Raw genomic sequence first — 57671 nt, forward strand, 5'->3', positions numbered from 1 at the left:
GCTTTATTTCCGTTTGGGTCAAAATAACCTATGGATGTGTTCTTAATCTTTCTTCTTTTGTAGCAGAATATCGGGAGCAATATCCCGAAATAACAGAGACACAATATGCAACAAACCTGGTTAAAAAGATTTATGCTTATCTGGAGTGGTCAGTTTATATCGCTGATCAGCAGTTCTGCCGTCAATTTTGCAATTATTATCTGGCTTAGTCTTGAAACCAGATCCGCAGAAATTCTGGCATATGCTGTAATTGCAGGAATGCTTCCGCAGGCCGTTTTGGGGCCAATTGCAGGTGTCTATGTAGACCGGTGGAACAAGAAACTAACCATGATGCTTGCAGACAGTTTTGTAGCGGTCTGTACACTTATTATGTCTGTATGCTTTTATCTGGGGTATGAAAGCCTTACTATGATTTTTATAGTGCTTTCGCTTCGTTCAATAGGTTCAGCATTTCATATGCCTGCAATGCAGGCTGCAATTCCTATGATTGCTCCAAAATCAGAATTATTACGGATTGCAGGCGTCAACCAGATTATCCAGTCTGTATCTGGTATTGCAGGACCTGCACTTGGAGCGCTTTCAATAAGTTTCTTTTCAATAGGGAAGGTGCTGTTATTTGATATTGTAGGAGCAGCAATTGCCGTAGTATCACTGGCTTTTATAAAAATTCCGGAAACAAATAACTATAAAAAAGCAAAAGCAGGCATAAGAAATGTTATACAGGATATGAAAACGGGATTTAATGCCATCCGAAGCAACAGAGGTTTGTTTATGCTATTTGGCGTTTCCGTAATGTCAGCATTATTTGTAATCCCAACCATTCCGTTGCTTCCGCTGATAACAATAAACCACTTTAATGGTGGTAAGTTCGAAATGGGATTGGTGGAAATTCTCTGGAGTATCGGTATGCTTATTGGCAGTGGTATTCTTAGCATATGGAAACCAACAGTTAATAAGATATTTATTATCAATATAATGAATATTATAACCGGGATATTATTGGCATGGTCCGGATTGCTTCCTTCAAATGCATTTCTCATTTTCATTTTTCTGATGGGAATCTGCGGGACTGCATACTCAGTGGAGAGTGCTACGTTTACAACAATTGTTCAGGAAAAGGTAAATCCGGAAGTTCTGGGGCGGGTATTCTCTATGTATTTCAGTCTAATTCTTTTGCCTTCCATGATCGGACTTTTTTCAACAGGTTTTCTTGTTGAAGCAATCGGAATCAATCAGGCATTTATCATATTAGGTGTTTTAACAACTGTTGTGGGAGGATTATCTTTTATGATTCCTGCATTAATGGCTCTGGACAAAAAAGATAATAAAATACTGGAAACAAACAATTTATAAGTATGAAACAACAAACCATCATCAATATATTTTTTCATAGTTTAGTTTAATTTGTTGTTAAAAGCTGTGAGACAGTTTTGAGCAGACAGGTTTTAGTGCACCTGTCTGTTTTTTTATTTATAAATACAGCTTTTATGCAACACTGATACTAAGTTTCTGCTCAAAATCTGAGTTTTATTTACAATCAAAAGAAGTAGGATAAAGGATATTATTTCATTTTAAAAAATACTATATTTAACATAATATTAATTATAGGTCAAAATAGTCCTCGCAGGCTCGGTTGCCCTATAATAATATTATGTAAAATATTGTAGTGTCTGCATCACAAGGAATTGTGTGTTTCAAAGTATTTTGACCTATAATTAGTCATTATGTTCAAGCCTCCGGAAATAGCCGCTCGGCCAACGCTCATGTTTGCAAAAAATTAAATGTGTCTGGAAAAAAATTTACACATTGAATTTTTGCTGCACAATTTCCCGACGCTCAGCCTGACGATTTAATTTTTTTTGCCAACGCTCGGAAAGCGAAATTTTATTTTCGTGGAGTTCGCTGGCATGCAAAAATTGCCAATGTGCCTGTCGGCTTTCTTTTGGCATTTTTCTATGCTGGCGCTCACGACGTTAATTATCTGTTCTTTTGCCTTGATGCAAAAGAACCAAAAAATCAAGGCTATGATGCCCTCGCTAAAAACCGACTGCGCTACGCTAAAATGTAAAAACTCGCTTCGCTCAAACAGTTTACATTTTTTAACGCTTCGCTACGTCCGTTTTTTTAACGCTCATTCATCAATGCCGAAGTGTGTACTTCAATCATGTTTCTATTTAACATAATGTAGAGAAATTCTGCTTCATATAATGTTTGTATTTTACAATAAATCAGTTATTTATAAAATATGTAACACTACTTCACTGCTCAATTAACGATTAATATTCGATGAGCTTTTCCTTATAAAATTCTTCTCTCGGCATTTCGATTTCTACGATGATTTTCTTTTCATAAACTTTTAGAGCCAGCTTATCGCCTGCCCTGAATCCGCTTTTCTTTAACCATTTGCCACATATCGTGATTATGGGATGGTAATTATAGGAGCTAAATACTTTACGGCAAACCGTAATTTTGCGTATTTCCAATAGCTTACCTTTGTTTCTGTCGGCGTTTTTCATATCATTGTGCTTTTATGCCGTGAAGTAAAACAAGCCCTCTTGGGTAATCAATTCCTAATCAGGATGTTTTATCTTTAAAAAAGCATAATTTAGAAACTTCATTTGCCAATAGTTGTTAATTATTTTAACTAAAAACAGTATATTTGAGATTTATGATACATACCGATATGCCAAACAAGAAAATACACCAAGGTCGAAACATAAAGCGTTTCCGTGAAATGCTGGGCATCAAGCAAGACGCCCTAGCCTACGAATTGGGCGATGACTGGAACCAAAAGAAAATCTCTCTCCTGGAACAAAAAGAATCCGTAGAAAAGGATATTTTAGAACAAGTGGCTAAAATCCTGAAAGTGCCTACCGAGGCTATTGAGAATTTTGATGAGGAACAGGCTATCTATAATATCTCTTGTAATTTTTCAGATAATGCTGTAAATAATAATGGCGTCAACATCCAAAATATTGATCCTGTTGACAAAATCATAAAGCTTCACGATGAAAAAATCGCCCTTTATGAGCGTATGCTAAAGGAAAAGGATGATATGATGGCGAGGTTGGAGAAGCTTATTGAGGGGAAATAAATGTTATAAGTATTTCTAGTACTCCCATTTATAACTAGTATAAATTCATCTTGATGGTATACTATCAAATAAGTAATTTTTCTTATTATTTTGTATATTTGACAGTACCTAACAAATCACACAAATACTAAAAAGCTATAGAAAAATCAAGTTGTATAGCAAATTCATAGAACCACATATAGAAAAACATCTATATAATATATAGTGTTAATAATTTAAAGTATGGAAACAAAGCCGATTACAAGACATATTGACAGATTAATTTTAGACCCAAATAATTATCGGTTTATAGATAGGCGTGATTATAAATTTGTTCCTGATGACCAAATTACAGATTCTCGCATTCAATTAAGGACTCTTAATTTTATTTGGGGTAAAAATCAGGATAATATAAAAGATCTTATAAGTAGTTTTAAGTCCAATGGATTTCTTGATATTGAACAAATTCAAGTAAAAGCTGTAGGTGATAAATATCTAATTTTAGAAGGTAATAGAAGAACTGCTACACTTAAATATTTATGGGAAGAATTTAAAGCGGGAAATGATGTAGGAAAATTAACAGAATCCGATTTCAAGAGTATCAAACTAGTTGAGATTATTGGAGAAGACCCTGTTAATCATTTAATAACAATGGGACTGCATCATATTAGTGGAAAAAAAAGGTGGAGTGCTGTAAATGAAGCAACATTGATTAATGATCTTATTGAAAAACATGGCAAAACCGAAAATGAAGTATGCGAATCATTAGGTATCTCAATATACAAATTAAGAAGAAGCCGTAGAACAATTTCTTTAATACAACAATATAAAGATAGTGATTATGCTGACCAATTTGAAACTAATAAATATACCATTTTTGAAACAGTAGTTGGTAGTACTATTATGAAAGATTGGCTTAGTTGGGATGATACTCAATATAAAGCTAATAATCATTCTAATCTTGAAAAATTTTTTGTGTGGATTTCTGAAACAGAAGAAACCGAAGAAGATGAAGATGGTATTGAAAGAATTATTAAAAGAGAACCGATAATTACTCAATATAGGCAAATAAAAGAAGTAGCAGAATTTATAAATGACCCTGCCGCCGTAAAGAAAATGGAAGAAAGCAGGAGTATTACTGAAGGGTATACTTATAGTGAAGCGATTGGAGAGAATCGTTTAAAAAATGCCTTGCAAAATATAAAAGGTGAAGTTCAGGTTGCTTTTAATTTCAGTGAATATCTAAATGAAAAGGATTACGAAGAAGTTGAAAATCTGAAAGCAAAATTAGAAAAATTACTGCCAATTAATCGTGCCGATGTTGCTATTGGTATTCAATCATCAAATACATACTTTCCAACAATAAAAAAACATTTTACGACTTCAAATATAAAGCAATATAGAAAATTAAACAACCTAAGTATTAAACATTTAACAAAAGTAAATATTTTCGTTGGTGATAATAATATGGGGAAGACTTCTATATTAGAATCATTTTATTTAGCAAGTCAATTAAATGATTTATATGCTTTTTTGGAATTAGAAAAGTTGAGAGGAAAATTTAATGCGAATATAAATCCTTTGTGGGTTGATAGAAATTTCAACGAAGATATTGAGATAGAAGCAGAATTCAATCTAAAGCCAAGCATGATTCATATTTCTTCTGAAGAAACAGATGACGATATAGATAAATCGGGCTACATAAAAACTATTTTAGCAGAGGCTACTGTTGAAAATAAACAATTCTCAAGTCAACTACATTTATTCAGCAATAAAGATTCGCAGTTCAAATTTTCAACCACATCTATTTTGTGTCCTGCTACTTTTACAAGCCCTTTTAGATATAATAGTGCATTGTTAAGAAAAGCACATGCCTTTGCTGTAGAAGAAAAATATTTCGATGAAATAATTGATTTTATTAAAAAGAATTTAGATTCTAGTATTGAAAAAATAGAATTGGTGAGTATAAGTAATGAAAGTCATTTCATGGTTACATCATCCTCTCTAAGTAATGCAATAGACATTACTAAATATGGTGAAGGTTTACAGCGTATTTTTGAAATCACCTTATTAATGGTCTATAGTCGTAATGGTATTATTTGTATTGATGAAATTGATAGTGCCATTCATAAGAACTTGCTTATTAAGTTTACAAGTTTTATACAAGAATTAGCAGACAAGTTTAATGTACAAGTTTTCTTGACAACTCATAGTAAAGAGTGTATTGATGCATTTGTTGAAAATGATTATCCTGATGATGAATTAACAGCATTTGCATTAGAAATGGGAGATAATGGAAAAATTGAATGTAATTTCTTAAGTGGTAATAAGCTAAAACAATTAGTAGAAACAATAAACATTGACATCAGATAATTATGAGTACACAAATCATTATTGCACTTTGTGAAGGACCTCATGATGTTGCGTTTTTGAATAAAATAATTAAAACTAAAGGTTTTACAAGTAATGACAAAAGCAAATTAGATGAATATCCAAAACCTCTAAATGGGATACTTATTAATGAAGCAAGCAAGACAGATGTTGAGGGTTTAAACATTCAAGAGGTTCGACAGAGTTTACTACCTGCCTATACTTTAATAAAAGAAAATGTTCATATTCTTCTCTATGTTATGGGGGGGTGATGGTAAAAAAGCAAAAAGAAAAGATTTTTTAGAAAAAATTAAGGCAACAATTGTATTACCTGGTGAAATTAAACAAGGGAGAGAAACTCATGATGTTACATTTGGAATAATATATTTTTTTGACGCTGATGATAATGGAGTAAATAATAGAATAAATGCAATTAAAGCTGAATTAAAACAAGTAGTTAATTCAATTCCTAATACAGATTTTTTGACAAATAGTAGCTTTGGTGAATACGAAGGTATGAAACTTGGTTGTTATATATTTTCTGGGCATGACAATAACACTGGAAAATTAGAAGATATTTTACTTCCTGTAATGACTGAAGATAATGCAGAAATATTTGAAAATGCAAATAAATTTCTCGATGACAACCATGATGAGAGCAGGCTATTTCCATTAAAATTAAGATCTGATGCTACAGGTGTGACCGAAACAAGAAGTAATAGAACAAAAGATAAATATGCCTATGACAGAACAAAATCTGTAATAGGCACTGTAGGACAATTACAACAATCTGGGGGAGCAAATACAGTTTGTATTGGATTTACTGACTATTTAACATTAGGCAAAATAGAAGGAAATCCAAAATGTCAAGAAATTTTAGATTTTCTTAATGATTTTATAAGTCATTAATGAGTAAAATACAATTAACAGCTTAGTCGTTAATATTGCTACTCACATCTATATACAGCCTCCTCCATTCGGTTATATTCCCCACTCTATTTTATGACTGGTTTGCGTGAGGGATAGCAGCGAAAAGCCCACAGCGAGGCACGAGCAAGGACTTGTAGCGGATAGCCCGACCCGTAGGGTCACGCCCAAAGGAAAATCTTTTTAAAAGTTGCAGTCTTTGTGGCTTGCGCCACTCATCGTGCTACTCACATCTATAGGCTTTCTCTACATTATTTTGTGAGGCACATTTTGTTTATTTATCACATTCGGGATTTCAGGCACATTGAGGATTGTTAGGGCGTGTCCCCTGCCCTTTTTTCGGTTGTTTATTGGTTGGTCAGGGGTCGGGCTATGCGCTTTATCTTTTGTTCGTAAACTCTCAAAAGGATGCCGCTGCTATCCCTCACGCGGAGTGGTGTTTAACGAGGAAGTGAGTCGGTTATATGGAGGTTTATTGGTTAAAGAGTGAAAATAAAATTCCCCTTTTCCCCTGCTCTAAAAAAATTAAATACCAAAGCTATTTAACATAATGCTCCGTACATTATAGGTCAAAATAGTCCTCGCAAGCTCGGTTGCCCTATAATGATATTATGTAAAATAGTTACGAGTCTGCATCACAAGATATTGTGTGCTTCAAAGCATTTAGACCTATAATTAGTCATTATGTTCGGAGCCTCCGGAAATAGCCGCTCGGCCAACGCTCATGTTTGCAAAAAATTAAATGTGTCTGGAAATAAATTTACACATTGAATTTTTGCTGCACAATTTCCCGACGCTCGTCCTGCCGATTTAATTTTTTTTGCCAACGCTCGGAAAGAGAAATCTTATTTTGATTCGGCGTTTATAATTTTTTCAGAGGTCCCATCGAACTTACGTTTCGTGGAGTTCGCTGGCATACAAAAAATGCCAATGTGCCTGTCGGCTTTTTTTAGGCATTTTTCTATGCTGGCGCTCACACGTTAATTATCTGTTCTTTTGCCTTGATGCAAAAGGACCAAAAAATCAAGGCTATGATGCATTACTCACGGTTTATTTACTTTTTATTTGGTGTTCGTGATTGCTCCGCAATTCGCTAAAAACCGACTACGCTACGCTAAAATGTAAAAACTCTGAGCTACGCTCGTAAACCTTTGGCTTATGCTCAAACAGTTTACATTTTTTAACGCTTCGCTACGTCCGTTTTATTCACGGTTTTTTATATGTTTTTAAAGGAGTTCATGAATGCTGTGCATTTGTTAACGCTCATTCATCAATGCCAGAGAGTGTGCTTCAACCATGTTTCTATTTAACATAATGTAGAGAAATTCTGCTTCATATAATGTTTGTATTTTGTATCATATCAGACGCTTACATATATTTAAGTATAATGTAATTTCGTTATTTTACCTTTATTTCTCCGTTTACAAACCGTAGTTGTTCGAATACTTCGGGATGTACCATTTCTTTGATTTTCTTGCGTAATAGTCGGGAGCTTTCGTTTTGGATTCGGGCTAAGAGCTTGGTGTCTATCGTGTTGGGATCTTCTTTTTCGACCACTATCCTACCCTTGTATATCCATACCGTGAGCTTGTCTTCGGCTTCAAATCCGCATTTGCGAACCCATTTGCCAAGAAGCATTATTCTGGATGCATAGTCGTTTTTGTGGTAACCTTCATTCATGTATACGGCTGATACCGTGAGACGGCGTACTTCCAAGAGTTCTTGTTTGTTCTCGCCCTTGCTTTCTAAAGTGTTTTTTGTGCTCATACATCGTGTTTTATGGGAGTTATTATAGTGTAGGGAAATTATTTAATCCATTTAATTTCTCCGTTTTTGAAGCTTAGTTGTTTGAATATGTGTGGACTTACCAATTGGCGGACTCGCTCCCGAACATATTTCTCATTGGCTTTCTGCTCACGTGCCAGTATTTTAGGGTTTATTGTATTGGGTTTTTGCTTTTCTATGACGAGCCTGTTGCGGTAGACACTTACTGTGAGTTTGTCGTTTGGTTTGAATCCGCATTTGTCAATCCATCTGCCCTGTAGCTGGACTTTGGAGCAGCATTCGTGCGGGTTGTAATGTCCTTTTATGGGGATGCGATTTACGGTGATGTAACGGGTGTCCAATACGATTTGGTTTTCTTCCTCTTCTGTTAAAAATCTTACGTTGCACATAATTTGGTGTGTTTTTATGGTGGATATTGAATAAATACGGTTTCCCGTAATTTGGCGTATTTGGATTGGTTTATATTTGTTTCCGTCAGTGTTTTTTATGTCATTGTGCAATGATGTTGTGAAGTAAGGGAAGGTTTGCGGGATAATCAATTCCGTTTCAGGATGTTTTATTCCGAAAAAAGCATAATTTAGAAACTTCATTTGCCAATAGTTGTTAATTATTTTAACTAAAAACAGTATATTTGAGATTTATGATACATACCGATATGCCAAACAAGAAAATACACCAAGGTCGAAACATAAAGCGTTTCCGTGAAATGCTCGGCATCAAGCAGGATGCCCTAGCCTACGAATTGGGTGAAGACTGGAACCAAAAGAAAATCTCTCTCCTGGAACAAAAAGAGTCCGTAGAAAAGGATATTTTAGAACAAGTGGCTAAAATCCTGAAAGTGCCTACCGAAGCTATTGAGAATTTTGACGAGGAACAGGCGGTAAATATTATCTCCAACACATTCAATGACCAGTCAAATGGTTATAACTATTACCCTACTTTCGCTTTCAATCCCGTTGATAAAATGGTTGAGCTTTACGAACGTATGCTTAAGCAACAGCAAGATATGATTGATAAGTTGGAGAGGTTGATTGAGGGGAAATAGACTTCTTATGATTTATGACACAATTAGTTAAAGAAAATTTTGTAATTTGGGTTAATACCCTGCATTAGTATCGTAAAATTTTACACTCTTCAAAATCGTGTAAATTTGCATGTTTTGAATAAAAAAATTACACACAATAAGTATAATAAGAATGTCAAAGAGTAAAGCAATTATAAACAATAAATTAAACCCTAAATTAAGACTAAATACGATTTGTCCTTATTTTACAATGTTTCCTTTGTCTTTTCCATATCGCGTTTTACAAAAGACAAAAAAAACAGATGTCGTTTATGATCCATTTTGTGGACGGGGAACTACAAATTTTGCTGCTCGATTATTGGGATTGAATTCTTATGGAATTGATAGTAACCCAATAGCCCATGCGGTTGCACAATCAAAATTACAGCATGTAGATCAAAATCAAATTTATTCAAGATGTGTTGATATTCTTGAAGAACACGACCCTATAGATATTCCACAGGGAGAATTTTGGGAGTTGGCCTATCACCCAAATACCCTTATTAATATATGTAAATTGAGAAATTACTTCATTAATGAAGAATTATTGGATGATATAGATATTTCGCTAAGAGCTTTAATTCTAGGTATTTTACATGGTCCGAAAATGAAAACCCAACCTTCATATTTATCTAATCAAATGCCGCGTACATTCTCTACCAAGCCAAATTATTCTATTCAGTATTGGAGAAAAAATATGCTCATGCCTTCGGAAGTTAATTTATTAGATCTTGTTGAAAGAAGATCCAAATATATATTTAATGAACATCAACTAAAGAAAGTTGATGGTGCTATTTTATTAGGAGATAGTAGATCACTAACAAATACATTTGAAAATAAAATAACCAGAGTAATTACTTCTCCACCCTACTATGGCATGTCAACCTATGAACAAGACCAATGGCTAAGAAATTGGTTCTTAGGGGGAAGTAGTCAAGTGGACTATACTAATCAGGCACAACTAAAACATGGTTCTGAATCAGTATTTGTGAATGATTTAGCTAAAGTTTGGGCTAATACAGCGCCTAAATGTATACCTGACGCTAAACTAATAATTCGTTTCGGAGCATTACCAAGTAAATCAAAAAAGACTCCACGCGAATTAATAAAAGAATCTTTAGAAATAGCTGATTGTGGCTGGAAAATTAGTTCTATACGTTCTGCAGGTGAACCAAAATCGGCTAATCGACAAGCAAATCAATTTAAAGGAACTACAGGCAATTATGTAGAAGAGATAGATGTATATGCTACTTTAAATATTTAAGAATGTTTGATCCTGAAGAAATACCGCAAATCAAAAGAGCCATCCAAGAATGTGCGATAGTCGATAAAAATTTATTGGAAGATCTCCGGGCTGAAGCAAATTTAATGAAACCAAATGTGCGTGTAATTAAATCACGTAATATAACCACATTTTCTTTAGTTGCAACTGATGGCACTAATAATAAATTAATTTACAATCCTTTTTATTTCCAAATAATCAGAGTTGTAGATTCATATGGGAATAACCTATGTTTAGATGTTGTTACGCCAACAACAGATACCGATATATTAAGTCAAAGACAATTCGATGATTTAGGGAACCCTCAAACCCTTTTAGGTATACTAATGAAAGATCTGGATTGTAAAACTTTAAATGAGTTGAGTCCTATGATTCCTACAGGAAAAAAAATGAGAGAAAATCCAACGGAAATTTCAAAATCATGGGTATTAACATATAGAGATTTATGTGAATGGGCTGTATTATATCATAAAATTTGCTACGAGGGTTTTGCAAGCAATACAGTAGTTGTAAAAGACGGGCTTTTAAGGAGCAAAATATTCAAATATGATGCAGCAAATAAAAGGCCTCTTTTTATAGAAATGATGAAAAAGATTAATGCCGCAATCGAAAATACGTATAAACAAAAAAGGATTAAAATTTTCTTTGTTGGTTTAGCAAAACATAGTCAGGTATTATCTAGATATTCATTGGCAATGCAAATAGAAAACATTTTTCCATCAGGAGAACCGAGATATGCTAAAGTTCCCGAAGAGATGGAAAAAAAATCCTATGTGTGGAAAGAATACATGAAACGAGTTGATGGAGAGGAAGAAGAAGTAGATCGAGAAGTAAATAAATACTCAATGGGAGAGCTATATTTAGTTCGCTTTGGTAAAAAAAATGGCGATCCGGTTTGGGCAATAGACCTTCTGAACTCTCAAACTTCTACTGATGCCGAAATATTTGGATATTTATATATGGATACATTAGACGGATTCCCAACACCTCATTATCCCTCATGCCTACAAAGAGCTTTAGAGTATGCACAGGTTATCGATTTTGATTTGGATATCCTTCAGGATGAAGTAGTGAAGGCAATTAAAAATCTTTTACCGGAAGAAAAAAAAGACATAATAGATTACCAAACTTTAGGTAACTCATCAATAACAAATAGACAATAATGACATTATTTCCAGAAGATAAAATAGTTGGAATCTTTAAAGGATTCAGTGATGGTGGGCTAGAGTTTCACGCTGACATTGTTCTAAAATATGATAACATATTCCAAAACATACCCATGCATGGGCAGTTTTTAATAGTAGCATTAGAAGGTGATAATGAAGCTGTTCTTGGTCGAATCACTTCTGTTTCAGCATTAGGTAAATTAGCAGGCACAGCGGGTGAAGATTATGCAATAAGAGCTATTTCTGAAGGAAGAGAAGTATCGGAAGATCTGAGAGAAGGCTATTTAAAGTATAAAGTTGATATTCGGGTCCTTGGAGTTATACGAGTCAATGGAAAAAATATAGATTTTGCCCCTTCTCATAGAAGATTACCACATGTAGGGAGTAAAGTAGCTTTCTTATCGGATGACATCCTACAAGAAGTGGCTGGACATAATATTGTTGGCGAAGGTGGTGAACCAGCACCAGCTTTTGGATACTTAGCTTATGGAGAATTTGTATATAATGGAAGTAAAAGAGATACACACGCTGTGTTAGAGTCATGGATGGTTCCAAAATCCCCGGAAGTAATAACTAAATTTAAGATCGAACAGTTAGTATCCAGAAGGTCATTTGTATTTGCAAGAGCAGGTTTTGGAAAATCCAATTTGGTAAAACTTCTCTTTAGCAATCTTTACGAAAAACCTCCATTCATCACAAAGAAACAAGGAAAACAATCCCCTGTTGGCACAATTATATTTGATCCTGATGGAGAATACTTTTGGCCTGATGATAGTGGTAGACCCGGATTATGCGATGTACCACATTTAGAAGACAAAGTAGTAGTATTTACAAACAGAGAATCTACTAGTCCATTTTATCAATCTTTTGTTGCTGGAACTATTCGTCTTGATATAAGAAGATTAAGACCTGCAGAAATAATATCAATAGCCCTTCCTCCTGAAAGGCAGAGTCAACAAAATGTTCAAAAACTAAAGGGACTCAATGCTGCTAATTGGAGAAAATTAATCGATCTAGTACATGTTCACGGAAATACTACTCCTATTGAAGATCTAAGAGAGATTATACTAGGAGATCGAACTAATGATAGACAAGATGCTGAGATATTTGCTATTCGGTCTAATATTACAACCATTATTAGGCTCATTCATGACCCTAGTAGCCAAATGTTAGATAAACTTTTTGACTCACTTCGCAATGGTAAACTATGTGTGGTAGATATATCGCAGATGCGTGGAGCCAATGGACTTATACTTTCAGGCATCATTCTCCAACAAATATTTGAACACAATCAGACAGAATTTACAAAGGCAGAACCAGATAGTATTCCCACAATAGCTGTCATAGAAGAAGCTCAATCTGTATTAGGAAATTCAGGTGGAGCAGATAGCCCCTATATTGCATGGGTAAAAGAAGGAAGAAAGTTTGGCTTGGGAACCGTTTTAATTACACAGCAACCAGGAAGTATATCAGATGAAATATTAAGTCAGGGAGATAATTGGTTTATCTTTCATTTACTTTCTGCTGTAGATTTAGGAGCACTGCGTAAGGCCAATGCCCATTTCAGTAATGACTTATTAAGCTCCTTATTAAATGAACCTATTCCCGGAAACGGAATATTCTGGAGTAGCTCCGGGGGCAAACCATACCCTATTTCTTTAAGAGTTTTAAGTTTTGAAAAATTATTTAAAGTAAAAGATATAAAATATAATAAGCCTGCTGGGAATACATTTAGCATTATTCTTCGAGAAAAATTTGATAAAAAACTTGAAGAAGTTAGAAATGAAGTGGGAACAGTAGAGATTAAAATAGACGATGAAAAAGGTTATAATCCGGATGAATCACAAGAAGATACTATAGAAATGTTTATTATTAGTGCCTTTAAAAAGATTAATGCAGATAATGATTTTTTAAAAAAATTGAAAAATAATGATGTTCATTGGATGTGGTTAAAATCAAAAATACTTGAAGGACTTCCGAATAACATAGTAGACAGAGACGATTTGGCCCAGCAATGTGTTAGTCGCTTTCTGAATGAAAATATAGGAACCAATAAGTGGGGTACGGAGAGAAGACCTAGTAAAAGTGAAGCAAACAAATTAGTATCATATATAATAATGAAATAAATTAATCTGCTATGCTAAACGTAAATACAGTACAGAACGAAGTATATAATTTGCTCATTAAGCATTGGCAAAAAGATCCTTCTTTTCGATTCACTTTTCGCAAAAGTAATAGAGGAAGTAGTTTAGATAAAGGTTATTGGTTTTATGGTAATGAACTGTATTTAGCAGTTTCATTTTGGACAGGAATGGATTGGAAAAACAAAACGCCTAATATCATTTTTATAATTAATCTAGAGTCAGGAAATTCTTCTCTTGAAATTAATACTTCCGATTCTGATGAAAAAAGACGATTTATAACTCAATATTTTGTAAATAAATTAGGACTTCGGTCAAGTGGAATAAGATATCAAAAAAACTATCAAGGAAATTATCTTGATAGTTTAGAAAATTTCATAAAGACAGATAAAGTTATAATTGACAATATAGTAACAGAAAATGCAAAGTCTTTCTTCCCTATAATTAAGAATGGTATATTTTTTATAGAAGCTGCAGACTTTGAAGGGCAAAAAGAAAAAATTGATAGATATAGAGAGGATATCCTTATAGAAAATTCAATTGAAACTCAAAAACCTATAAAAATAAGTGAGATAGAAATTGTTAATTATGGCCCCATTAAGAATCTTCAAATAAATGAAATCCCTTTTTCATCTCAATGGATATTTTTCACAGGAGAAAATGGTACTGGTAAAACATCTATCCTTAGGGCTATCGCTACCGCAATCTGTAATCAAAAAATACAAGTAAGTGGATTTGAAGATGAAAATGCTGAAATTAGCCTAAAATTATTCTTGTCCTCATCTGATACAATTACTTACTTATATCCATATAACCAAACCTTAGAAAACGATACTTTTCCATTAACTAATGGTTTTGCAGCCTATGGACAATCCAGACTCAAGACCACTCATGGATTAGACTCAAAAAACTTAGAATTTATTTCCACAGAATTAACATCATCACTATTTAATGATGAAACACATCTGATTGATTTACAATATCAGTTTGATATTTGGCGCAGTCAGCAACGCATTCGATTTGACAAACGGGAAAATTATATAACTGAGATTCTTACCGACATATTACCAAATCTATATGATATTAAATTCGATGATCAAATCGACGGTGTCTCAGTAACTACATATATTGAAAAAGACCATGAAAATGCAGAATTTGCGAAAGTAACCTTCAATAAATTAGCATCAGGACTAAAAAGTATGATTGCTATGATAGGTGATATCTTAATCAGATTATATAATCAACAACCAGATGTCAATGATCCGTCTGAGTTTACAGGAATTGTTTTAATTGATGAAATCGACATACATCTACACCCAAAATTACAGAAGCAAATCGTCCAGCAACTCAGTAAGACATTTCCAAAAGTTCAATTTATTGCGTCTACACATAGTCCAATTTCTTTCTTAGGAGCACCTAAAAATAGTCAAATATTTAGAGTAGAAAGAAACTCTGCTGAAGGAGTCAAAATAAGAAGATTAGATGAATTATTAGAGTTAGGAGATCTTTTACCAAATACAATACTAACGTCACCAATTTTTGGGTTAGACGATATTATACCAGAAAGTCATGATCAAAAGAAATTAGTAAGAACTGAGACAAATTATTCAGAAATAGAATTTAATGATATTGTTCAAAAGCGAATATCCTCTTTTCTTACTGATGAAAAAGAGCAGCAATTGATTGATTTATTTAAATCCAGAAGACAATGAGATTTGTAATAAAAAGAGAAGAAGATAAAACTGCTCGATTAGCATCAGACGAAACATACCAAGCTTTGCTAAAAATAACAAACACTCGTAATAAAGATTTAATTACGGATACTATTTATAGAGAAGCATACGATCACCCTGATGGAAAGAGATCAAGAGTTGAAGATCATCTCTCAATAGCATACCATAATAAATGTGCTTATTGTGAAAGAATCTGCAAGGCAGATATTGAACATTATAGACCAAAAAAAGGTGTAAATGAAGACGGTTTGCATCCTGGATATTATTGGCTTTGCTACGAATGGACAAATCTTATACCTTCTTGCATAACGTGTAACAGAGAGGGTGCAAAACACAACAAATTTCCAGTGATTGGTCCTAGAGTACTAGCTCCAGTGTTATTGGCTGATGGAAATATAAATCTTGCTTTGTCTAAAGCCGGAGTTGACCCGTTACTTAATGAAAGACCTTACTTGTTACATCCAGAAGTAGATCATCCGGAGGATTATTTTGAATTTGAAATAGATCCAGATGGTGAAGGAATTAGAATTAATGGTATTGATGATGAAGGTAGAGGAAATGCTACTATCCGAATTTGTTTGCTGAATCGTCTTGAGATAAAATTGGATCGTGTAGAACGAGTTATTAATTATTTTAAAGATGCTATAAGTGGGCTTTTTGTTAAGCTAGAAAATGGAGACATTAATGATAATCAATTAGCAGATCGTATTAATGAACACATAGATTTATTATACCAATTTAGCCAACAGGAAAATAGAAGTCATACCTATCTTTGTAAATATATTGTTGCATCAGATCAAAATTTTGAAAAAATAGTGCTTCCATTTTTACCAGATAGAACCAGAGCTATCGTATTAGCTGCTTTTAGAGCATATATTTCTTAATTTATTATAAACTAAAACAATATATTTATTTGTTCCCTACTCTATTTTATGACGGGTTTGCGTGAGGGATAGCAGCGAAAGCCCACAGTGAGGTACGAGCGAGGACTTGTAGTGGATAGCCCGACCCGTAGGGTCACGCCCAAAGGAAAATCTTTTTAAAAAGTCGACATTTTCTGTAAAAGGATGCTGCTGTTATCCTTTGTACATAAAGAAGGGTTTATACATGGTTTAGGCGAATCGGCCAGCGTTTTATATTTTGCTTTTTTAAGGTTTTCTTAAATATATCGGCGGTGCTTATTATTTGTTGATTTTTAGTGCTGTTCTGGCGGTTTTATGTCTATAAATCAGTGGTTTTTATTATTTCGTCGCTTCAGTATTTTAATACGTTTATATTTAGTTGAATAAATATTATAATGGTTGATGTAAACAGTATTAACAATAATATAAACATATTATTGATTTAAATGTATCTTAGTACACTGAAATTAGTTACTAAGGATTGTATGACTCGACCAATTGTATTTGGAGAAATAGAAGGGATTGAAGAAGGCCATATTTTTAATGATAGAAAAGAAATGATGCCTTCGAGTTTTCATAGAAACTGGGCAAAAGGTATTGACGGCAATGCTAAAGATGGTGTTGCTGCTATTGTGATTTCTGGCGGATATGAGGATGATTTGGATTCTGGAGATGAGATTATATATACGGGAGCTGGTGGCAATGATGGGAAGGGAAAACAAATTGAGGATCAGAGTTGGGATAAGAGTGATAATAAGGGTTTGCTTATCAGTATGGATCGGGGTTTGCCTGTTAGGGTGATTCGGGGTTATAAGCATCGATCTGAATTTTCGCCGAAAACGGGTTATACTTATGCTGGTTTATATAGTGTGGTAGATGCCTGGGAGGAAACAGGAAAGAGTGGTTTTATAATTTGTAGGGTTCGGCTGGAATATAGTGGGCAAAATCCTGAGAGAAATACTCCGGAAAGGATTGAATTAAAGTATTCTAATAAACCTACGGAACGAAAGGAAAGTACGGTTTTACGAATTGTGAGGGATACCAGGATTGCTCATGATGTGAAGAAGTTGTATAATTATGAATGTCAGGTATGTGGAGAGACTATCCCTACGAAATCGGGTGGCTATGCAGAGGGTGCACATATAAAGCCTTTGGGCAGGCCTCATGATGGGGATGATAGCAGCGATAATTTGATTTGCCTGTGTCCGAATCATCATGTGATGTTTGACAAAGGGACGTTTTCTATTACGGATGATTTGAAATTGGTTGGTGCTGCAAGGGGTGAGTTAATAGTACACGAAACGCATATTCTGAATAAATTAAACTTGCAATATCACAGGAAAAGTCATGGGTACGATTAGGGTTGTTTGCGGTGTTATATTCAACGAAGGACGAATTTTGCTTTGTAGGCGTAAGCCTGAAAAATCATTGGGTGGTTATTGGGAGTTTCCAGGTGGAAAAATTGAAGTTGGTGAAACGGAAGAGGAATCTTTATATCGGGAGTTGCAAGAGGAACTCGGAATAAGGGTTGAAATAGAAAGGTATTTCAAGTCCGTTGTCCACGATTATGATGCATTTACGATTGAACTTATTGCTTATATATGTAGGTCGGAACAGTGGGTTTGTGTACTCACCGATCATGACGAGTATGAATGGGTTGATAAATCTGAACTCCTTAATTGGAAATTGGCTCCGGCTGATATTCCTATTGCTGATGTTTTGTGTTCTATGGATGTGTAAGAAATACTAATCTTTATTCGGTTATATTTTTTCCTCTACTCTGCCCCTTTTTTCGGTTGAATAAAGAGCGAAAATAAAATTCCCCTTTTCCCCTGCTCTAAAAAATTAAATACCAAACCTATTTAACATAATGCTCCGTAGAATTAAAGGTTAGAATAATTGCATGTCTTCATCAATAGAATTATTAACTTTATATCATGAAAAAAATAATTTTAGTAATATCTTTTATATCAGGAACATTATATACGCAGGCACAGGAAGTTATCCAATTAACAAATAATAATACTAAAGAAATTGTAAACTTTCGTCAAATAGATAAATGGGCTGATGGTTCTGTAATGAATGATTCCAAGGTTGATGGCATTTATTACAGGAAAAAATCAGGGATTTATTATGTGGATACTAATTTTATAAAAGAAAAAAACGCATATATAAATGATTATTCTTTATTACTTGGAAAGGATAATTTTGTGAAAATAAGTCAAGCTTTCCCAACTGTCACTCTTAATGAAGTAAAAAAATATAATGCAAATGCCACTTTGAATAATTCCGCCGAATGGTATATAGTGTCAAAATTATTAGATGTACTACCCACAGGCAGTACAATTGTATTTAACGGTAAGTATAATTTTGATTTGCCTATCGTTATAAAACGTTCACGTATTACTTTAAGAGGTGTTGATAATAGTGCCGAGGCAAGAAGCTGGCTAAGCCGGTCGACGTTAAAATCTATAAATTCAAATGATTTGATTCAGTTTGTTGATGGCGATGGAAAGACTAATACAACAAAAGGAAATGTTGAATTGGTAAATCTAGATAATCTTACTTTACTAGGTTCAGGAGATCTGAAAAATTATTCAAGGTATGGTATTAATTTTAACTTTTCTTCTGCCGGAACTTTGATTGGATCTACTTTTACAAATATTTATATGGGTAATTTCATGACAGGAGTAAAACACACTTCCGGACATATTAATTCTTTAAAATTCCAGGAAGTTTCCAGTAATGCTAATATAGATAAAGGTTTTGATTTTATAGGTGATCAAAATAATCAAGTAAATGCTGTTATATTTGAACGTGGCGGAGCTTCTTCTAATGGTTATAAAATTGAGAAAGGAAATTTAGTAGCTATAACTAAAGCCGATGATTATTCAGGCAAAGGTGGCTTTTTTATTAAAGGTGGAACAGCTTTAAATTTTATAGGAATGGATTTTACTACCAACAATGGTTATGGTATGAACTTTGGCAATAGTCATGCATATGGATGTTCGTTTAAATTCTATTCAGAAGGTAATTTCGTAGACTTTAGATATCAGATAACGCTAAAATGGACTAAAAGTCTTGATCTATCTTTTTATTCCAAAAATAATACTGTTGTGTTTGATGATCCGGCAGTAAAAGCTAAATACTATAAAGAATAGCTTATTATCCGATTTCCAAAGCAAGTAAATTCAGAAGCTAAATGAAATAGAATCAGACGGGAACAGACTGGTTAATTTTAATTGTGAAATATATGATGAGAACTGGGACAATGTAAGCAATCTTCTTAGTGAAGAGGAATAATTGATTAAAAATGTAAACATAAAAAAGACCGGAATTTCTTCCGGTCTTTTTACTTTATTCTAAATGCTTAATTAAGCATCGATTTTAGCATAAACAGCATTCTTCTCGATAAAATCTCTACGTGGCGGAACCTCGTCACCCATTAACATGGAGAATACATTATCAGCCTCTACAGCATTATCAATAGTAACCTGCTTTAGTGTACGGTGTTCAGGATTCAGAGTTGTCTCCCAAAGCTGTTCAGGGTTCATTTCCCCAAGACCTTTGTAACGCTGGATCTCTACTCCTTTACCATCTTTGGATAATTCCTGAGTAAGCTCTTCACGCTCTTTCTCGTTCCATGCATATACTTTCTTGTTACCTTTCTTCACCAAATATAATGGCGGAGAAGCGATGTATACATAACCATTTTCAATAAGCTCCTTCATATATCTGAAGAAGAATGTAAGAATCAATGTGGAAATGTGAGAACCATCCACATCGGCATCGGTCATAATAACGATTTTATGATATCTAAGTTTTGTAAGGTTTAGTGCCTTGCTGTCTTCTTCAGTACCAACACTTACTCCTAAAGCTGTATAGATATTCTTAATCTCATCATTATCATATACCTTGTGCAACATAGATTTCTCTACGTTCAGGATCTTACCTCTTAATGGTAAAATAGCCTGGAACAAACGATCTCTACCTTGTTTTGCAGTACCACCAGCGGAGTCTCCCTCCACAAGGAATAGTTCGGATTCTGCAGGATCTTTGGAAGAACAGTCAGATAGTTTTCCTGGTAGTCCTGAACCTCCCATTGGAGATTTACGCTGAACCATTTCACGAGCCTTCTTAGCTGCCTGTCTAGCTTTTGCCGCTAAAACAACCTTCTGTACGATAGTTTTCGCTTCATTTGGGTTCTCTTCCAGGAAGTTAGTAAGCATCTCCCCTACAATCTTGTCTACAGCACCAGAAACTTCGGAGTTACCTAATTTCGTTTTGGTCTGTCCTTCAAATTGAGGTTCCATAACTTTTACAGAGATTACAGCTGTAAGTCCTTCACGGAAGTCATCACCTGTAATTTCTACTTTCTCTTTTGCAGGCAATCCAAGATCATCTGCATATTTCTTCAAAGTTCTGGTCAACGCTCTACGGAAACCTGCTAAATGCGTACCTCCTTCGTGCGTATTAATATTGTTTACATAAGAATGAAGATTCTCGTTAAATGATGTGTTATATCGCATTGCTACTTCTACCGGAATATCATCACGCTCCCCTTCCATGAAGATTACGTGTTCCATAATAGATTCACGGTTTCCGTCGATAAACTCAACAAACTCCTTAAGACCACCTTCCGAATGGAAAGTTTCTACTTTAAAGTTTCCATTTTCATCCTTTACACGTTCATCTGTTAAAGTAATAGTAATACCTCTGTTAAGATATGCTAATTCGCGAAGACGGGTAGCTAAAGTATCATAGTTATAAACAAGCTCTGTAAAGATAGTATCATCCGGTTGGAAAAACTGCATAGTACCTTTTCTGTCGCTGTCTCCTATTTTTTCAACATCAGCTACAGCACGTCCTTTTTGATATTTTTGCTGATAAACATGCCCGTCTCTGAAAACAGTCGTAATCATATCTGTAGAAAGTGCGTTCACACACGACACCCCTACACCGTGTAAACCTCCAGATACCTTATAAGAATCCTTGTCGAATTTACCTCCGGCACCAATCTTGGTCATTACCACTTCAAGAGCTGATTTTTGCTCTTTTTCGTGAAAATCTACAGGAATACCTCTACCGTTATCACTAACTTCAATAGCATTTCCTTCTTTTATGGTTACAGTAATTGTATCGCAGTAACCTGCCAAAGCCTCGTCAATAGAGTTGTCTACAACTTCATATACCAAATGGTGCAAACCTCTTGATCCGACATCACCGATGTACATGGAAGGACGAAGACGTACGTGCTCAATCCCCTCTAACGACTGAATACTACTAGCTGTATATTGTTTATTACTCATTCAAAATTACATTTTTCAATAACTACAAATATACGAAATTTTAGGCACATATATGCTATAACCAACACATAAAAATACACCTTATCAGCATAGCCTGTATGGAATTTATCAGTGTTTAAAATCATGTTAAAGTATATACTTTTAGAAGAAATAATACTTAATTTTAATTCGTCAAAATCAATATTATGGACGATTTTATAGCAGCCCGATCGCAAATGGCCATGTCACTGGGCTTTCATATTATCTTTTCTTGTATCGGAATGGTAATGCCCTTTTTAATGGCCTATGCACATTGGAAATACCTAAAAACAGGAAATGAGATTTATAAAGGACTCACTAAAGCCTGGAGCAAAGGTGTTGCTATATTATTCGCAACCGGAGCAGTATCCGGTACAATGCTGTCTTTTGAATTAGGACTTTTGTGGCCTAAGTTTATGGAACATGCGGGTCCTATTTTCGGAATGCCATTCTCATTGGAAGGAACGGCATTTTTTATAGAGGCTATTGCCTTGGGATTCTTTCTTTATGGCTGGGACAAATTCAATAAATGGTTCCATTGGTTTTGCGGTTTCTTAGTTGGAGTAAGCGGATTAGCTTCCGGTATTCTGGTGGTTGCAGCTAATGCATGGATGAACAGCCCTGCCGGTTTCGATTATGTAAACGGACAATATATAAATATAGATCCTATTGCCGCAATGTTTAACGATGCATGGTTTCCACAAGCATTTCATATGACTGTTGCTGCCTTTTGCGCTACCGGCTTTGCTGTTGCGGGTGTTCACGCTTATCTTATTACGAAAAAGAAAAATGTCATCTTTCATACCAAAGCTTTCAGAATTGCTGTTGGGTTTGCCCTTATCGGTGCTTTTGGCGCACCGTTTAGCGGTGATATTGCGGCTAAATCCGTTACAGAGAGACAACCTATAAAACTGGCAGCTATGGAAGCTCATTTCGAAACCGAAAAAGGTGCTTCTTTTGTTTTAGGAGGAATTCCGGATGTAAAAAACAGAACGGTAAAATATGCGGTGAAAGTACCCAAAGTGCTTAGCTTTCTGGCAAAAGGAGATTTTAATGCAGAAGTAAAGGGTCTGGAAGCTTTTCCTGAGGACGAATGGCCTCCTATAGCTGTGACTCATTTCGCCTTTCAGATTATGATCTTTTTCGGTGTTATAATGATGTTTATTGGTGCTGTATACCTCTATTCTTTCTTCTTTAAAAAAGAATGGCTGAGTAAAAACTGGCTATTGAAAACTTTCTTTATTGCCACTCCGTTTGGATATATTGCTTTGGAAGCCGGATGGACAGTAACCGAAGTTGGGCGGCAACCATGGATAATCTATGGTGTGATGAAAACAATAGACGCTGTTACCCCAATGCCGGGCATACAGTATTCATTCTATTTCTTCACTTTTGTATTTATATCCTTATCGGTTGTCCTGATGTTCCTTATCGGAAGGCAGATTAAGATGGTACCCAAATTATACGACCCTACAGATGCATTGTTCAACGATAAAAAACAGAAAAAATGATTTACATTGTAATAGGCTTTTTATGGCTGTCCATCTGTCTGTATATTATCTTAGGCGGAGCCGATTTCGGAGCCGGAATTGTAGAATTATTTACCAATAAGAAAGCCCGGCATAAAACCGGAAAAATCATGTATGAATCTATTGCTCCGGTATGGGAGGCGAATCATATGTGGCTTATTATTGCTATTGTAGTTCTATTTGTAGGCTTTCCGAAAATATATGCTTTGATGTCTACTTACCTGCATATCCCTTTAATATTAATGCTCGTGGGAATCATTGCACGTGGTACGGCTTTTACTTTCAGACACTATGATGCTGTGGAAGATAAATGGCAGATTTTGTACACTCAAATCTTTTACTACGCCAGCCTGCTCACTCCTTTCTTTCTGGGGCTTATAGCAGCCGCTACAGTATCCTCCTCTATTAATCCGGATGCGACAGGCTTCCTGAATCTTTATATCTTTAGCTGGCTCAATTGGTTTGGCGTTTCTGTTGGTCTTTTTACTATAGCCTTATGTGCTTATCTGGCTTCAGTATTCTCTTTAAGAGAAACCAGAGATAAAGCAGAATTGCAACTGATGATCCGGAAGACTAAGCAAATGATGCTTTTTGTAGTTATTACAGGTGCATTGGTATTTCTTACCGCTTATATTTCGGGTATACCTTTAATGATGTGGGTATTTTCTAAGCCATTAGGTATTGTTGCCATTACACTGGCTACAATTGCATTGGGATTGATATTCTATTGTATACGGCAGAAGAAGCTGATACCGGTAAGGGTTTTGGCTGGATTCCAAATCATTATGATATTGGTAGCGGCAACTTACCAGCACAATCCTAATATTATATTATTAGGCAACGGAAATCATATCTCATTACTGGAATATGCTGCACCCCAAAAAACACTTGAAGCACTAGGCTGGGCACTGATGCTGGGCTGCGTATTTATTCTACCCTTTTTGTTTTACTTAATGTATTCTTTCAGCAAAATGAAAAAATAAAAGATAAATCTCTGAACAATAAAGAACCCTCAATTGCCTTAACTTCTTATGGTCTTTGAGGGTTTAACTTTATTTAAACACAAAGACACAAATTATTCTATCAATAAACCTTGTTTTTTTAAGACACAAGAAAATCAAAGATTTTCAATCCAGAAATTGTAAAATATTGCGTAGCAATTTGTGCCTTAAAAAGATTAGAAATATTAAATATGATTACTGCCCTAATGCTTAAATATAAAACCTTTACATGTAGAAATTTTATATCGAATGAGGTCTATTAATAGCTTTTATCTATATTTGTAAAAACCTGATACATGATTAAGAGAACATTCGCCTTTCTGGCAGGCATAAGTTTCGGATTAGTGGCAGCACAAAAATCGGACGTAGGCAACTGGCTGATGCTTTTTGGTAATGAAAAGATAAATCCAAAATTCAATATCCATTACGAAGTCCAGTACCGGAATTATGACTTTATAGGCGACCTTAATCAGCTTTTATTACGTACAGGTATTGGCTATAACCTTTCTGAGAACAATAACAATGTTTTATTGGGTTACGCCTATGTGCATTCTCATAATTACGATGCAAACCAAAACATTACTCAGCTGGATGAGCACAGATTATTCCAGCAGTTTATTACTAAGCAGAAATTTGGCAGAGTTCAACTTAATCACCGTTACAGAATTGAAGAGAGATTCCTCCAGCCAAAAACTGAGGTCAGGTTCCGTTATCAGCTTGGGGTGATAGTTCCATTTAATAATACTTCGCTTGTTAAAAATACATGGTATGCCAGTGTATACGATGAAATCTTCATCAATGCCAAAAAGGAAGCTTTCGACAGAAACAGATTGTACGCAGCTGTAGGCTATGTCATCAATGATAAAATGCGTGTTGAAGGCGGACTGATGAATCAGATGCTTTCCAATACCGACCGATATCAGTTTCAGATAGGCTTTTACCTGAACGATGTCTTTGGCTTAATGCGCTAATCCTATAACCTAATTACGTATATTCTTAATCACAAATTCCATTTGTGGTCAGGCTCTTTATGCTATTATTCAAGAAATCATTTTCTTTTACATTTCTTGATTTTCTATTTACCATTTATCATTAAAATGACAGATTCCTGTCATTTCCTTGCGCCCGTGTATTCTCTAATTTTGTTTTCAAAGTACAGAACCACATTCTATTATACACAAAATTACTCCACATATTTTATAGACTTTAATAAATTCTGGTGCAGGGCGCACTCAGAATCATATATATGTTTAACCTGAAAAATTAAAATTAATGATGGAAGAAAAAGTGGAAAAAGAAGTTCTGAAAAAAGAATATGTTCCTCCTGTAATAGAAATAATATACATGCAGATGGAAGAAGGAATCGCTACAGGTTCTACAGTTCAGATAGGTGGCGGTGGACAGGGTATAAAAGCAGATCCCTGGGAAGATGGCGGAAATGCCGGAACCGGAGAACCAGAAGGCGAATGGTGGAATTAAAAACAAATAACAAAGTAATCAGGGTAATGAAAAAAATTAAAATATTACTATTATGCGGGAGCATATTCTTTGCAAATGCCTGCCGAAGTGATCAACAAAATACATTAAACGAAAATATAAAAGGTGTAAATTTTAATATAAATATCGATAGTTTTGTGACAACAGACACCAACAAACAGGCGAATACAAAAGCAGATATTAGCACAAACCTTATCAACAAACAAGAGCTTATTTCAGGCCCTTTCAGTATTGTATCGGAATTAGCTCCGGAAATATCCGGAATTAATAAAAATACCTCTGTAACCCCTAGATCTATTTCCGGATCAAATGTTAAATTTCGTATAGTAGCCTATGATAGTCAGACAGGTGATTATGCAGCTCAAGATACTGGCACCCCTGCTTCTGTGGCTGCTGGCCAAAAACTTTTCGCTAATATAAATCTGGTAGGTAATAAGAAATATACTTTTGTCACCTACAGTTTTAATAGCACTGTAGAGCCTCCTCAAGCACCTACAACCAATCTGAATCAGGCTAAACTACATATCACAGATTTAAATGGAAAAGAAGCCGGTACCGACCTTCTATATGCAATCAATAAAGATGTACTGATCTCCGGAGGAAATACTATAATTAATATAGTATTAAAACACAAATTCAGCAGGATCAATATTAGTATAGATGCAAATGATGCTACAGGTTCCTTCGGACAACCTGATTACGTTAAAGGAGGCTATGCTTTGGATAACAATACCACAGGTTTTACAGGGACTATTCTGGACTGTCATACGTCCTGCAATCTGAATCTGAAAGATGCAAGAATTAGCGAAGGTGACAATCAGGTATTTTCTGTTTCCAATGTTAACACTACATCACAAGCTGTCATTGTAAACACAGGCGGAGAAGATGCTTATAAAAGTCAGTTTATAATTCCTCCTGGGGCCATTGTCATTGGTAAGGATATAAATACAGCTCCTGTATCAATACCCATTACAGGACCTGGCGGTATTGGTTTACAGCCTGGTAAATCCTATACTTTAAAATTGAAATTCAACAGCGACCGTTATACAGATATGAATGGTATAACTGCTACTAAAGCTACGGGAGGCTATGCTGTACTTGGTGGCTATCGTTGGGCTCGTTTTAATGTGGGGGCTACAAGTAATAACCCGGCTGTCTATGATCCCGATGTTCCCAGAGCAGAAATTCACGGGGCAAAATACCAACCAGGAGCGTACACCGATGAAACTGAACATTATGTATCACAAAGTTTTGATCAGGCTAATAGTGGTCGAATCCCATGGAAGTTCCCTATTTTCAGGAAATGGAATATAGGAACAGAAGAAAATCCTATAAAAAATCCTATCAATGATCCTTGTGATTCAGGATATCGCGTAGCTACCCAAACAGAATACAATAAACTAATTCTTGCAACTAAAAGAGCTACAATAGGAACTCTTCAAAGTAATAATAACAATTATACTTCCGGAATGCGGCTTTACAGCAAAAAAAGTACTGATGTACAACTTGTTTTCCCAGCTGCCGGCTATCGAGCAATGTCATCTATTTACAGTGGCGAGCTTTCCGATCGCGGACGTTTAATCTATTACTGGACAAGTTCCAGTGCAAGATTCAACGGATCAGGAACCAATGGTGGTAATGAGGGGTCACTTGGCTATCCTATCCGATGCATTCAGGAATAGCATACAACAAATCTAAAGGTTATAACTTCATACAATAAACTTCTTATAAGTTTTCGGAATCTGTTATCTGAAAACCCTATAGGATTTTAAATCCTATAGGGTTTTTATTTTTTAAAGCATAAAATATATAAGCCTACACAATTCAAATATCTTTTATTTTAAAAATTTCTGTGCTTGTTTCCTTTATAATCTACTTATATTCTAAACCATTAAGAAATTTAGTTTATAACAGTGATTTTCATTTTATAATTCTAATTTTCTACCTAATTCTATGGTATAAAGTAAGCTTTAGGAAACCACTGAAAATTATTCTGTGATTCCTTAGTAAACCCCGTTCCCGGCCATGTAAGATGATAACCTAATCCCTGCAGCCTGTTATCCGCTAAATAGCTGAGTATCTTTTTTCTGGACTCAACTGCCAGATCCAAATCTGTATCTCCGGAGAAACCCCATTCAGGGTGAGGAAACAATAATACATCCGAATGAATTAAATCGGCCATATAGAGCATTTTCTCATTTTGTAATTTTATCAGACAAAGCGTTAATCCTGGTGTATGACCCGGCGCCTGTATAAAACTGAAATACTGATAAAGCGGCATGTTAAAATCGTAGTATTTGATCTTAGGCTTTATAGCTGTCAGAATTTTTCTGATCCCCCCAATAACCTGCAGCAGAAAATCGGGTTTATTTTTCAAGGCACTATTTACAAAGTCTTTCATTGTAGCCTGCATCCAGAAGTCATATTCTGTTTTACTAATGAAATAACCGGCATTTGGAAAAACCAGTTTTCCGGCTTTATCTATAAGACCGCCAATATGATCGGGATGTGCATGAGAAATAAATACATCGGTAATATCTTCAGGTTTAAATCCTGCTTTGGAAAGACTCTCCAACAAAAATCCTGTATTTTCATCCGCAAATATCCCCATTCCGGCATCCATTAGAATTAACCTGTCTTCTGTTTTTATCAACGGAACATTCATAGCCATATCAATATATTCATCCGACCGAAAGTTATCCTGCAATAGCTTCTTTAGTTCTTTTATATCAGCTCTTGGTGCAAAACCGTCTACCCCGTCACGGATAAAACCATCGGAGAGAATATACAAATCCAGTGTACCTAATTGTATTTTCTTATAACCTGCCAATGATTTCCGGGTTTTCTGCCCTACAGGCTTAGTCACTTCAGCTAATAAACTTGCTGCAGGCAATAAACTGAAAAGTCCTGCAATACTTCCTTTTTTTAATAGTTCGCGTCTGTTCATCAGATATGTGCTTTTTTACGTTTAATAAAAGTCAGAATAATAAAACCTAAAACACCAATAGCAAAATAGCCTTCAGCAATACCGGTCTGCTGTACCGGCTTTATTACAGCAGCTATACCATAACTAACTACAGAAGTTATGATATACACTACTCCACCTGTAATCCCACCAGAAATCCCTGCTGATTTTGGAAAACGACCCAAACAGTAGGCAAAGTAATTATTGAACATAAATCCTGCGGTAACATGTATCACAAATGCAAAGAGCACCAGTGTAAAGAGATTCTCTACATAGAATGAACTTGCAAACATTAGTATTATAAAGAGCAATTGTAAAAAGTTGGAATATCTAAGTTTTGGCAGAAAAGGTCTGGAGATTAGCGCTTTCCCAAGGAAGCCTCCACTCATCCAAGCAAGTCCCATCAGAAGCGAAAGATAACCTGTAGTTACAGAAGAATAGCCTAACTTATGCTCTATAATAAAAGGTCCGCATAAATTGTAGAACATAATCAGTGCATAGCTTACTCCACACATTAACATCCCAAAGAAAAAATCTAGTGTTCCCAGCATAGTTTTAAACTCATTCCACAAAAAGCCAATATGAAAAGGATTTTTATTTTTAATGGTCTCTCCCGAAAATACAAGTTCCAGAATCAGAATTATTAATGAATATCCTGCTAATACAGTAAAGTTGGACTGCCATCCAAAACTCTTTTGCAAATAGCCACCAATAAATGGAGCTATAATAGGCCCTAATGACCATACTATAGTCATAATACTAAGGTAATGTTTCCTTTCCTCTCCATCGTAGACATCCACAAAAAATGCACGTTTAGAGACTACGACTAATCCGGACAGTATTCCCTGTACAATCCGCATCAGATAGATAACATAAATATTCTGAGTGTGCCCGGTAATCCAGAAAGACACTACGAAAAGTACCAATGCCATAATACTGATCTTGTAACGCCCGAAAGCGTCTACAAGAGCTCCTGAAAAGAATTGAGAAATCCCGTAACTGATGAGATAAAAAGTTAAAGTAAGCTGTATTCTGGCTTCCGGCAGATGGAGATCCTCTGCCATACTTGGCATTGAAGGCAGATAAATGTCCGTCGCCAATCCCGACATTGGGATAACTGCAAAAGCAAGAATAGTAGCAATGAATTGGTGTTTTGTTGCCAACTGCTTATTAAGCATAAAGTATTATTTATTTTTTGTTTACGATTTATTTTTACAAACCTTTATAGGTTTAATATTCTGAAGATTTAACTTCAACCTATAGAAACTAGGGTTATTAAGATATTTTTTCCCTAACTCAACTCGACAATATTAAATACTGGTAAAATTATTTTCAAACCTCATAGGTTTTAGAAACCTATGAGGTTTAATAAAGCTTTCTTTACCTATTTACCCGACGGCTGTCACTCTGAGCAAAGAGATAGTTTACAAAGCGTCCAGCACTGCTTTAAGATCTGCATTAAACTTTGTAGGCAGAAATTCTGTTATTTCATATTCGGCTACCTGATGCTGATAAAAGGGATCTTCTTTTATTATTTCCCTTATCTCCTCTATTGTTACATTTTGTGCTATAATAACTCCTCCGGTTCTCGGATGCTTTCTTCCTGACATCAGGAACTTCTTATCAGTATAATACTTATTCAGAAAATCATTATGCGCTTCAATGAGTGTTTCTATTTCGCTGATGGCTTTAATATAGTTTAATGATATAATAAACATGGTCATTTGTTGTTTAAACAATGCAAAGGTCGTTAACCGAAAGGATTTTTCTACATTAAATAATGATAAAGTATAAATTAAACCTCATAGGTTTTTAAAACCTGTGAGGTTTAATAAAGAGTATTTTACTTTTAGTTATTTACAAGTTTCATAGAACCTTCAGAATATCGTGGTCCGGTATTCGGATATTTTTCAATAATTTCTTCTATCTGACCCTTTTCTGCTTCTGTAAAAGTAACCGCAGCAGCTTCAATATTCTGTTCCAGATATTTCACACGCTTGGTTCCCGGAATCGGAATGATATCGTCTCCCTGAGCCAACACCCACGCTAATGCTAACTGACTGCCAGTAATGCCTTTGGATGCTGCCAGTTCATTCAGTTCTTTAGCCAGGTTTTTGTTATTCTCAAGATAAGCTTCCTGATAACGAGGCAGACTTTTTCTGAAATCACTATCTTCCAATTGCTGAACTTCATTGATATTATTGAACAATCCTCTTGCTAAAGGCGAATATGGAACGAGACTAATTCCTAATTCTCTTACCACCGGAAGTATGCTTTCTTCTACATCTCTTGTCAGAAGTGAGTATTCGGATTGTAAAGCAGCAATCGGATGTATAGCATTGGCTTTCCTGATAGATTCAACAGAAGCTTCAGATAAACCTAAGTAACGTACCTTACCTGCTTTTACCAATTCCGCCATAGCGCCTACCGTTTCTTCTACTGGTACATTAGGATCTATACGGTGTGCATAGTATAAATCTATTGTATCAATTTTTAGTCTTCTAAGGCTATTATCTACCGCCTGTTTAATCCATTCCGGCGATCCGTCAAAATAGGTATTAGCACTATTGCTCGGCCCGGCTTCATCATTCTTAAAACGGAACCCGAATTTGGTTGCTATAAAAATTTTATCTCTGTTGGGTACCAAAACCTTTGAAATAAGCTCTTCATTTTTTCCGTTAGCATACATGTCCGCAGTATCCCAGAAATTAATACCAGAGTCCAATGCTTTATGCAGTGTTCTGATACTCTCCTGTTCATCTGCCTGCCCATAAGCAAAGCTCATTCCCATACAACCTAATCCTATAGCGGATAATTGTTCTCCTGTTTTCCCTAAAGTTTTGTAATTCATAACCTGATGCTTTTAATAATTTAATGTTGAAACACTAAGGCAAAACTAAAATATCGCCTGTGTGTTATATTTTAATAAAGTAATTTAACAGGACAAAGTTAAGTCGCGATTACAGGGAAGTGTATAAATTATTCAAACTAAAAATTGTAAAATTCAAACAACTTTACTTCTATAGGCTACAGGCGATAATCGGGTTTGTTTCCTGAAGAAATTGGTAAAATAAGCAGAGTCATCAAAGCCCAGGCAAAATGCAATTTCATTGATGTTCCAGTCTGTATGATTCAATAAAGCCTTAGCCTCCTGAACGATTCTGTTGGCTATCAGTTCGGAGGTAGTCTTTCCTGTAACTGTCTTTAGTGCCCTGTTGAGAGAATTAACATGAATATTAAGATTCTGAGCATAATCTACCGCAGATTTTAATCTCAGCGGATTGGCAGTTCCATCAATAGGATATTGTCTTTCCATCAGATCCATAAATAGCGAAGCTACTCTCTGTGAAGCATTATTATATCGTTCATAAGACTGTGCCGGGCTCATTTTCATGGCTTCATGCATCAGAAGCTGCAAATAGTTACGAATAACATCATATTTGTGGACATAATCGGCATCTATTTCTTCTTTTATTCTGGAAAAAAGAAGCTCTACAGATTTTACCTGATCGTCATTCAAAAAGAATACAGGTTCACCTCCTATTTTATAAAAGTTGGAATCCTGAATATTTCCCATATTACCATTTTTTAGAAAATGTTCAGTAAAAAGACAGAACCATCCGCTCTGATCTTCGGAGGTTGCTTCCCATGAATAGGGAATCAATGGGCTCGAGAAAAGCAATGCAGGACGATCTATACAAATCCATCTGTCGGCATAGTGCAATTTTCCCTCACCTATAATTAAAGAGATTTTATAGTAATCTCTGCGACTGTATGGTGTAACCCTGGCACAACTTTCTCTGGAGAAAATATTGACATGCCCCACCCCCGGACAACACAAGAGTTTGGAAACATCTTTTCCGGGTAATGTTCTGGTATAAAATTCCTGTAAAGTTTCGGAGGTTTTCATAGTTCAAAGATATAAAAATCAATCATTACTTGATATATGAAATTTATTGAGAAGTTTTCTAATTATACTTCTATCAAGACTCTGGTATACTCAAAGTGCATTTAAAATATACCGCCGTTATTATATCATTTACTAAATTTCAATACTATATCAATACCTTAATAAACTTAATTCCCAAATGATGAAATAAGCTATTAAGAAGTTTAGATAGTTTAGGCTCTCAAATAATCCTTGCCAAGGTTTTGAACCTAGACAAGAGAAATAAAAAAGCCGGAAGAATATCTTCCGGCTTGTAATTGTATTGTTATAGTATTAAACCATTTTAATCAATAGAACATCATCTACTTTCTCAACTTTCACTAAGTTGTTTTTTGTAAGGTTCTTGATAGCTTTATCCCATTTCTTACCGGATAGCTGGCTTTTATCTTTAACTTCAGCTAAAGCAGTTGCTTCTTCATTTGCGCTTACGATTTCGATAATTGCTTTTTCATCTTCGTTTAGCTCCAATTTAGGTTCTGTTTTCTCCGGACGCATTTGCGGGAAGAATAATACCTCCTGAATAGACGGGTTATTAGTAAGGAACATAATTAATCTATCCATACCAATTCCTAAACCTGAAGTTGGTGGCATACCATATTCTAAAGCTCTAAGGAAGTCTTCGTCGATAAACTGACCTGCTTCATCATCACCTTTCTCAGAAAGTCTAAGTTGATCTTCAAAACGCTCTCTCTGATCGATTGGATCATTAAGCTCTGAATAAGCATTAGCAATCTCCTTACCGCAAACCATAAGTTCAAAACGCTCGGTTAAGCCTTCCTGACTTCTGTGTTTTTTAGTCAGCGGAGACATCTCTATAGGATAGTCTGTAATGAATGTTGGCTGAATAAAGTTACCTTCACATTTCTCACCGAAAATTTCATCGATAAGTTTTCCTTTCCCCATTGTTTCATCAACTTCTAAACCGATAGACTTAGCAAAAGCACGAAGCTCTTCTTCAGTTTTTCCGGTAATATCATATCCTGTATATTTCTGAATAGCTTCAGTCATAGATACTCTTGGATATGGTGCTTTGAAGTCAATTTCATGTTCACCAAAAGTTGCTTTAGAAGTTCCGTTCACTGCAATAGCACAATGCTCTAATAACTTCTCTGTGAAATCCATCATCCAGTTGTAGTCTTTATAAGCTACATAAATTTCCATTGCGGTAAATTCCGGATTGTGAGTTCTGTCCATTCCTTCATTACGGAAGTTTTTAGAAAACTCGTAAACACCATCAAAACCTCCAACAATCAGTCTCTTCAGGTATAATTCGTTTGCAATACGAAGGTATAAAGGAATATCCAATGCATTGTGATGCGTAATAAATGGTCTTGCAGCCGCTCCACCAGGAATAGACTGTAATACCGGAGTTTCAACCTCAAAGTATCCTTTGTCATTGAAGAAACCACGCATAGCGTTGAATAATTTAGTTCTCTTGATGAAAATATCTTTAACATGCGGATTCACAGCTAAATCTACATAACGCATACGGTAACGTAATTCCGGATCTACGAATGCATCGTGAATTTTTCCATCTTCATCAGTTTTTACAACTGGAAGCGGACGTAATGTTTTTGATAAAAGGGTAAATTTGGTTACATGTACGGAGATTTCGCCTACCTGTGTTTTGAACAGATAACCTTCAATTCCGATAAAATCACCAATATCTAAAAGTTTTTTGAAAACGGTATTGTACTCCACTGCTTCTTCTGTACTGGAAACATCGTCACGTGATACATAGATTTGTACACGTCCTTCACTGTCCTGAAGCTCTGCAAATGAAGCTTTCCCCATAATACGAACACTCATCAAGCGTCCTGCCAACTTCACCTTCTTACCATCCTCGTACTTGTCCTTTATCTCCTGCGTATTTGTATTTACTTCAAATTCCGCTGCCGGATAAGGCTCGATCCCCATCTGTCTCAGCTGTTGCAGTTTTTCTCTGCGGATGATTTCTTGCTCTGTAAGTTGTTGCATAATAGGTTATATTTAACAGTCTGCAAAATTAAGGATTATTTAAAAAATATAACAGTGTTTCATCAGATAATATGATAATAAAGCTGTTTTGCTTTTTGTTATCCTGATCTTTAGTTTATTAAGAGCAGAATAATCTACAGATAGCTTCCCTTCAGAGCTTCTATAATGATATTATGATCCTCTTCATCATGAAGCCCCGATACTGTTATAACAGCTATCATTCCTCCATTCTTTACAAAAATTGGTATTGCTCCTCCTTTAGCCAGAAAATCTCTTTCATCCAGCCCAAAAGTTTTTTCTAAACTCATATTACCTTCCTTCAGATCATTTTTTACACTAAGTGAACTTTCTTCAAATTGCCTGGTGATATTTGCTTTTCTTCTTAACCAGTTATGCTTGTCCACCGGAAGTGTATCATCTACATACAGAAATACAGTTTGGTTTAGCCTGCAAACTTCTACAGCTATATGTTGATTGCGGCTTTTAGCCAAATCAATAATTTTCACACCCATATCAAAAGCCATACGGTTGGAAAAGCGGTCGAGCTCTATTTTTCTTAGCGGCTCGTTATTGTTGTTATGATCTGTCATTATTAGTTTATTAATTTTGATTTTGAATTTAATTCAATAAAAAACCGGAAGACTAGCTTCCGGCACAATAATATATGGATTAGAATGTTTACTTCTTAAGACTAAGAACATACATAGCCATAGCTTCTGCCTGAGCCTGCGTAAGATCTGCGTGTGGTGCCATCGGAATTTCTCCCCAAACACCTTGTCCTCCTTTTATTATTTTTTCTGCAAGCATCTTTCTGTTTTGTTCTGTATTTTCATACTTCGCTGCAACATCTTTATAAGCCGGACCTATAAGTTTAGTATCATCAGCATGGCAGGTACGACAGTCGGAAGCATTAATAAATTCTAGCCCACTTTCAGGTGTCGGAACTTTAACTTCTGCGTTCTGTTGTTCTACAGTTACTTTAGGTTCTTCCAACATGGTATTGCTTTCCTTTTCTACAGGAGTTTCTTTTTTCGAACATGAAAAAGCTGCAAAAGCTAATAATGCAATAAGAAAGACTTGTTTTTTCATACTTTACTTTTATTTAGGTAAACAAATTTAACCATTAAATCCCTTGGATTCTTTCTAAATGACATCTATCAAGTGAAAATGCAATGTATGAATGGAAAATATTCCACTTATGATCTTTAACTCCTATATCATCATGTTACACCGCTAGCGCGAGTGCCACACTCGTGGCCTTTAATTCCATATTCTAACGTTATAAGCACTGTATCAATAATATTGTCTGCACGAGCCAGAGCCTCGCGCCAGCAATTAACTGTCTTAATTATAAAATATGCTTAGAATAATTCTTAAACATAGCGCTGGCGCGAGTGTCTCACTCGTGCTAATAACTTTCAGAATTATAGACACAAATAAAATTCTAAATTAATCTTTCTGCACCACTACTATAGTTTTCTTTTATTACATTTATAAGTATGAGTAGAAAATACAAATTCCATGAAAAAGACGGAGCTTATTTTATAAGCTTTGCAACTGTATTCTGGATTGATGTTTTTACCAGAATAGAGTATTTTAATATCATTATTGAATCATTAAATTACTGTAGAAAAAATAAAGGAATGTCAATTTTTGGATATTGTATAATGCCCAGCCATATACATTTAATATTCCGTTCAGAAGAAGGTAAACCTTCTGAATTAATAAGGGACTTTAAAGGTTACACAGCCAGAAGCTTATTACAAACAATTAGTGAAAACCCTCAAGAAAGCAGAAAAGACTGGTTACTTTGGATGTTTAAAAAGGCTGGGCAGCGAAACTCAAATGTAAAAAAATATCAGTTTTGGCAACAGAATAATCATCCTATTGAGATATGGTCATTGAAAGTATTCGAACAAAAACTTAATTATATCCATCAAAACCCTGTAGAATGTGGCTTTGTAGTTGAGTCTTGGGAATGGAAATATAGTAGTGCAAGGAATTATTGCGACGATTTGGACCAAATATTAGAAATTGATATAAACACTTAAATTCATCAGCACGAGCCAAAGGCTCGCACTAGCAAAAAAGCCTTAAATATAACGCTGGCGCGAGTGTCACACTCGTGCATATTAATTCCAAAAGTATTTCACAAAAAACAGCCCGAAGAAATTCTTCGGGCTGATTTATTTTATACAAAAGCTTATTTCAGTTTTTTAAGATCTACTATTCCAAAATGCAGCCATATTCCAAAAATTCCGGTTCTGGTATAAAATTCTTCTTTACCATTAAACCTAACTTTTGTTTTAGGTTCTGTCTGACAAATAAAAAAATGATTGCCATCTATACAGTTCATTTTTCCGCTTCGGTGTAATTCTGTCCAGCCAAATTCTTTATACTGATCTTCCTTATCTTCCGGGACGAACAAAAATCGTCTTATTACAGCCTGCCCCTTTTTACCTTCTTTTGTTGATGTAACTGCCCAACGTGCCAAATCAGATTGGTATCTTGCTGCAACCTCATCAGCTTTTGCATCTGCTACACGCTCAATGATCAAAGTATCCGAAGCGTTCATCAAGCTGTCTTTTATTGCATATATACCATAAGAGCCAGACCATATATCGGTTTTTGTATTCTTCTGTGCATATAGACAGCTAAATAATCCGGTTATAATAAAAGCGAAAAAAAGCTTCTTCATATTTTATATACTATTTAAAATACTTTCAGGTTATCCTGTGGTGTATAATCCATAAAGATGCCACCATCCAGATTCACAGATTTTACCTGCTTTTTTATCGGAAGTTCTAAAGTAGTTTTCTTTTGATCTTTCTCCCATACAGCAGGTGTGAAACGCTTATTTTCTTTGGTTCCGTCTGTATAAGTTACTACAGCATCGAACGGCACTGCAAAACCACCTACATTGTCAACCTTAATATTCAGCTTGTTGTTTTGTTGTGCAGCATCCGATATCTTCAAATCTATGTAATTATTACTATAGAACCAGTTGTTCCAGAACCAGGTAAGATCTTTGCCGGAACCTGTATTCATAGAATAAAAATAATCCCAAGGAATAGGATGCTTACCATTCCAGTTATCCATATAGTGATGCAGTGCTTTTTTGAATAAAGCATCACCAAGATATTCTTTCAGTGCCAGATAAGATAAAGAGGATTTCACATAAGAATTGTTACCATATCCTGCTCCCGACACCTGAGTAGTCATAGTGATTAATGGCTGATCCTGTTCTGTCGCAGGGCTGGTGATCCATTTCTTTGTTCTGAAATTTTTATAGAAGGTATCTGCCGCTTCTTTTCCGTTTTCATCAATTCCGATCAGATATTCCAGTGTTGTCGCCCAACCTTCATCCATATAAGCATAGCGGGTTTCATTAATCCCCATATAGAAAGGGAAATAGGTATGTGCAATTTCATGATCAGCTGTCAGGCGGGCATCCTGAAAATTATCCGGAACTGTACTGTCATTAATCATCATAGGATATTCCATATCTGCATATCCCTGAATAGCCGTCATTACCGGATAAGGGTATTCTACACCCGGCCAGTTTTTGGAAAACCAGTCGATATTATAACGCATCCAGCCTGTATATTGTTCGAAATCTTTCGCTCCGGCTTTGTAGCCAGCCTGTACACTTACTCTTTTTGTTTTCAGCTGCACACTGGAAGCATCCCATACATAATGGTTACTCAGTGCAAAACAGAAATCAGAGATATGGTTTGCTTTAAACTTCCATACATTCCAATCATTCTGCTTCGTAACCTTACCAGACTTCATCTCAGCTTCGTTGGCAACATGTATTATTTTATCGCTCTTCAGAGATTCTTTAAAGCGCTTCAAATATTCCGGCTGCAATACCTCTTCCGGATTCAGGAAATCTCCTGTAGACCATACAACATAGTTTTTCGGAGCAGAAATGGCAAAACTATAGTCATTGAAATCATTATAAAACTCTTGTCTGTCCGAATGCTGAATAAAGTCCCAACCGTTGTAATCATCATATACAGATACTCTTGGGTAAGAATAAGCTACATAAAACGTATTTGGGTCTATTTGGCCTTCTCTGCCACTTTGTACCGAAAGCGGATACTCCCACTCTATTTTTATTTCAGCTTTGGCTTTAGACGCTAATGGTTTATTCAGCTCTACAGCTTCTACTGTACTCCAGTCATCACTGTCAATGTTATAACTTTCACCGTTTACACTGAATGATTTTATTTTCAGTCCCGAACTTAGGAAATCTTTCGATACAAATCCTGAGCGTGGCGATTGTGGCTTGTGCATATTATTCACAAAGCGAATTGCTAATATATCAAACTGATCCGGGCTATTATTGTCATACAAAATAGTTTCGCTGCCGGAAACAATTTTGGTATCTGCATTTACTTTTATCTGAATATCATAAATTCCTTTATTCTGCCAGTAATTTTTACCAGGTGCTCCCGACAAATCACGGGTACCGTTGGCATAAGCTTTCTTAATGTTTCTTGGCATATATAACTCCTGAGCTGTAGCCTGTCCTAACATTCCCAGTAAAGCTATGCTGAAAAATATTTTTCTCATTTTTAAAATTTACGGATAAGTATCAAAATTAGGGAAAATACCGCTATAAAAGGGCTTTATGCGCAAAAGAAATCAGAAAACGCTATATTTATTATCCGGATACTATTAAGAGCCTGTTTAAATTTTATAGTTAATACTCTTCGATAGTTCGTCAAGCTCACTATAGACTTAGGTCAGAGTGACATTGTTCATCCAAAATATCTTTCTTTAGAATTGTCAGACTGAGCCTGTCGAAGTCTAGATTATTTTTAATTAAAATCTAAACAGGTTCTTAACCTGATATACTCTTTCGGAAATGGCCGGGTGTTTGTCCTGTCCATTTTTTGAAGAACTTGGAAAAATTGGAAGGATCATATGTAAGCTGTACTGCAACCTGAGCGACAGGAGCTTTTGTTTCTTTTAAAAGCTTCTTTGCCTGGTCTATAATTTTCTCGTCATAAAAATGACATGGATGATGTCCGGTCTCCTGCTGAATAGTATCCGACAGATGCTGATGCGAAACAGCCAATTCGCGGGCAATCTGATTAAGTTCCATAAATTCAGATACTCTCCCCTGAACAACATCGTCTATATGTTGATCCAGAAATGCAAAATAACTGGTAAGAATCTCTTTACTTCTTGTTATGCTTTTATCCTGATCGGGCATCAATGTGTTTCGTTTATAATTTCTCTAAAATACAAAAAAACACAGTAAACGATATGGTGAACTTTTCAGATTATATTATTGGCTTATGACCGGCTTATTTTTACGCTCCAGTTCAAAGATTAGATTAGATTTAATCTCTGTAAAAATATAATCGCGCGCTTCAGCGAAGGAAATTCCGTATCGTCTGGATACAACCTGTAATTCTTCGGGGAATTTAGACAACAGAAAATCGTAATACTTGTCCAATTCTTCTTCGGAAGGCATCGCAAAACTTATTCTAAGCTGGAAACGTCTGATGAGTGCAACATCCAGAATATCGATATGATTGGTTGCCGCAATTAAGAGTGCTTTCTCGGAAAAGTTATCTACCATTTGGATAATACTGTTTACCAAACGGCGCATTTCGCCAACATCTTTATCGTCATTACCCCGCATCTTTCCGATGTGATCGAATTCATCCAGAAACAACACTGCATTTTCCCTATTTACTTTATCAAAAATCAGTCTTATATTTTTAGCAGTATCTCCTATTCTGGATGAAATAAAATTACTGAGATCCAGTATATACAAAGGCTTCTTCAGTGATGTGGCAATAGCTTTTGCAGTAGTAGTCTTACCACACCCTGAATATCCGTGTAAAAGAACTTTATTATTTACAGGAAGATTGTATTTTTTCAGTTCGTCGATATAGGTAAACTCTTTCATCAGCTGATTAAGCTCTCTCCTGTTTTCTTCATCCAGAAAAACATCATCCCAATTAACCTTTTCTTTTTCATCGATCAGAATCCCCGTGGTACTCATAATATACTGCAATTTATTTGATGTGTTAAATTTACGGAATATCTGAGTATTGGTAAACCTGATTTTTATCTCTCTTTCAATCTGTTACATTCTGTTCTGTTCATCAGTTTTCTTTATTGTTTTGGTTCCTTTTACTTTTTGGTTTCCAAAATTATATTTTAACTGAAGAACAAACTGCTGTGTATCCTGATAATCAATAAAATAATTATCCTGATTAGCATATCTGGTGGCTACTTTTTGCTTTGAGGTTTTGAAGATATCGAGGAAGAATAAACTCGCTTCAAGCTTTTTATCAAAGAATTTCCGATTGGTTACCAGATAAGCTTCCCAGGCACCTGAAATCCTGAACGTCCCCTGAATGGATGGTGAATAATACTGATGCCCAATTTCCAATGTCCAATCCGAAGCTTTTTGCAATGTAAAGCTTGTCGATATGGTAGAATTCAGATTGTAAATTTTATTTTCATATAATTGCTGATCTTGTCCAAAAAAGTAGTTTTCATTATAGCTGAAGTCTTCCGACACACTAAGTGTCCACCAAGGTTTCAATTGAAAGTTTTTGTACAAACTGGCTCCAAAAGCATTTGCTTTCTGAATATTGGTATAATGGAATACCAACGTATTGGTTTGTGGTACCTGATAGGATATCTCCATAGACGGATCAATATCTTTCCGGTAATAAACTTCAAAATTCCAGTCCTTAACATTATAAGTAAAGCTAAGGTTATGTGAAATGGTCGCCTTAAGCTTAGGGTCTCCTTGAAAATAAGAAAACAGATTGTAGTATGATTTAGCAGGATTCAGCCAGGAATAAGAAGGTCTGCTGATTCTTTTGCCATAGGAAAGTCCAAACTGCTGCTTACTGTCAGTTGTATATTGTACATAAGCCGTAGGAAAAAGCTTCCAGTAATCATTGGTATTCTTTTCATAAGGTGTAGAAACAACGCCGTTCAGGTTTGTATTCTCAGTTCTCAAACCGGCTTTAAATGCCCATTTTTTTAAATTTAAGGAAGCCGATGCATAGGCTGCAATATAGCCTTCTGTATAATTGAAGATGTTGCTTTTATCCGGACGGTAAACTAACTTTCCGTTTTCATCGTCAGAAAAATCCAATGTACTGGTGGTTTTAACCAGACTGTACTTACCTCCTGCTTCCAATTCCCATTTGTCTTTTTTCCAGCCATAATCTACCTGCTGAGAGAAAAGCTTTACGTCCTGCCAGTTATTACTGATAAAATTTTGTGTAGATGGAGGCTGATTGGCAAAGTTGAGATCTGTAAGAACATTCTCATACTTTTTATAATTACTGGTGATGTAGTATGTCGTTAACGACAGTGTACTGTTATCAAATTTTCTTTCTACCTGAAGACTTATATTATTATTTATATTCCTTTTATTATGATCATTAATCGTACTGTAATAAGATTCGGGAACATTTTGTGCATTGTATATGGTATTGGGAACAAAATAAAGCCCTGCAGATCTGGGAGCGAAAGATCCCCGATAGCTTAAAGTAAATGTAGTCTTATCATCTGGTGTATATTCTAAACTGGAGTTTACCGTATTCTGGCTGTTATTAATATCCTTCCGGTTCATAATACCACGCCATGTTGTCTGATTTTCGGGATAGTAAATATAATTGGACTCCTCCCGATAATAAGCTCCGGCTCCACGGGAATAACTGGCCATAGCTGAAATCTTACCTTTTTTATAATATTGTCCAATCGATCCGACTCCTTTTGGATAAATAGACTGTACATATTTACCAGTTATATACCCACGGTAGCCTTCCAGTTTATTTTGTTTCAGAACAATATTCAGAACAGCACTTCCGGAAGCTTCATATTTAGCCGGTGGATTGGTAATAACTTCCACAGATTTCACATCGCTGCCCTGAGTGTTTTCTAACAGGTTTTTTAGTTCTTCACTAGAAAGTGATACTTTTTTATCATTGATGGTAACCAGAATGGTGGAACTTCCTTTAATTTTAAAAGCATCATTGGAAAATACAACTCCTGGTGTTTTCTTCAGAATCTCCCAGCCATTAAGACTGGAAATATTACTATTTTCAACATTAAATTCCAGCCTGTCAATCTTTCTTTTCACCACTGGCTTTTGTTTGGTCATAGACACTTCCTGAATTTCGGTTGCAGATTTCTTCAGAACAAAACTCGGATTAGCACCTAAGTCACTAAGTTTTATAAGCTTCTCAAGTTTATCATACTCCAGATCGTCTACTACTATTTTTACTTCTTCTGAATCTATGCCTTCTATAAGAAAACTGCCTTTTTCATCAGTTGTCAAAGATTTTAGTAAAGTATTGTTCTTGTCGTAAATATAGACTTTAGCCTGTGGTATTCTTTCTTTTTTATCATTTGTAACGATGCCTTCTGTTTTTTGTTGCTGTGCCCATAACATTGCAGGCAGCAGACAAATTGCTAATATTATTTTTTTCATGATCTTAGGTACCCAGATCTGGTCTGAACTACATGGCAAAAATGAGATTAAAACTACTGAAACTGGGTTAATGAAAGGTTAATGGCAGGTTAATACCGAATTGCTTTATCCAGTTCTATAGGGTTAGAATAATTGTCCCTAATCGACTTTTGCATGCTCGTATTAAGCTCTGAAAATTCTTCTTTACTTTTAATTTTCCGGCCGTTAACATTAACATTCCAGTCAGGTTGGAACTCCGCTCTCATCCGCGCATATGGATCATTATAAAAATCTTTTTTTAGCTTCACCCACGCTGGAAAAGTCACAAGCACGGGCTTCATATCATAATGATTCTCTACAAAACTTTTAGTATCAAAGGTTTTGGGAAGATTTTTATTTCGTGAGAAAGTATAAATGAAGTTATGTTTGTCATCTTCAATCTTAAGAATGAGCCCGGGTAGCCCTCTAAATTTGTAAGGACCTTCGGAAATAGGTATATCCTGAGTGAACCATGCAATCCATTTTCTCCCGCCAAAATTAGTTGTTGCCTTCTGCATATTAAAGCCGCTTTCTACTTTAGTATCACTGCAGATATTCCATTTCATTTCATCCTTGGTCTGCATAAGATAATAATAAGGCATCATCCAGATTTGTAAATAATTGTTATTCTGAAAAGAATTTTTTTTACGTACCAGTACCTGTTCTGTCATACTGGTATAGCCCTCATTATAATTCCCATGAAGAATATTCAGAGAGTCAACTGCTAAAAAATTATAATCATAAAACTTTACGTTATCCGGATTAATATCCAGTACAACTTCTTCTCGTTGATATTCTTCATTTGTTGAATCTAGTTTATACCTGTATTCATAAATAAAACGTTTGGTTTGGGCATACGAGATGACAGTAATAATCATCATAAAAAAGAATAATAATCGCTTCATAAAGTTTTTTGCAACAAATATGTCACACAATAAGGAATAATCAGGTTAATGAAAGGTTAATGATGAGTTAACGTACCTTTAGCATCCACTAAAATTTTATCTTTGTTTCATGCTAAAAAACTATAAGTGGCTTGTATCTGCGTTTGCTCTCTTATTCCTGCTTCTGGTAGGGATACAGATATACTTTCTTTATAAAACATATCAGATAAAAGAGAATAACATCTATGATAAATTAGATAAAGATCTTGGACAATACCAACCTATTCTACGGAAAAAATTAGAGGTTAGCGAGGATACTGTCCAGAAAATGCTTATTCGTTTTAATAAAGGTGAGATCACAAAAAAACAGCTCCTGGATTTTTTTACAAAAAATAAAGAAACCATTAAACCTTATTTTTCCCATTATGTAGACAGTGTAGCCTCCCGAAGTAATCTGCAAGTGGCCATATCCCATCAGTTCAGAAATGTATTAAGTACAACTGACAACAGATATATTTTAGACTCAACAGTCACTATTTATGAAACCAAAAGACCAATTACAAAAGTTGGAAGAAGATACGGCGGTGAATGGGAAACATCAAATGAAAACAGGGATGACAAAACCAACAAACTGAATAACTTCTATTCGTTCAAAGTAAAAACCTACTACAATATTCAGATACTTAATATCAAATCCATTGTATTCAGAGATCTTACTATTCTTATTATTTCTTGTATACTTATACTTGCGGCTGTTCTATGGCTATTTACACGGACTATTAAGAACTTAATTTCACAACAAAAGCAAGTTGAAATTCTGCACACTGTAGTAGATAATATCGCTCATGAATTTAAAACCCCAATTGCTACTTTAAAAATTGCTGTAAAATCTCTGAGAAAAAATTGGAACCCAGAGAATCTTCCATTGATAGAAAGACAAATTAACAGGCTGGAAAGTCTGATGCTTCAGTTACAGGATAATGATGATAGTGAAAATACAGAAACATCATATGATGACTGGAATAATTATATTGAAGATCTGCAATTTGCTAATCCAAAAGTTGAATTTGTATTGCATAATACAACACCTAATACGCTTCCGTTTAATAGAACGGCCATGGAAACACTTATAAAAAATCTCTGTGAAAACAGCGCTAAATATGGAGCAACAAGAGTCGAAATTAATCTAAGAGCTATACAAAATACACTCAATATAAAGATAATGGATAATGGTAATGGTATATCTAAAAAGGAACAGCAGCGGATATTTGAAAAATTTTACAGAATACAGTCCGACAATATCCATAATACAAAAGGTTTGGGATTGGGTCTTTTTCTTGTAAAAAGTATTGTTGACAAATATAAAGGAAGTATTGAGCTAATCAGTGAACCTAATAAAGGTGCAGCATTTAAAATCTTATTGCCTTATGAAAACTAAGATACTTTTAGCTGAAGATGATTTCGATTTTGGACTGATTTTGAAGCAATACCTGGAACTGAGCGATTTTGAAGTATTCTGGTATCAGAACCCGGAGGACATAATGGAACTTCTGAAAAGTGAATTTCCTTTTCATATTGGCATCTTAGACATTATGATGCCCAATATTGACGGGTTCTCTCTTGCAAAAGCTATTATAAAGGAAAAATCTGATTTTCCACTGCTATTTCTAACCGCTAAAAACCAGAAAATAGACCGGATTACAGGTTTAAAACTGGGAGCAGATGATTACCTGGCCAAACCTTGTGATCCCGAAGAACTAATACTGAGAATACAGAATATTCTGAAGAGAACACAGCCTGCTACTCCTCTATCTGTAATCAGTATAGGTGATTATACCTTACATTCAGATAAATTATTGCTTAGCCACCCTAAAGAAGAGATTCGCCTTACCCAACGGGAACTGGATTTACTCTTGTTTCTACTGCAGCACAATAATCAGACTATTAAACGGGAAATTATTCTGGACAAATTATGGGAAACCAATGACTACTTTACGGGAAGAAGCCTGGATGTATTTATCAGCAGGCTACGTAAATATTTTCAGTTCGACGAAGGTATTAAGATTCAGTCACTTCGCGGAATAGGATTTCAGGTAGACTTTCCTTAAAAGCATTTGTTATAATTTATACAACAACTACAAGCATATATACAATAACTTCTGCCCCATTATAAAATATTTTTGCTGCAATTAATATTTTGATAATGAAAAACAGAAAATTACTATCAGCATTGGCTTTATTACTATTAGCCATATTCTCTATCTCTTGTTCCAGCGACAATAATGACAGAGAGCCAGATCTTACACCAAGTCAGACACTGGCTTCAACTCCATGGTTAACCACAAATTCTAAAAATGCTGCCGGTGCCAATGTAGACCTTAAAGATCCAAATGTAGTAAATTTTGTAGGTTATGCTTACTTCAAAGCAGATGGTACATTTACGATGTATAATCTGGACGATTCTCCTAAAATGCACGGAGATTGGTCTGTTACTGCTGACGGGAAAACCAGAACAATTGTAGCTAAAAACGATAAAGGTGAAACTCTGTTCACCCGTGTTGTAGATATTACTGTTTTAACGAGAGCAGAATTTACTTACAGAGTATACCCAAATGCTAATGACAAGTCTGTATATTACGACATTATCCATACTCCTACAACTCATAAGGAACCAGGAAAGTAGTATTTAATTTTAGAATATAATCTGTAAGGCTGCTCTTGTTGAGCAGTCTTTTTTATGCTCTAAAAATGTTTATCTTTACCCTATTATGAAGCGTTTTATCAATATTATTCTTATCATTTTTGTTCTCGGTATCATTTTCGTTCCGGGAGTAAAAGTCTTTGTGCAGAGTACACTTATGAAAATTGGTCTTTTTAGCCCTAAATTCAATAACGAACCTAAAGAAGCCTCTACAGCAGCTTATACAATGCAGCTAAAAGATGAAAAAGGAGCAAGTATTAGTCTCGAAGATTTAAAAGGTAAAGTGGTTTTTATAAACTTTTGGGCAACGTGGTGCTCTCCATGTATTGCTGAAATGCCTACAATACAAAGTCTTTATGAGAATTTCAAAAATGACGATGAGGTTAAGTTTGTTATTCTGGAAGTAGATGGCAATCAGGAAAAAGCTAAAAAACTATTTAATGACAAAAGACTTACTCTTCCTGTATCATTCCCCAATGGAGCTATACCTCAGGAGTTTTACAAAGGAACTTTACCTACTACAGTGATTTTAGATAAAAATGGTGCTATTGCATTCCAATCAGAAGGCATTACCAACTATGCAGACCAGAAAATGGTTGATTTTATCAAGCAGCAAAAGCAAAAATAACAGTTAGCTAATATCGGTATAAACAAAGGCACAATAATTTACATTGTGCCTTTGTGTTAGTATTATGATATGGATTAATGTGCTGCTTTAACCTTACCCGGAAGGAGCCAATCTACCACAAAGTACATCGCAATACCAGCGAATGCTAAAACAACTCCGGATCCTATCCATAGTGTATTAAATCCTAAATCACTTGCTACACTGGTTCCCAGCAATGGTGTTATAATAAATGAAATAGAGAACGTCATACCATTAAGGCCCATATAGGCCCCCTGATTGGTTTTCCCGGATCGTAATGCCGTAATGGTAGACATAAATGGAAGCACTAATATTTCACCCACACTCAGTACAGATATGGACAACATTATCAATGATATATGATAGTTTATCGCAAGCATTGCATAAGCTGCAGCACACATCAAAATTCCATAGAGAAGAGTTTTGGCTATCGTAAGATATTTATCTGCAAAATTTACAACCAGCATTTCCAGTACAACAATAATAAATCCACTGTATCCCAGGATGTAACCTATACTTTTCTGATCCAGATGTGCTACTTCTTTGTAGAAAATAGGAATCGTATTGAAGAACTGAAAGAAGCAGACAGAGAATATCGCGCATAGCAGACAGTATACCAAAAACGGGGAATCTCTATATGGAGAACGCTCTTTTTCTGTAGTCTCTTTAACGATAGGTTTCTCTTTCATTTTCTTCTGATAAATCTTATGTCTTTTTCTAAAAAATCTTACATAGAATATCCCGGCAAGGACCGCTCCTACTGCATTAGTAATAAAAAGTAATTCGTATGACACTGAAGACAAAATACCACCTAAAGCCGGTCCTATAGAGAAACCGAGATTAATGGCCATTCTGTTAAGAGAGAAAGCCCTTGTCAAATTTTCAGGCCTTGCATATTTGGTAATCGCTACAGAGTTGGCCGGACGGAAGGTCTCACTTATAATACTTTGCAGCAGAATAATGAGAGCCATCCCTTCTACCGAAGTAAAGATTGGTATTAGTAAAAAAAGTGGTGCACTGAGAAATAAACTGGTAGATTGTACCCGATATTCACCAAATTTATCAGTAAAATAACCTCCCAGCCAGGAACCTATTACTGATCCGACACCATAAAAACTGAGTACAAGTCCTGATTCTTTAATGCTGAATTCTAACTGATCCGTCATGTACACACCTAAGAAAGGCAGCACCATTGATCCGGACCTGTTAATAAGCATTACGATAGAAAGCATCCAGGCTTCCTTTGACAATCCCTTGAAAGAATCGGCATAAATACGGAGTAAACCCACAGTAGTATGATTTTAGTGTTATCGGAAAAATTTAGGAATACTCAAATGTACGAATTAAAGGGCATTTACAGAGAATGTTAATCATTAATAATATCAATTAGCCAATCGACAGTATCTTCTGATTTTTACCATTAAGTTCAAACTCTTCTCCTGTTTTTTTCTTTAGCATGGACTGTACCAGCGGAGCATTTGCAGAAACAGTGATAACAGCTTTTCCGTTAACATTCAGTTTACCGAAGCTTTCTGAAATATAAAAATTCCCCATAGAAGTCTCAACATAAGCTCCCAAGCCTACAACAGCAGAAGGTTTCGTATTGATATTCTGCAGAACATCCAGCTGGTTATTTACTTCCGACTGTTGGGACAACAGTCTGTTGATTTCCTGCTGCAACATTTCGCGGGAAGTTTCGTATTTATCTCCCATACTACTTTTTGTATCGTTATTGGATGCTCTTGTAGATACAATCATTTCCTCAAGATTCTTTACTTTTTCCTGCGCAAGTGTTTTCACTTGTTCCAATAAATATTCCTTATCCATATTACTATAACTCCGTTATTTATACCCGAAACAATTAAATCATTCCGGAATTTCTTATTTTTCTTCTATTATTTCAGCAAAAATATAATCAAAATGTGATTTAATATAATTAAAATGCTATTTTTAAGCCTGAAAAATAATAATAAACTTGTAAAAAATTAAACGTTGGAGAATTCAGACAAGAAAGAATTAAAACGCGGTTTACAAAATCGTCACATTCAGCTTATTGCTTTAGGCGGAGCAATTGGCACCGGGCTATTCCTGGGTATAGGTCCTGCAGCAGTATTGGCAGGTCCTTCTGTAATTTTAGGTTATGCAATGGCTGGTTTCATTGCTTTTTTTATAATGCGCCAATTGGGTGAGATGGTCGTTCAGGAACCTGTTTCAGGTAGCTTTAGCCATTTTGCATACAAATATTGGGGCCCTTTTGCCGGATTTGCTTCCGGTTGGAATTACTGGATGTTGTATATTTTGGTAAGTATGTCTGAGCTTACCGCAATAGGAGTTTATGTACAGTTCTGGTGGCCTGAAATTCCGTTGTGGGTATCCAGTTTATTTTTCTTCTTTGTAATTAATGCTCTGAATCTGGCCTCTGTAAAAGTATATGGAGAAGCTGAATTCTGGTTTTCTATTATAAAAGTTGTAGCTATTATTGCTATGATTCTATTTGGTAGCTACCTGCTTATTAGTGGTACCGGCGGAGAAAATGCCAGCGTAAGCAACTTGTGGAATAACGGAGGCTTTTTTCCTAAAGGCTGGATCAGTACTTCTTCAAGTGGAGGTTTCCAGGGATTATTAGCTGCCATGGCGCTTATTATGTTCTCTTTTGGCGGGTTAGAGCTTGTTGGAATAACGGCTGCTGAAGCTGAAAATCCAGAAAAAAATATCCCAAAAGCTACCAATCAGGTAATCTACAGAATTCTTATTTTCTATGTAGGTGCATTGATTATCCTATTCTCATTATCTCCATGGGCCAATATTACAGAAGGAAGCAGCCCTTTTGTAATGGTTTTCGAGAGATTAAAAGGCTTCCAGTTTAACCTATTCGGGCATACTGTGTATTTCACAAGCCTTATTGCAAATGTTCTGAATATTATTGTTCTAACGGCTGCATTGTCTGTATACAACAGCAGTGTATACAGTAATAGCCGAATGCTGTTCGGGCTTGCAGAACAGGGAAACGCTCCTAAATTCTTATCAAAACTGAATAAAAACCATGTTCCGGTAATGGCAATATTAGTTTCTGCAGTATTTGCTGCAATCTGTATTGTTATTAACAAGATTATTCCGGAAAAGGCTCTTAGTATACTGATGTCTCTTGTAGTATCATCGTTGGTTATTAACTGGATTATGATAAGCTTTACACATTTTAAATTCAAGCAGGCTCATAAAGGTGAAAAGACTAAGTTCCCTTCGTTCCTATATCCAATAACCAATTATATATGCTTATTATTCCTTTTTGGAATTTTAATCATCATGTGGTTTACAGGGTTAAAAATTTCTGTGGAGCTAATTCCGATATGGGTAGCATTCCTGTATATTTGCTATCTTCTGGTAAAGCAAAGTAAAAAGTAAAATATATCTGTAAGATCTATTAAAATCCGGAAGCATTTCTTTCGGATTTTTTATGCCATAAATCTCATATACATATACTAATTAACTATATTAGATAAAAAAACTATAACTATAAAATGAAGAAATTTCTAACGTTTATTTTCATTATTCTTATCATTCTGCCATTACTATTTTACTTAAATCCATTTGCCAGAATACGCAAACAAACTCAATATGATCCTTCCCCAGAAACAACAGAGCTTCTCCGAAAATTAGATAAAAAATATAATCTGAAAATGTCCATTGGGGATGTTATCGGAAATATATGGTATTACAGAGATATCGACAACAGGAAAAAGGTAAAATCAGAGCATTTTGAACTTTTTTTGAATATTAAAGATGACAAAGTTGATGATATAAAAAAGGTATATCAATATGTAGATGATTTCAGGACTGAATTTAATCAAAAGAAATATTTTGATTCCATTACAGTAAAACTGGTTAATGATTCTATTCCTTATAAGCCCGGTCCGGTAATCTATAAATCAAAAATGTAAGCAATGACAATTATAAAGATTCATAAAATCCAGATATTCCTCTATCTTTTTATTATAGCTTTCGGAATCCAACATCTTATTTTCTGGAAATATAATTTCAAATGGATTTTCTACGAGTATATTATTTTAAGTGTATTTATACTCTCTGCTCTCGCTGTACTTATTTCTCCTGCTGTACTTATTTATGAAAGCGTAAAAAGTATTAACCGCAAATCAGTCATTGTTGATGAAATAATGTTTTTAGTTGTAAATCTTATCTTGTACTATATAATAGTTGCAATGAGCCTATATCTGTCATCACAAATACGCATATAATTTCTTTGATACTTTTAATTGTTTTTTAAACATGGCATATTTTTTGAAAACTAGCGATACATTGAAAATTAAAACAATATATGCTTGAAATTATTTATTAATTTATTATACAGCATTGTTTAATTAAAATATTTTACAAAACAATAAATCGAATATAATTATATACAAGTATCATTTTACTAAACATATACGATAAAAACAATTAAAAACACATTATGAAAAAACAATTTGCCTTAATCGCAGCAGGAATTTTACTGGTAGCTAATTCTTGTACTACTGTTACAAAGACTGATAGTTCTTCTGCACAAACGACTACTGAAAATACCATTATTGGTAAAAAATGGAAACTGGTAGAACTATTTGGAAAACCTGTAGCAGACCAAATAAATGGTAATGAAGCTTTTCTGAAACTATTGCAACAGGATAAAGCTTATTTATATCAAGCTTCCGGCGGGTGCAACGGAATCAGAGGTACTTTTACAACAAACACAACAACTTCTGTAATTCATTTCTCTCCCGGAGCATCAACAAGAATGGCATGTCCGGATATGAGTGTTGAAGCAGGAATAAATAAAGTATTAGAAACCGTTGACAATTACTCTCTCAATAAAGAAGGAAATATCCTTTCACTTAATAAAGCACGTATGGCTCCATTAGCAAAATTCCAGGCTGTAACAGAATAAGCGTTTTATAAAAATCTTTAATAAGTTATCCTTGTCAGAGTCAAAACCCTGACAAGGATTTTTCTTTTATAATACAATTCTGGTCTCAATATTTATCTCTTCAGAAAAGACATCATCATGTGAAATTACCAATAGCGTTCCTTTGTAATCTCTAATAGCATTGGTAAGAATCTCGATATTCTGAATGTCAAGATTATTGGTAGGCTCATCCAGAATAATAATATCCGGAGCTTTTCCTGCAATTGACAAACATGCAAGCAATAGCCTCATCCTTTCACCGCCACTCAGTACACTACAGGATTTATCCCATGTTTCTTTCCCAAACAAAAAGCGATTGAGTATTGTTTTTACTTCGTGTTCGGGTAAAGGAGGCAGGTTAAATAATTCTGCCTGTTGAATTACATTCAATGAATGATCAATCATAGAATAATCCTGATCGATATATACAGAATAAAAATCTGCCCTTTCTATAATACCTTCAGAAGATTTCAGCTGCCCTAAAAGAAGTTTAATCAATGTTGTTTTTCCCGATCCGTTTTCTCCACTTATCAGAATCCTTTCTCCACTGGTAACAACAATATCCAAAGGTTTTTTCCAAATATTCCTATCCTGGTAGGCAAAGTTTATATGCTCTCCTTTTACCAGTATTTTACCACGGTGAAGGTTAGTCTGATCAAATCCTAATTTCATTTGATCTGTAAGTGGAGCTTCTCTTCTTAGCTGCTGAAGCTCCTGACTAAGACCGTCTATTTTATCAGAATGGGTATCTCTTATTTTAGCTGTACTGTTTTCAGCATTGTTCCGCAGAGTATTCATCATGATTTTAGCTACACCAGCTTTTTCCTGCTTTTTTTTTCCCTTTGCATCGAGTTTTTGCTGACGCTCCAGAGTTTCCCGTTCAGTAGCTTTGGCTTTTTTCAGTGCGTTTTCAGTATTCTTAATGCTATTCTGTAATGCATTTTGCTGTATCTGTTTTTGCTCTTTATAAAAATCATAGTTACCACCATAAAGCACGATTTCTTTACGGTTTAGTTCTGCTGTTTTGGGCAATAAGTTTAATAAGGTTCTGTCATGACTAACGACCAGAAGAGTTTTATTTGTATTCTCAATAAATTTATACAACTGTTCCCTGCTCTTTCTATCCAGATGATTGGTAGGTTCATCCATCAGTATAATATCCGGCTGATGAATTTCTATACCGGCAATCAGAACTTTTGTCTTCTGACCGCCACTTAGCCGATTCATCGACTCCTCTGCTGTAAAGTCTAACAAACCCCATGATTCCATCGCTTGTTTTATTCTTTCTTCCAGATCCCAGTCGTCATCAAGAACTGTCATATTCTCTTCGGTAACAATACCTTCCAGAATTTCTCTTAAAGCTGAAAGCTTTTTCTGAACTCCTAAAGCACTTGCTATATTCTGTGTATCGAATTGTTCCAGGATTTGTGGCAGATAATAAACAGACCCTTCTGTTCTTATATCTCCTACAGCAGGTATTAATAATCCGGAGATTAGTTTTAATAATGTAGATTTACCGGAACCATTATTTCCGACAATTGCAATCTTTTCGCCTTTATTAACTATAAAATTAAGCTTCTCAAAAAGAATCTCCTTATCAGGATGCTGATAAGTAATATTTTGTAACGTAAGCATTATTTCTTTCTTAAAAAAAATGAATAAACAGAATTAACCCTGACATCAGGATTAAATAATTATGGAAAGAAATTGAATTCTACATGCTTACTATCTGAATTTTGAATGATAATGCAAATGTAGTAAAATATTTATAATCAGATCAATGATCGTTTTAGTAAAATAAATTATGAAGAAAACAGATTATTTTCCAACCTATTTATAAAAAAAAGTATCTTAGTAAATAATAAACATAAAATTTTTTAAAAATAAATTATGAAAAAACATCTTACACTTATTGCTGCAGGAATATTACTATTTGCAAACTCCTGTAATACTGTTCAGAATACGAACAACAATAATAACACATCACAACAAAATACAATGCCCAAAAATACAGTTCTTGGAAAAAAATGGAAATTAATTGAGCTAAACGGTAAGCCTGTGGCTGATAAAGTTAACGGAAAAGAACCTTACCTGAAACTTCTAAAGCAGGATAAAGAATATAGATATGAAGCATCTGGTGGCTGTAATGGTATCGGTGGAAACCTTAAGTTAACCGGCTTTAGAGTTCAGTTTGCTCAGGGAATGTCTACAATGATGGCTTGTGAAGACATGAGTATTGAACAAGGCCTGAGTAAAGCTTTAATAGCTGCTGATAATTATACAGTGAGCAAAGAAGGAGATGTATTGTCTATTAACAAAGCTCGTATGGCTCCTTTAGCAAGATTCCGCGCTGTAGCTGAGTAAGCAATTTTAAACATATAAAAATAAAAGCTCCCTTTCGGGAGCTTTTTGCTTATTTACCTTTCAGGCATTTTTCTAAGAAGATATCCTGCTCATAAAGCAAATGAAGAATATTTTCTTTTGCTACATAACCATGTGCTTCTTTAGGTAATAATACCATTTTTACAGGAGCCCCAAGGTTCTTAAGTGCCTGGAAATAACGTTCTGTCTGTACAGTGAATGTTCCCTGGTTATTGTCTGCCTCGCCATGTACTAATAACAATGGTGTTTTCATTTTATCAGCATTCATGAAAGGTGACATTTTTGTATACACATCCGGCACATCCCAATAATTTCTTTGTTCACTCTGGAAACCAAACGGAGTAAGAGTTCTGTTATATGCACCACTTCTCGCAATACCACAAGCAAAAAGATTAGAATGTGTTAAAAGATTAGCCGTCATAAATGCACCATAAGAGTGCCCGCCTACAGCTACTTTTTTACGGTCTATATAACCTAGTTTGTCTACAGCGTCAATAGCCGCCTGAGCATCTGCTACTAACTGTGGAATAAAGGTATCGTTAGGCTCCGTTTTTCCTTCACCAATAATAGGAAAAGATGCATCATCCAATACTGCATATCCTTTAGAAACCCAGTAGATGAAAGATCCATAACTAGGGAAAGTGAAAGTATTTGCATTTTTAGTACTCATTCCTGCTGTTGCCTTGTCTTTATATTCAGCTGGGTAAGCCCAGATCAGCAACGGAAGTTTTTCTTTTTTAGATTTCATATCATAACCTGCCGGAAGATATAAATTCCCTGTAAGAGTAACGCCGTCATTACGTTTGTAGGTAATAACTTCTTTATGCACACCTTTCAAACCTTCAAAAGGGTTCTGGAAATTTGTTACAGGAGTGCTTTTATTGGTTTTAAAGTTTTTAATAAAGTAATTAGGATAGTCTGTACTGGATTCATCCATTACCAGAATATCACCCTTTTTAGGATCTAAAACATCCAGAATCCTCTCTTTTACGGTTGTAGATTTAGATGTATAAAGTCTGTTTGTTTTAAATGTCTTCAGATCCATTTCATTGATAAAAGGAAATTGCCCTTCTTTGGTAAAGCCATCTCCTATCCAATATGTTTTTCCGTCTTTAATTTCTACAACGTTTCTGCCATATTGATTTCGTTCGGAAACAAGATTCCCCGGATTGCTGTATACATCCTGGAAATTTCTGTCTATAATAAGTTTAGAATCTCCCGTTTTTGGATTAATCCAGCTGGTTTTGGTACTTCTTGTATCATACCATCCTTCGGAAACAAATGCATTATCTGCATTCCCCCAGTCTATATCAGAAAATCTTTCTTTAGTTTTATATAATGCTTTAGCTTCTGCATTAAAAGGAGCATCCCATGTATAGATCTGGTCTCTGTATTCTGCTTTCTTCGACTGATCTCCGCCATCCAATGCTTCAACATAGTATAAAGTAGCTGGCATGTCGCTTCTCCATGCTATACTTCTCTTGCCTGTTCTTACAGATGAAAATCCTTTAGGCATTATTTCATTTAAAGGCATTTCGTTCACTACCTTTACCTGCTGGCCAGTCTTATCAAAAACTACAGTTTCAGAAGGGAAACGATTTAATGGAACGATATATGAAAATGGTTTTTTAATCGAAGAAATCATAATGTAGTTCCCATCCGGTGAAAATGACTTTGAAGCATACATTCCACTTTTTGCAAATCCGGATATATTACCATTCAGATCTACTTTGGCTAATTCAGAAGTTGCAAGATTTTCAAAATTAGTTTCATCTTTTGGTGTCTTTAATAAATCCTGGAAAGTAGCATTCTGTGATACTTTTCCGGTACTGGTTGCTACAGTTGGTCCTGTTGGAATATCATTTTTGTCACTCAATAATGCAGGTCTGTTTGCCGGCAAAACATTAATTAAAAATGATTTTGAATCTTTGAACCAGGTAAAAGGAGAACCCAAATTTGCATTCAGATTATCAGAGGTAATTTTTTTGGCTGTTGCTGTTGCCAAATCTACTAACCAAAGTTCAACCCCTTTTGAGGTTGTATTTGTAAATGCCAGAGATTTCTCGTCCGGTGAAAATGAAAAATAAGCAAGGCTTGCATTCTGCGGAAGCCCCTTAACCTGAACTTCAGATTTTCCTTTCAGATTCTTTATTTTCAGATTATCAATATATGTTATCGTACTCGATATATTAGTCAACGGATTTATTCTCAATCCTGCCAGTTTCACATCTTCCTCATAAAGATCCTTTAGGTTCTTATAAGTTGGGCGATAGGTAAATACCATCCATTCTTTTTTGCTGTCCATCAATACAGATGGTGGTCTTGTGTAATCTGCCAGCTTAAGAATTTCGGCAGAAGGTTTTTGATAGCTGGTGCTTTCCTGAGCATAGCTAAAACTCATTGCTGCTATTAAAAGCATTGTAAACTTTCTCTTCATATTAACATATTAACTTATAATTACGAAATTATGAATTAATAATTAGTTTACCCAAAATAAAAAGGCCCTTTATCAGGCCTTTTTATTACATCTTTTGTATATCTATTTTCATTTTACATCTTTCGATGCCTTCTTTAGCTTTCTCAATGTATGAGTTTTCATAAAGTGATAGTGCATATTCTTTGTACTTGTCAATTGCTTTTTCATATTGCCGAGTATCTTCATAATAATATGCCCACTCCCTTGCAAGATTGCTTTTATTAACATCTTCAACAGATTCTGCTTTTGTCAGAATATCCCGAAGATCATCATAGCGTTTTGCTTCTGATAAAAGGTAAGAATAGTTAAGATAAGAAGCTCCATATTCCGGAGTGAAATCTATAGCTAGTTTATAATGCTTTTCAGCTTCTACAGCATCATTTTCTTTATTTTTTAAAAGCCAGCCTATATGGTTATGTGCTTTACCATATTTAGGATCTT

Annotated in this window: 53 protein-coding genes (1 of these 53 only partly in view); 29 read left to right on the forward strand and 24 right to left on the reverse strand. The window is 35.2% G+C overall.

The features are described from left to right. Window positions 1-105: 105 nt before the first annotated feature. A complete protein-coding gene (locus tag ATE49_RS10440; RefSeq protein WP_065082124.1) occupies window positions 106-1353 on the forward strand; it encodes an MFS transporter in 1248 nt (415 codons plus the stop codon). 446 nt (window positions 1354-1799) lie between these two features. Here ATE49_RS10440 and ATE49_RS20215 read toward each other — a convergent pair whose 3' ends face one another. Continuing rightward, on the reverse strand, window positions 1800-1949 hold the full coding sequence (locus tag ATE49_RS20215) for a hypothetical protein (RefSeq protein ID WP_155759300.1): 150 nt from the start codon (window positions 1947-1949) through the stop codon (window positions 1800-1802). A gap of 327 nt (window positions 1950-2276) precedes the next feature. Then, window positions 2277-2516, reverse strand: coding sequence for a SymE family type I addiction module toxin (locus tag ATE49_RS10445; protein ID WP_065082125.1), 240 nt, complete (start codon window positions 2514-2516; stop codon window positions 2277-2279). A 152-nt stretch (window positions 2517-2668) separates the two neighbouring features. Between ATE49_RS10445 and ATE49_RS10450 the strand changes: the two genes are divergently transcribed. The 4 genes from ATE49_RS10450 (at window position 2669) to ATE49_RS10465 (ending at window position 6352) form a co-directional block, all read left to right on the forward strand. Continuing rightward, window positions 2669-3094 (forward strand): helix-turn-helix domain-containing protein, encoded by a 426-nt coding sequence (locus tag ATE49_RS10450; protein ID WP_065082126.1) that lies wholly within the window; start codon window positions 2669-2671, stop codon window positions 3092-3094. 222 nt (window positions 3095-3316) lie between these two features. Continuing rightward, window positions 3317-5446: an AAA family ATPase gene (locus ATE49_RS10455; protein WP_065082127.1), complete on the forward strand. Its 2130-nt coding sequence runs from the start codon at window positions 3317-3319 to the stop codon at window positions 5444-5446. Window positions 5447-5448: 2 nt separating this feature from the next. After that, complete coding sequence (locus ATE49_RS10460) at window positions 5449-5715, forward strand: hypothetical protein (RefSeq protein ID WP_065082128.1); 267 nt, start codon at window positions 5449-5451, stop codon at window positions 5713-5715. Then, a complete protein-coding gene (locus tag ATE49_RS10465) occupies window positions 5699-6352 on the forward strand; it encodes a DUF3226 domain-containing protein (protein WP_065082129.1) in 654 nt (217 codons plus the stop codon). Before ATE49_RS10460 ends, ATE49_RS10465 begins: the two co-directional genes overlap by 17 nt. A gap of 1416 nt (window positions 6353-7768) precedes the next feature. Here the strand turns inward: ATE49_RS10465 and ATE49_RS10470 are convergent. Together ATE49_RS10470 and ATE49_RS20595 are read right to left on the reverse strand one after the other, a co-directional pair. Further along, window positions 7769-8137, reverse strand: coding sequence for a SymE family type I addiction module toxin (locus ATE49_RS10470; protein ID WP_065082130.1), 369 nt, complete (start codon window positions 8135-8137; stop codon window positions 7769-7771). A gap of 38 nt (window positions 8138-8175) precedes the next feature. Continuing rightward, window positions 8176-8745, reverse strand: a complete 570-nt coding sequence (locus ATE49_RS20595; protein ID WP_260256176.1) for a type I toxin-antitoxin system SymE family toxin — start codon at window positions 8743-8745, stop codon at window positions 8176-8178. A 50-nt stretch (window positions 8746-8795) separates the two neighbouring features. Between ATE49_RS20595 and ATE49_RS10480 the strand changes: the two genes are divergently transcribed. The 9 genes from ATE49_RS10480 to ATE49_RS10520 all read left to right on the forward strand — a co-directional run bounded on the left by ATE49_RS10480 (window position 8796) and on the right by ATE49_RS10520 (window position 19603). Beyond that, window positions 8796-9200 carry a helix-turn-helix domain-containing protein gene (locus ATE49_RS10480; RefSeq protein WP_065082131.1) on the forward strand — a complete coding sequence of 135 codons (405 nt, stop codon included), beginning with the start codon at window positions 8796-8798 and terminating at the stop codon, window positions 9198-9200. Between the two features lie 151 nt (window positions 9201-9351). Continuing rightward, window positions 9352-10482, forward strand: a complete 1131-nt coding sequence (locus tag ATE49_RS10485) for a DNA methyltransferase (protein ID WP_065082132.1) — start codon at window positions 9352-9354, stop codon at window positions 10480-10482. A 2-nt stretch (window positions 10483-10484) separates the two neighbouring features. Further along, window positions 10485-11663, forward strand: a complete 1179-nt coding sequence (locus ATE49_RS10490; RefSeq protein ID WP_065082133.1) for a hypothetical protein — start codon at window positions 10485-10487, stop codon at window positions 11661-11663. After that, on the forward strand, window positions 11663-13792 hold the full coding sequence (locus ATE49_RS10495; RefSeq protein WP_065082134.1) for an ATP-binding protein: 2130 nt from the start codon (window positions 11663-11665) through the stop codon (window positions 13790-13792). Before ATE49_RS10490 ends, ATE49_RS10495 begins: the two co-directional genes overlap by 1 nt. A gap of 11 nt (window positions 13793-13803) precedes the next feature. Further along, a complete protein-coding gene (locus tag ATE49_RS10500; RefSeq protein ID WP_065082135.1) occupies window positions 13804-15519 on the forward strand; it encodes an AAA family ATPase in 1716 nt (571 codons plus the stop codon). Continuing rightward, complete coding sequence (locus ATE49_RS10505) at window positions 15516-16424, forward strand: HNH endonuclease family protein (RefSeq protein ID WP_065082136.1); 909 nt, start codon at window positions 15516-15518, stop codon at window positions 16422-16424. Before ATE49_RS10500 ends, ATE49_RS10505 begins: the two co-directional genes overlap by 4 nt. 464 nt (window positions 16425-16888) lie before the next feature. Further along, window positions 16889-17803 (forward strand): YDG/SRA domain-containing protein, encoded by a 915-nt coding sequence (locus ATE49_RS10510; protein WP_221407070.1) that lies wholly within the window; start codon window positions 16889-16891, stop codon window positions 17801-17803. Continuing rightward, window positions 17790-18182, forward strand: a complete 393-nt coding sequence (locus tag ATE49_RS10515) for a (deoxy)nucleoside triphosphate pyrophosphohydrolase (RefSeq protein ID WP_065082138.1) — start codon at window positions 17790-17792, stop codon at window positions 18180-18182. The genes ATE49_RS10510 and ATE49_RS10515 overlap by 14 nt, the downstream gene beginning before the upstream one ends. A gap of 197 nt (window positions 18183-18379) precedes the next feature. Next, complete coding sequence (locus ATE49_RS10520) at window positions 18380-19603, forward strand: hypothetical protein (RefSeq protein ID WP_065082139.1); 1224 nt, start codon at window positions 18380-18382, stop codon at window positions 19601-19603. 213 nt (window positions 19604-19816) lie between these two features. On the opposite strand, the gene gyrB is transcribed toward ATE49_RS10520, so the two are convergent. Beyond that, window positions 19817-21751, reverse strand: a complete 1935-nt coding sequence (gene gyrB / locus ATE49_RS10525; RefSeq protein ID WP_059153905.1) for a DNA topoisomerase (ATP-hydrolyzing) subunit B — start codon at window positions 21749-21751, stop codon at window positions 19817-19819. A gap of 185 nt (window positions 21752-21936) precedes the next feature. Between gyrB and ATE49_RS10530 the strand changes: the two genes are divergently transcribed. The 5 genes from ATE49_RS10530 to ATE49_RS10550 all read left to right on the forward strand — a co-directional run bounded on the left by ATE49_RS10530 (window position 21937) and on the right by ATE49_RS10550 (window position 27478). After that, window positions 21937-23280 carry a cytochrome ubiquinol oxidase subunit I gene (locus ATE49_RS10530; RefSeq protein WP_065082140.1) on the forward strand — a complete coding sequence of 448 codons (1344 nt, stop codon included), beginning with the start codon at window positions 21937-21939 and terminating at the stop codon, window positions 23278-23280. After that, window positions 23277-24281: a cytochrome d ubiquinol oxidase subunit II gene (locus ATE49_RS10535; protein ID WP_065082141.1), complete on the forward strand. Its 1005-nt coding sequence runs from the start codon at window positions 23277-23279 to the stop codon at window positions 24279-24281. Before ATE49_RS10530 ends, ATE49_RS10535 begins: the two co-directional genes overlap by 4 nt. Window positions 24282-24595: 314 nt before the next feature. Continuing rightward, complete coding sequence (locus tag ATE49_RS10540) at window positions 24596-25270, forward strand: DUF2490 domain-containing protein (protein ID WP_065082142.1); 675 nt, start codon at window positions 24596-24598, stop codon at window positions 25268-25270. Between the two features lie 301 nt (window positions 25271-25571). Beyond that, the gene (locus ATE49_RS10545; protein ID WP_065082143.1) at window positions 25572-25778 is read left to right on the forward strand and encodes a hypothetical protein; all 207 of its coding nucleotides are present in this window, start codon (window positions 25572-25574) and stop codon (window positions 25776-25778) included. A 26-nt stretch (window positions 25779-25804) separates the two neighbouring features. After that, entirely contained in the window at window positions 25805-27478 is a 1674-nt protein-coding gene (locus ATE49_RS10550; RefSeq protein WP_065082189.1) for a hypothetical protein, read from the forward strand. 269 nt (window positions 27479-27747) lie between these two features. On the opposite strand, the gene ATE49_RS10555 is transcribed toward ATE49_RS10550, so the two are convergent. The 8 genes from ATE49_RS10555 to ATE49_RS10590 all read right to left on the reverse strand — a co-directional run bounded on the left by ATE49_RS10555 (window position 27748) and on the right by ATE49_RS10590 (window position 35776). Continuing rightward, complete coding sequence (locus ATE49_RS10555; protein ID WP_065082144.1) at window positions 27748-28743, reverse strand: MBL fold metallo-hydrolase; 996 nt, start codon at window positions 28741-28743, stop codon at window positions 27748-27750. Next, the gene (locus ATE49_RS10560; protein WP_065082145.1) at window positions 28743-29939 is read right to left on the reverse strand and encodes an MFS transporter; all 1197 of its coding nucleotides are present in this window, start codon (window positions 29937-29939) and stop codon (window positions 28743-28745) included. The genes ATE49_RS10555 and ATE49_RS10560 overlap by 1 nt, the downstream gene beginning before the upstream one ends. Window positions 29940-30185: 246 nt before the next feature. Continuing rightward, the gene (locus tag ATE49_RS10565) at window positions 30186-30479 is read right to left on the reverse strand and encodes a YciI family protein (RefSeq protein ID WP_065082146.1); all 294 of its coding nucleotides are present in this window, start codon (window positions 30477-30479) and stop codon (window positions 30186-30188) included. 131 nt (window positions 30480-30610) lie between these two features. Beyond that, the gene (locus ATE49_RS10570) at window positions 30611-31612 is read right to left on the reverse strand and encodes an aldo/keto reductase (protein WP_059153894.1); all 1002 of its coding nucleotides are present in this window, start codon (window positions 31610-31612) and stop codon (window positions 30611-30613) included. Window positions 31613-31765: 153 nt separating this feature from the next. Further along, a complete protein-coding gene (locus ATE49_RS10575; protein WP_059153893.1) occupies window positions 31766-32671 on the reverse strand; it encodes a helix-turn-helix domain-containing protein in 906 nt (301 codons plus the stop codon). 312 nt (window positions 32672-32983) lie between these two features. After that, on the reverse strand, window positions 32984-34687 hold the full coding sequence (gene lysS, locus ATE49_RS10580) for a lysine--tRNA ligase (protein ID WP_065082147.1): 1704 nt from the start codon (window positions 34685-34687) through the stop codon (window positions 32984-32986). A gap of 134 nt (window positions 34688-34821) precedes the next feature. Continuing rightward, window positions 34822-35277, reverse strand: a complete 456-nt coding sequence (locus ATE49_RS10585; RefSeq protein ID WP_065082148.1) for a heme-degrading domain-containing protein — start codon at window positions 35275-35277, stop codon at window positions 34822-34824. A gap of 88 nt (window positions 35278-35365) precedes the next feature. Further along, window positions 35366-35776, reverse strand: coding sequence for a c-type cytochrome (locus ATE49_RS10590; protein WP_065082149.1), 411 nt, complete (start codon window positions 35774-35776; stop codon window positions 35366-35368). Window positions 35777-36186: 410 nt separating this feature from the next. Here ATE49_RS10590 and ATE49_RS10595 point away from each other — a divergent pair, with 410 nt between their 5' ends. After that, window positions 36187-36738: an REP-associated tyrosine transposase gene (locus ATE49_RS10595; protein WP_065082150.1), complete on the forward strand. Its 552-nt coding sequence runs from the start codon at window positions 36187-36189 to the stop codon at window positions 36736-36738. Window positions 36739-36890: 152 nt separating this feature from the next. Here the strand turns inward: ATE49_RS10595 and ATE49_RS10600 are convergent, their stop codons facing one another. The 6 genes from ATE49_RS10600 to ATE49_RS10625 form a co-directional block, all read right to left on the reverse strand. Then, window positions 36891-37385: a phosphate ABC transporter permease gene (locus ATE49_RS10600; RefSeq protein ID WP_065082151.1), complete on the reverse strand. Its 495-nt coding sequence runs from the start codon at window positions 37383-37385 to the stop codon at window positions 36891-36893. A gap of 14 nt (window positions 37386-37399) precedes the next feature. Further along, entirely contained in the window at window positions 37400-39265 is a 1866-nt protein-coding gene (locus ATE49_RS10605; RefSeq protein WP_065082152.1) for a M1 family metallopeptidase, read from the reverse strand. Window positions 39266-39536: 271 nt separating this feature from the next. Further along, window positions 39537-39911, reverse strand: coding sequence for a helix-turn-helix domain-containing protein (locus ATE49_RS10610; protein WP_065082153.1), 375 nt, complete (start codon window positions 39909-39911; stop codon window positions 39537-39539). Window positions 39912-39986: 75 nt separating this feature from the next. Then, the gene (locus tag ATE49_RS10615; RefSeq protein ID WP_065082154.1) at window positions 39987-40712 is read right to left on the reverse strand and encodes an AAA family ATPase; all 726 of its coding nucleotides are present in this window, start codon (window positions 40710-40712) and stop codon (window positions 39987-39989) included. A gap of 84 nt (window positions 40713-40796) precedes the next feature. Next, a complete protein-coding gene (locus ATE49_RS10620) occupies window positions 40797-43169 on the reverse strand; it encodes an outer membrane beta-barrel family protein (protein WP_065082155.1) in 2373 nt (790 codons plus the stop codon). Window positions 43170-43258: 89 nt separating this feature from the next. Then, complete coding sequence (locus tag ATE49_RS10625) at window positions 43259-44092, reverse strand: GLPGLI family protein (RefSeq protein WP_065082156.1); 834 nt, start codon at window positions 44090-44092, stop codon at window positions 43259-43261. 109 nt (window positions 44093-44201) lie between these two features. On the opposite strand from ATE49_RS10625, the gene ATE49_RS10630 reads away from it, so the two are divergent. The 4 genes from ATE49_RS10630 (at window position 44202) to ATE49_RS10645 (ending at window position 47400) form a co-directional block, all read left to right on the forward strand. Beyond that, a complete protein-coding gene (locus ATE49_RS10630) occupies window positions 44202-45509 on the forward strand; it encodes a sensor histidine kinase (protein WP_065082157.1) in 1308 nt (435 codons plus the stop codon). After that, window positions 45499-46179, forward strand: coding sequence for a response regulator transcription factor (locus ATE49_RS10635; protein ID WP_059153884.1), 681 nt, complete (start codon window positions 45499-45501; stop codon window positions 46177-46179). Before ATE49_RS10630 ends, ATE49_RS10635 begins: the two co-directional genes overlap by 11 nt. 95 nt (window positions 46180-46274) lie before the next feature. Next, window positions 46275-46754, forward strand: coding sequence for a DUF4822 domain-containing protein (locus ATE49_RS10640; protein ID WP_065082158.1), 480 nt, complete (start codon window positions 46275-46277; stop codon window positions 46752-46754). An 85-nt stretch (window positions 46755-46839) separates the two neighbouring features. Beyond that, window positions 46840-47400 (forward strand): TlpA family protein disulfide reductase, encoded by a 561-nt coding sequence (locus ATE49_RS10645; protein WP_065082159.1) that lies wholly within the window; start codon window positions 46840-46842, stop codon window positions 47398-47400. Between the two features lie 74 nt (window positions 47401-47474). On the opposite strand, the gene ATE49_RS10650 is transcribed toward ATE49_RS10645, so the two are convergent. Continuing rightward, a complete protein-coding gene (locus tag ATE49_RS10650; protein WP_065082190.1) occupies window positions 47475-48650 on the reverse strand; it encodes an MFS transporter in 1176 nt (391 codons plus the stop codon). Window positions 48651-48804: 154 nt separating this feature from the next. After that, window positions 48805-49245: a hypothetical protein gene (locus ATE49_RS10655; RefSeq protein WP_059344814.1), complete on the reverse strand. Its 441-nt coding sequence runs from the start codon at window positions 49243-49245 to the stop codon at window positions 48805-48807. Window positions 49246-49410: 165 nt separating this feature from the next. On the opposite strand from ATE49_RS10655, the gene ATE49_RS10660 reads away from it, so the two are divergent. The 4 genes from ATE49_RS10660 to ATE49_RS10675 all read left to right on the forward strand — a co-directional run bounded on the left by ATE49_RS10660 (window position 49411) and on the right by ATE49_RS10675 (window position 52354). Further along, complete coding sequence (locus tag ATE49_RS10660; RefSeq protein WP_059344815.1) at window positions 49411-50820, forward strand: amino acid permease; 1410 nt, start codon at window positions 49411-49413, stop codon at window positions 50818-50820. A 116-nt stretch (window positions 50821-50936) separates the two neighbouring features. Continuing rightward, window positions 50937-51356 (forward strand): hypothetical protein, encoded by a 420-nt coding sequence (locus tag ATE49_RS10665; protein ID WP_065082160.1) that lies wholly within the window; start codon window positions 50937-50939, stop codon window positions 51354-51356. 3 nt (window positions 51357-51359) lie between these two features. Then, on the forward strand, window positions 51360-51671 hold the full coding sequence (locus tag ATE49_RS10670; RefSeq protein ID WP_065082161.1) for a hypothetical protein: 312 nt from the start codon (window positions 51360-51362) through the stop codon (window positions 51669-51671). A 215-nt stretch (window positions 51672-51886) separates the two neighbouring features. Then, window positions 51887-52354, forward strand: a complete 468-nt coding sequence (locus ATE49_RS10675; RefSeq protein WP_065082162.1) for an META domain-containing protein — start codon at window positions 51887-51889, stop codon at window positions 52352-52354. Between the two features lie 66 nt (window positions 52355-52420). On the opposite strand, the gene ATE49_RS10680 is transcribed toward ATE49_RS10675, so the two are convergent. Next, the gene (locus ATE49_RS10680) at window positions 52421-54007 is read right to left on the reverse strand and encodes an ABC-F family ATP-binding cassette domain-containing protein (protein ID WP_065082163.1); all 1587 of its coding nucleotides are present in this window, start codon (window positions 54005-54007) and stop codon (window positions 52421-52423) included. 255 nt (window positions 54008-54262) lie between these two features. On the opposite strand from ATE49_RS10680, the gene ATE49_RS10685 reads away from it, so the two are divergent. Continuing rightward, complete coding sequence (locus tag ATE49_RS10685; RefSeq protein WP_065082164.1) at window positions 54263-54736, forward strand: META domain-containing protein; 474 nt, start codon at window positions 54263-54265, stop codon at window positions 54734-54736. Window positions 54737-54785: 49 nt separating this feature from the next. Here the strand turns inward: ATE49_RS10685 and ATE49_RS10690 are convergent, their stop codons facing one another. Together ATE49_RS10690 and ATE49_RS10695 are read right to left on the reverse strand one after the other, a co-directional pair. After that, window positions 54786-57191 carry an alpha/beta hydrolase family protein gene (locus tag ATE49_RS10690; RefSeq protein ID WP_065082165.1) on the reverse strand — a complete coding sequence of 802 codons (2406 nt, stop codon included), beginning with the start codon at window positions 57189-57191 and terminating at the stop codon, window positions 54786-54788. 85 nt (window positions 57192-57276) lie between these two features. Continuing rightward, a protein-coding gene (locus ATE49_RS10695) for a hypothetical protein (RefSeq protein ID WP_045179285.1) crosses the window boundary here: on the reverse strand, window positions 57277-57671 show its 3' portion. Its footprint extends 100 nt past the window's final position; 395 of the gene's 495 nt are visible here — the last part of the coding sequence; the start codon falls outside the window, past its right edge; the stop codon is at window positions 57277-57279.

The sequence above is a fragment of the Elizabethkingia miricola genome (assembly GCF_001675285.1).
GTDB classification, from domain to species: domain Bacteria; phylum Bacteroidota; class Bacteroidia; order Flavobacteriales; family Weeksellaceae; genus Elizabethkingia; species Elizabethkingia miricola.

Excerpts from the sequence above, each read along its gene's own strand:
- ATE49_RS10440 (WP_065082124.1), top strand. The coding sequence starts at position 106 with ATGCAACAAACCTGGTTAAAAAGATTTATGCTTATCTGGAGTGGTCAG.
- ATE49_RS20215 (WP_155759300.1), bottom strand. The coding sequence starts at position 1,949 with ATGCCAAAAGAAAGCCGACAGGCACATTGGCAATTTTTGCATGCCAGC.
- ATE49_RS10445 (WP_065082125.1), bottom strand. The coding sequence starts at position 2,516 with ATGAAAAACGCCGACAGAAACAAAGGTAAGCTATTGGAAATACGCAAA.
- ATE49_RS10450 (WP_065082126.1), top strand. The coding sequence starts at position 2,669 with ATGATACATACCGATATGCCAAACAAGAAAATACACCAAGGTCGAAAC.
- ATE49_RS10455 (WP_065082127.1), top strand. The coding sequence starts at position 3,317 with ATGGAAACAAAGCCGATTACAAGACATATTGACAGATTAATTTTAGAC.
- ATE49_RS10460 (WP_065082128.1), top strand. The coding sequence starts at position 5,449 with ATGAGTACACAAATCATTATTGCACTTTGTGAAGGACCTCATGATGTT.
- ATE49_RS10465 (WP_065082129.1), top strand. The coding sequence starts at position 5,699 with ATGTTATGGGGGGGTGATGGTAAAAAAGCAAAAAGAAAAGATTTTTTA.
- ATE49_RS10470 (WP_065082130.1), bottom strand. The coding sequence starts at position 8,137 with ATGAGCACAAAAAACACTTTAGAAAGCAAGGGCGAGAACAAACAAGAA.
- ATE49_RS20595 (WP_260256176.1), bottom strand. The coding sequence starts at position 8,745 with ATGAAGTTTCTAAATTATGCTTTTTTCGGAATAAAACATCCTGAAACG.
- ATE49_RS10480 (WP_065082131.1), top strand. The coding sequence starts at position 8,796 with ATGATACATACCGATATGCCAAACAAGAAAATACACCAAGGTCGAAAC.
- ATE49_RS10485 (WP_065082132.1), top strand. The coding sequence starts at position 9,352 with ATGTCAAAGAGTAAAGCAATTATAAACAATAAATTAAACCCTAAATTA.
- ATE49_RS10490 (WP_065082133.1), top strand. The coding sequence starts at position 10,485 with ATGTTTGATCCTGAAGAAATACCGCAAATCAAAAGAGCCATCCAAGAA.
- ATE49_RS10495 (WP_065082134.1), top strand. The coding sequence starts at position 11,663 with ATGACATTATTTCCAGAAGATAAAATAGTTGGAATCTTTAAAGGATTC.
- ATE49_RS10500 (WP_065082135.1), top strand. The coding sequence starts at position 13,804 with ATGCTAAACGTAAATACAGTACAGAACGAAGTATATAATTTGCTCATT.
- ATE49_RS10505 (WP_065082136.1), top strand. The coding sequence starts at position 15,516 with ATGAGATTTGTAATAAAAAGAGAAGAAGATAAAACTGCTCGATTAGCA.
- ATE49_RS10510 (WP_221407070.1), top strand. The coding sequence starts at position 16,889 with ATGTATCTTAGTACACTGAAATTAGTTACTAAGGATTGTATGACTCGA.
- ATE49_RS10515 (WP_065082138.1), top strand. The coding sequence starts at position 17,790 with ATGGGTACGATTAGGGTTGTTTGCGGTGTTATATTCAACGAAGGACGA.
- ATE49_RS10520 (WP_065082139.1), top strand. The coding sequence starts at position 18,380 with ATGAAAAAAATAATTTTAGTAATATCTTTTATATCAGGAACATTATAT.
- gyrB (WP_059153905.1), bottom strand. The coding sequence starts at position 21,751 with ATGAGTAATAAACAATATACAGCTAGTAGTATTCAGTCGTTAGAGGGG.
- ATE49_RS10530 (WP_065082140.1), top strand. The coding sequence starts at position 21,937 with ATGGACGATTTTATAGCAGCCCGATCGCAAATGGCCATGTCACTGGGC.
- ATE49_RS10535 (WP_065082141.1), top strand. The coding sequence starts at position 23,277 with ATGATTTACATTGTAATAGGCTTTTTATGGCTGTCCATCTGTCTGTAT.
- ATE49_RS10540 (WP_065082142.1), top strand. The coding sequence starts at position 24,596 with ATGATTAAGAGAACATTCGCCTTTCTGGCAGGCATAAGTTTCGGATTA.
- ATE49_RS10545 (WP_065082143.1), top strand. The coding sequence starts at position 25,572 with ATGATGGAAGAAAAAGTGGAAAAAGAAGTTCTGAAAAAAGAATATGTT.
- ATE49_RS10550 (WP_065082189.1), top strand. The coding sequence starts at position 25,805 with ATGAAAAAAATTAAAATATTACTATTATGCGGGAGCATATTCTTTGCA.
- ATE49_RS10555 (WP_065082144.1), bottom strand. The coding sequence starts at position 28,743 with ATGAACAGACGCGAACTATTAAAAAAAGGAAGTATTGCAGGACTTTTC.
- ATE49_RS10560 (WP_065082145.1), bottom strand. The coding sequence starts at position 29,939 with ATGCTTAATAAGCAGTTGGCAACAAAACACCAATTCATTGCTACTATT.
- ATE49_RS10565 (WP_065082146.1), bottom strand. The coding sequence starts at position 30,479 with ATGTTTATTATATCATTAAACTATATTAAAGCCATCAGCGAAATAGAA.
- ATE49_RS10570 (WP_059153894.1), bottom strand. The coding sequence starts at position 31,612 with ATGAATTACAAAACTTTAGGGAAAACAGGAGAACAATTATCCGCTATA.
- ATE49_RS10575 (WP_059153893.1), bottom strand. The coding sequence starts at position 32,671 with ATGAAAACCTCCGAAACTTTACAGGAATTTTATACCAGAACATTACCC.
- lysS (WP_065082147.1), bottom strand. The coding sequence starts at position 34,687 with ATGCAACAACTTACAGAGCAAGAAATCATCCGCAGAGAAAAACTGCAA.
- ATE49_RS10585 (WP_065082148.1), bottom strand. The coding sequence starts at position 35,277 with ATGACAGATCATAACAACAATAACGAGCCGCTAAGAAAAATAGAGCTC.
- ATE49_RS10590 (WP_065082149.1), bottom strand. The coding sequence starts at position 35,776 with ATGAAAAAACAAGTCTTTCTTATTGCATTATTAGCTTTTGCAGCTTTT.
- ATE49_RS10595 (WP_065082150.1), top strand. The coding sequence starts at position 36,187 with ATGAGTAGAAAATACAAATTCCATGAAAAAGACGGAGCTTATTTTATA.
- ATE49_RS10600 (WP_065082151.1), bottom strand. The coding sequence starts at position 37,385 with ATGAAGAAGCTTTTTTTCGCTTTTATTATAACCGGATTATTTAGCTGT.
- ATE49_RS10605 (WP_065082152.1), bottom strand. The coding sequence starts at position 39,265 with ATGAGAAAAATATTTTTCAGCATAGCTTTACTGGGAATGTTAGGACAG.
- ATE49_RS10610 (WP_065082153.1), bottom strand. The coding sequence starts at position 39,911 with ATGCCCGATCAGGATAAAAGCATAACAAGAAGTAAAGAGATTCTTACC.
- ATE49_RS10615 (WP_065082154.1), bottom strand. The coding sequence starts at position 40,712 with ATGAGTACCACGGGGATTCTGATCGATGAAAAAGAAAAGGTTAATTGG.
- ATE49_RS10620 (WP_065082155.1), bottom strand. The coding sequence starts at position 43,169 with ATGAAAAAAATAATATTAGCAATTTGTCTGCTGCCTGCAATGTTATGG.
- ATE49_RS10625 (WP_065082156.1), bottom strand. The coding sequence starts at position 44,092 with ATGAAGCGATTATTATTCTTTTTTATGATGATTATTACTGTCATCTCG.
- ATE49_RS10630 (WP_065082157.1), top strand. The coding sequence starts at position 44,202 with ATGCTAAAAAACTATAAGTGGCTTGTATCTGCGTTTGCTCTCTTATTC.
- ATE49_RS10635 (WP_059153884.1), top strand. The coding sequence starts at position 45,499 with ATGAAAACTAAGATACTTTTAGCTGAAGATGATTTCGATTTTGGACTG.
- ATE49_RS10640 (WP_065082158.1), top strand. The coding sequence starts at position 46,275 with ATGAAAAACAGAAAATTACTATCAGCATTGGCTTTATTACTATTAGCC.
- ATE49_RS10645 (WP_065082159.1), top strand. The coding sequence starts at position 46,840 with ATGAAGCGTTTTATCAATATTATTCTTATCATTTTTGTTCTCGGTATC.
- ATE49_RS10650 (WP_065082190.1), bottom strand. The coding sequence starts at position 48,650 with ATGCTTTCTATCGTAATGCTTATTAACAGGTCCGGATCAATGGTGCTG.
- ATE49_RS10655 (WP_059344814.1), bottom strand. The coding sequence starts at position 49,245 with ATGGATAAGGAATATTTATTGGAACAAGTGAAAACACTTGCGCAGGAA.
- ATE49_RS10665 (WP_065082160.1), top strand. The coding sequence starts at position 50,937 with ATGAAGAAATTTCTAACGTTTATTTTCATTATTCTTATCATTCTGCCA.
- ATE49_RS10670 (WP_065082161.1), top strand. The coding sequence starts at position 51,360 with ATGACAATTATAAAGATTCATAAAATCCAGATATTCCTCTATCTTTTT.
- ATE49_RS10675 (WP_065082162.1), top strand. The coding sequence starts at position 51,887 with ATGAAAAAACAATTTGCCTTAATCGCAGCAGGAATTTTACTGGTAGCT.
- ATE49_RS10680 (WP_065082163.1), bottom strand. The coding sequence starts at position 54,007 with ATGCTTACGTTACAAAATATTACTTATCAGCATCCTGATAAGGAGATT.
- ATE49_RS10685 (WP_065082164.1), top strand. The coding sequence starts at position 54,263 with ATGAAAAAACATCTTACACTTATTGCTGCAGGAATATTACTATTTGCA.
- ATE49_RS10690 (WP_065082165.1), bottom strand. The coding sequence starts at position 57,191 with ATGAAGAGAAAGTTTACAATGCTTTTAATAGCAGCAATGAGTTTTAGC.